We start from the raw sequence: 48,512 nt of genomic DNA, 5'->3' as shown, positions 1-48,512 counted from the left end.
GCGCTCGTGGTTCTCGCGATCTGCTTTGCCGGCGGCCGTACGAAGGATGCCGATTGCGAGGCGGGCGTCGCCGGCGGCCGCGTCGGCGATCCGGTAGAGCTGGTCGTCGGTGATGACGTCCTCGTCGAGCCCCCACTTTGCCCGAGCACTCAGGATGTCGTACAGCTGCTCGTCGTGGTACTTGTCCATCCGGACGTGCTCGCTGGAGCGCAGTCGGCTCACGAGGCGGTCGTCGACGCGGCTGAACAGCTCCTCTTCCTTGTTCGCGATGCAGATGATCGCGAACTGCGGGAGGCTGTGGAGGTCGTAAATGACGCTGGGGTCTTCGAGCTGGTCGACCTCGTCGAGGATGATGACCGTTCGCGGGCCGTCGTGCTGCTGGAGCCGGTCGACGAGTTCGTCGTGAGGCGTCGACTGCCGGTGGATGTCGATGGTCGCGCCGAGGTCGTCGAGGATCTGGTAGAGCGTCCGAAATCGGGTGTAGTTACGCCAGCAGTTGACGTAGGTGGTCTCGACGTTGAGCACCTCCTCACGTAGGCGTTCGGTGACGAACTTCGAGATGCACGTCTTGCCGGCGCCGCTGGGTCCAGTGACGATGGCCGTGTCGGCGGGGTCACCGTTCGTGATGGGCTCGAGAACGCTAGAGAGATGGTTGACTTCGGCGTCGCGATGCTCAACTTCCCGAGGGACGAATCCGGCGCGGAGAACGCGAGCATCGCGGATCATCTGTTACTGCTCGACTTGTTTCCCGTCTAGTCATAAAAGCGTGACCGGGTTGTTTCCGGAAAGTACTCTCACAGAGGTTCCAATAGTGCTGAAAAACAGTCACAAAGCCTGGATATTGTGTTTTTCAGGGTCTCACAGTCCCTCAATTCCGGAAACGTCCTACTTCCTGAATTTGGTTACCGGCGGAACCATTCGAGTAGATGTTCGAGGGCATCTTCGCCACCGGAAACAAGACGGATTGCTTTCGCGGCGATGGAGACGCGATCATCAGCTGTCATCAGTCCCAGTCGCTCTCCCCAACCAACGGCTGACGCAATAATTGGAACCACTTTCACGACTAGTGCTGCGAGGATTACTGGGAGCAGAACGATCATTATTAGAATAGTCTTGAACACTCCAGGTGCGAATTCCGAGAGGAGGCTGAGAACTACAAATCCCAAGACAACGGCCCTGTTGAAACCCTCAACAGGTGATAGGTTTTCGACGACCATGATATAGAACGCAACCATCGGAAAGGTGACATAATACTACGATAGAATGTTATAGAACATGCCTACACCCGATTATTGGCAATATACTTATGATATCGAGCGACAACAGGTATTCGGTTATGTCAGACATTAACCTCAACCGCCGATCGACACTCAAGGCGCTTGGTGCGGGTCTCCTCACCGCTGGTTCCTTTAGTGGATCTGCAACCGCCCACAAAGGTGGTCTCAAGGGTGAACTCGCCGAAGTCCGATCAGCAACTGCAAAGTACAACGATCCGGCCAACGCGTACGCGGATGGGTTCATGGCCTTTGGCGAGTCTGGCCCCATCCCGCTCGAAGACGTCGTCAGTGAAGCAGAATCCATCTGTGGCATGGGCTTCCACTTCGCGAATTTTGACAATTTTGGGACGTACGACCGCCTGAAGCCGCAAGTCCTCGTCTACGGTGTGGATGATGATGGCGATCTCATCCTCGGTGCCGTCGAGTACATCATTCCAGACGAGATCACCGGCGGAAATCCCGACCTCTTCACCCATGATGATGGGGAGGAACACTGGGATGCCGGCCCGTTCCCGGGTGTTCACTCGCTACACGTCTGGGTCCACACCCACAACCCCGATGGAGTGTTCAACCACACCAACCCCCGAAAACAATTCAGCCCGGACGGGTGCTTGAATCACTAATCGCGCACTAGATTTATCCGCTGTATTTGACAGCCCATCCCTCACTGTATCGATGGTTTCCCGACTACTGGTACGAATCGGCGAGGGCTATTTCGACGTTATGAACGACACATTTGATTACGAGTTCGCGGAACTGCTTCCACCAGACACGTGATTGGACGAACGCACCGAATTTCTGCTTGATAGCAGCGTTCACCGTCTCGTTCATGTTCCGCTGATTGTAGAGATCGCTGTCCAGTCGTGCGTTCCACGCCTTGTGGAGTGACGTGAACTCACGATGCTTGATGAGTGGTCGAATACTATTATCGCGGGCGAGCTGACGAAGTTTCTGGTCACCGTATCCTTTGTCTCCAGTCAACACCGCGATTGAGTCCGCGTTCCGTTTCACTACTTGGGGAGCAATCTGCGTGTCGTGTTTTCGCGTCGTAGTTACGTGAATATCGAGAATCACGTTGGTTGCTGTATCAACCAAGAGTGTCGTCTTCAGTTGCTGAATCGTGAGGTTCGCTCGCTTCGTGTAATGAGCAGAGGCGTGTGCCCGTTCGAAGCCAGAGGCATCAATCCCGGCCACACCGTCCAGCGGGAGATCGCAGAACGAGACGTTCAACAGGACGCGCCAGACGGCCATCTCCAAGCGGTCGAACGCCTTACAAAGCGTCGAAGGAGCAGGAATTGAGTCGAGGTCAAGGGCATCGCGGATACGCGGCATCTCGATGAGTTCGTCAACGAGGTCGCGGTACGTCGTTGTCTTCTTGACTTTCAGGCAGAGCAGAACGACGTGTTGCCGGAGTGTAAATCGTTTCCGCGAATATCTCGTTGAGAACCGTGCAACACCACGGCGAGCCAACGCCATAGCACGTTCAACGAACCGGAGAAGACGTGACTTTGGGAGGCCATCCATTTTACTTCGCGCTATTCACTCGTCATGTTTCTCAGCAAGGGTTTCAACAAGGCCAAGACAACCCAATTACGAACGAGTTCAAAAGCGCTAGCGTTATAGAACCGATCATAGACCCAGAAGAGGAATCGCAACCATACTCCTGGCTGAGGATGACCTGAATCCGAATCTGCGGATTTCGTGGCCATTATGGAAGCTTATACTGCAGGCTCATCTCCGTACGAATGGGAAATTTGAGCCAAGATTTTGCTTTTGAGTTCATCCCAGTCCGGCTGATCCTTTTTTGATTCCATCTGCTCGATCCATTGCTGGTCGAATTCGAACAGCAAGTAATCTGAGTTCTCTGAACAGCGGATAATGCCCTTCACGTTCTCAAATACACCTTTTCGACAAGCCATCAGGAAGACTTCAGGGACCATCTCACGGACCTGATTTTGTTCCTCCCGTGGCGCTAGATCTCCCTCATACTCTAATTCAAGTACGACAGTTTCCTCGCGAACTGCGAGGTTCTCGTAGTGAAGCTGTGGAATGCGGGTATTATTCTGAAGATAGTTGATGAAGGGCTGATAGCTCCGGCGAGTTGAGGGCATAGTACAATTCGGAGTGTCGTTTTTAATAGGTCTTGTGCTGAGAATACTGCCACTGACCATCAGAACTCTCTTTGGTGCTGTCTAAGACTGGCCTGAATATATGGAATTCCCAGAAGAAATGGTCGGGGTTGCACTCGCCATTTTGTCGATCATCAGCGGCTTCCTTTTCATAACAGCGGGAATCGGGCTCTCATTGGTTCCTCCAACGGTACCGATTTTCGGATCCGCTTCTCAAATCTCCTCTGTACTCTACGTATCTGGTGGTGGTATACTCGTGACGGTGGGCTGTGTAGGAATATACTCGATATTCCGGGATTCACTCGGAAGTTCGCGTGGAAGAGGAGGATTCAACCGATAATCTGTCCGGTCGACAGTCTATTCCACTTCAGCGAAATCTGCTGTTCCAGCCAACCCCAGAACTGCTACAACCTCTACTTTCACCCTGGTTAGCGTGCCTTTTTGAAACTACAGCCAAGTGTTAGATATATGGACGACAAGAGTAAGAATCAGCTCGGCGGTGGGGCGATCGGCGGTGCCCTTGGGGCAGCAGCTGGCGGCCCGGCTGGTGCAGTCGTCGGTGCAACACTTGGCGGGTGGCTGTTTGGTCGAGAGAGCGATCACAACGACACTCTCCGCAAGACGTATTCGGCAGTCAAAGAAGCGACGAGTGACGAAGCGCATCTTTACGTCTCCCATATCGACCCAGACGGAGCCGCATCGACGAGTCCTCAGGGCGTAATCGACGGAGTCAACGGGGAACCCGATATCATTTCGATTGATTCCACGAGCGCGAACTTGATCGTCGAGGTAGAGACGATGGAGGCTATCGCCGAAAACGGGAGTCACGCACTGAACCAGCTTCAGGACTACCGGACGTCGGGGTTCAAACGGGTTCTTGTTGTCCCTGAAGAGGAGATTGACGCTGCAATCGAGTGGGTAGAAGCACACGAAGACCAAGGTGCCTTGGAGGGGTCACTCACCGTCGCGTCTCCCGAGCGAATCGCAAATGTCCTCTAATCTCCCGAGCTACGACGACCTGGTGCGGTTCTCGATGAATTCCTGCGCCCATTGATTGAGGAACTCCACTGTCTCTGACCGGTCCTCAACTGAGCCACCGTCCGTAAGTTGGACGAGCGACGTGTCCGCAGCGTCTTCTTCGGTCCACCCGGTCACAACCCACGGCTTCTCAGCGGTTCCGACTATTTCTCCGTCAGAATTCGCAGTACAGGCGGATTGGGTGAGATTCAACCGATCCGACGTTTCGACGAGCGTCGCTGCTAACCAGTTGAACAACGGACTCCCTGGAGCGAGGAATCGGAGTGAGGGGTACTCGTCAGCCGTATCGGGGTCGAAGGTTATCCCTATTCCTTGGTGCTGATTTGCGATGCTCGCTGCGAGGGTATCCTCACTTTCCTCCGCTGTGATGGGAGCGTCCCCCGGATGCTGAAGGCAGTAGATGAATTCTGCATCTTCCGGTTCAGTGAGGTCGAATTCGAAATCCAGGTGCGACAGTAGATCAAACCGAATCCCCGCCTCGGTGAGCGTTTCGTTCTCCAAAAAGACTCCCTTGGCGGCGTCTACGGTAAAGACGGGGTCTCGGTTTTCACTCGGGTTCCCGACCTTTCCGAGATCAGGATGGGAATAGGTTTCCCAAGCGTCCAGACGCGCTTCTTGGATAACCTGTTCACGTAGTGGTCGGTCGCTGTCGACCTCTGCGAGTGAATCCTTGAGCTCTACTGGGTCGTCCTCACCTTGCTGTTCCTCGATATCTTGGTCAATATCTCGTTCGAGTTCTTCATACTCCTCGCTGTCCGCCTTCGCCCCTTCTACCATCGTCGCCTCTCGAATCTTCGACCCGACACTGGATAGAATCGGCTGCATATCGCCAACGACGTACTCAAACAGACCGATCCGGTCGTCTAGTCGGTCATAGATATCTGATTCGACGGTGTCCTCGTAGCTGTAGTTGAGGATGTAGACGTCGTCGTATTCCTGACCGATGCGGTCGATACGTCCGATCCGCTGCTCCACTCGCATCGGATTCCACGGGAGGTCATAGTTGATCATCGCACCGCATTCCTGCAGGTTCAGCCCCTCACTTGCAGAGTCCGTACATACGAGAATATCGACCTCTCCGTCGTTGTCGGAGAATTCTCGCTTGACACGTTCCTTCCCCACGTTTCGCCAGGCGTCTGCTTCTTCATCGTACATCTCGCCGCCGTCGCCCGAGTAACAGGCGATATTCTCGCCGTACTTCCACCGCAGTTGCTGGCGGACGAAGTGCATCGTGTCTTTGTACTGCGTGAAGACGATGATTCGACTCCGTCCCTTCCGATCGAGCATGTCGAGGTCCTCGTACAGCTGATCCATCTTCGGGTCGTCATCGACCTGCTTGACCTCCTGGATGAACGACTCCAGTTCCTCGATCTCCTCCTTGAGAAGATTGATCCCCTCGTCAGTAAGACTCGGTGCGAGTTCGGTGAGATCGACATTCAGCACGTCCTCGCCGGCGTCCTCCAACTCGGCGATCTCGTCTTCACTGTATTCGCTAAGTGCGTCTAGGGCCGCCTGCCGATCCTCATCCTGGTCGTCCCGAATTCGTTTTCGCCGTTCGAGTACCTTCCGCTGCGTTCGAAGTTTCTCCAACCGCGTAGAGAGACTCTGTGAAATCGCGTATACACTGCTAGTAAGCCGCTGGCGATACGTCGTCATCACGAACCCAATGGCGCGGGCTTCCGTCTCTGTTGACTGCTGTGCCTTCTTGTAGAAGGTTCGGGTGTATTCGTCGATTCGATCATACACCCGACGGGTTTGCTCGTTGAGTTCGATACGCCGTCGCTCGGGCTTTCTGGTCGGGACCGTTTCTTCGAGCAGCCCTGCTTTGCGATATTTCCTAAGGGTATCCCGGGTATTGCGGTGGATGCAGGCATCGACGGGGGTTGCCCACGAAAGTACGTCTTGGAGTACCTTCCAGCCGTCCTCGCTGAGTTCGTCGAGGGCGTCGAGACGGTCGCTTCGTGAGGAAATAATCATCTCCTCATTCAGGACTGATTCCGGATACAGCAGCCGTTTGAGCTTGGTATCTTCATCCGCTCCGAACGGATCGATTTGCTCCTCAATCGCGGCGTCCACCTTCCGTCGGTAGTCGTCGTACTCCTGGCCATACCCTCGTGCCAAGTTACACGCCTGGAGAAGCCGCTGTTTCGCGACGCCTCGACCTTGGTCCTCCAGCCCGAGTTCGTCGACGATCCCCTCGAGGACGACGCTGCGTACGTTCCGCTCCGTGTTCGCGACGACGAGGACATCGAGGCGGTGATGAGCGATGACTGAGGACCCCGAGGAGATTCAGCTCACGGAGGAACAGGAGGACGCGCTCGTCCAGGGCCGGAACGTCGCTATTACTGCCGGCGCTGGGACGGGGAAGACGACAACGCTCTCCGAGCGGTACGTGACGATACTGGCCGAGAACCCGTCGCTCACGCCGGAGAATATCGTCACGATCACCTTCACGCGAAAGGCCGCTGCCGAATTGACTGAGCGTGTCCGAGAGGAGGTGTACGACCGGCTGGAGGCCGTCGACTCACCGAAGGCCTACCACCGGTGGCGAAACGTGCTCGACGACTTGGAGGACGGCTACGTCCACACCATTCACGCGTTCTGTACCCGGCTCCTGCGAGAACGGGCCGTCGAGGCTCCGGTCCCGCTCGGCTTCGACGTGCTCGACGAAGACGGCGCCGCGACACTCCAACGCGAAGTCGTAACGGAGTTCCTCGAACGCAACCAGGACGATGATGACGTCGCGCTCCTCGCGCAGCTCTGGGGTCGCGACCAGCTGGTCGATGTACTCGCTGGATTACTCGATGAGCGCCCGCAGAGCGAGGCCGTCCTCGATGAGTGGCGTGATGCCGAGGTCGCCGACTACGTCGATATCTGCTGGGAGGTCGTTTGTGATCTCGACGTCGCCGCCACCCGACAGACGCTGTATGCGGACGGGCTCCTTGACCAGCTACGCACGGTTGCGGGCCGCGTCGACCACGAGGATGCGATCGCCGACGAGGACGGCCTTCGGGTCTACGGGACCTTCTCCGAGGTCGCGACGACACTCCCTGACGACCCCGAGGAAAGCGATCCTCGCGACTGTCAGCGGGCAATCCTCGAGCTCTACGAGGTCTGTGAGAAGAAGAACGGCGGCCTGTACAGCAGTTCGGGGTACGTTGTCGGTGACCGGGACGATTGGGGTGAGTACGGTGACGTCTACGACGACCTGAAGGACGCCATCGACGCGGTCATCGCGGCCGTCGAACCGCACGCGGATGCGGTCGAGACGACGCCGGGGGAACTGGAAGCGAATAGCGCTCACTACGCGCTGGCTCTGATGCGGGTCTTCGACGACGTCCTCGCAACCTACACCGACGAGAAGGAGCGCCGCGATACGCTCGACTTCCCCGACGTGATCGAGACAACGCTTGAGTTCCTGCGAGCGAACGATGCCGTCACGGAGCGGCTCCGAGAGCAGTTTGCGGCCGTGATGGTCGACGAGTTTCAGGACACGGACCCGCGTCAGTGGGAGTTGGTCAAGCTCCTCACGGGCGTTGACGAGCAGGCGGCGTCGAACGTCTTCCTGGTCGGCGACGAGAAACAGAGCATCTACGGATTCCGTGGGGCCGACGTGACGACGTTCGGGGATGCGCGCAGAGAACTCCAGACCGTCAACGAGGCTCGTGGGGTTGACGACGTTCCCGACAGCGATGCCGAGAGTCCGACCGCCCTCGAACTCTCCGGGGATTTCCGGACGCTGGACGAGCCGTTATCGTTCCTGAACGAGCTCTTCGAGTACCTGTTCCAACCAGAAGGTGATTCCCACGAACCCTACGAAGCGCCACCTCAGGGACTGAGTACGCAGCGCGACCGTGTCGAGGACATCGAGGGACTGACCGGGAGTGTCGAGTATCTTGCTGTCCCAGACGACGCCGATACGGCAGCGGAGCTCTTCGGCGACGACCATCCGGTCGCCGAAGGCGCGCTGGACCACACTATCGAGGCCGAGGCGCAAGCGCTCGCTGCTCGACTGACCCACCTGTTCGACGATCCGCCGACAGTCCAAGACCCCGATACAGGTGTCCATCGTGACGCTACCCCGGACGACACGGCAATCCTCCTTCGCCGGCGAACCCATCTGGATCGGTATCAGCGCGCCCTCGAGGAGTACGACATTCCCTACACTGTCGTCGGTGGCGTCGGGTTCTACGATACGCCAGAGGTCCAGGCGCTCACGAACCTGCTTCGAGTACTCGGTGATCCACAGGACGACGTCTCCCTCTACGGGGTGCTTCGGTCGCCGCTGTTCGGATTCGCGGATGATCGTCTCGCACCGGCGGTCGCAGAGGCAGATTCTGTGTGGGACGCGCTCGCCGAGACGGACGATTCACAGCTCGCGGACGCTTTCGACCTCCTCACAACCTGGCGGACCCTCAGCGGCTGTGCGACGCCGTCCGAAGATGGCGTCCTCCCGTGGAACCGCCTGCTGTCCCGAGTGATCGACGACACGGGGTATCTGGCGAGTGTGAGTGCTGATGAACGCGGTCGACAAGCCGTCGCGAACGTCGAGAAGTTCCGCGACCAGGTCCGTACATGGAGCGAGAACGGTGTTCACACAGCTGCCGGGTTGCTTCACCGGATCGACCGCCAAGCCGAGATCGACCCTCGTGAGGGGGAGGCAGATATTCCCGGTGACGCCGAGGGCGTCCGGATTATGACGATCCATTCTGCGAAGGGCCTCGAGTTCCCGATCGTCACCGTCCCCGATCTCGGGAGTGATCTCAACTTCGGTCGCTCCGTTGACGACCATGGCTACGTTCGACTCGTGGGCGGAACTGATGACGCGCCGCCGGTGCCGGCGGTTGGTGGACCGAATCCGGCCGATGCGTTCTCCATCGAGAAGACGGCCGTCCACGAGTACGCTGACCGACGGTCGCGTCCACAGGAGCGGGCGGAGTCGAAACGCCTCCTCTATGTAGCGTGTACACGAACGCGGGATCACCTCCTTCTCTGCGGCACGCACGAGATGGATGTTGGCGAATCCGGCGATATTGAACTCGGTGAGCCTGCAACCTTCGACGACGCGGACCGGTGGAGTGACTGGCTTCAGCCGTCCCTCCTTGATGGTGATCTCGTTGGCCGGGCGATCCGTGAGGGAGAGGCCTGTGGACAGATCGAGGATGCCCGCTATACAGTTTGTCGACCACCAAGGCCAGTCGACTGGCAGGCCGACGACGCTTTTGTCGACTCGGAGCCAAACATTTCGATACCCTCTCCGCCTCCTCAAACGTCGGCTAAACGAATCGCTGCAACGACGCTCGTGAACGAGGTCGCAGATGCCACTGCGAACGGTCACAGCTACACCCAGAGCGGCGAGTCAGCTGGACTGAGCCCAACGACATTTGGGACGGTCGTACACAGAATCAACGAACTTCGTCCACCGAGAGACGAGTGGCCAGCGCTTGTTCGGCGTCTGAGTGGAATGGCCGGAGAAGAGCCGACGGAGAGTGATCTCCGCGAAGCTGTCGATCATGCCGCTGATGCGGTCGAATTTGTGAACCAGGTTGAGGCTGATTCCCAGCTCCAAGCGGTTTACGACGAGTATTCTGTTGTCGCCCGAATTGATGAGTCGCGGATTGTCGGTGATATCGACCGGCTGCTCGTCACACCGGATGCCTTCCACATTATCGACTACAAGACCAACGACCTCTCAGCTACGACGTCGGATGAACTCGCAGAACACTATCGACCGCAGATGCTCGCGTACGCTCTCGCACTCCTCCAACATGACCGAAATCGTGACGTACGAGCTTCACTCCGGTTTACTGATGCGGGCGTAGAGGAACGGTTCAATTGGGTATCGGATCAGATGGCAGAAATTGAATCTGAACTTCGACCGATGATTGACCTGGTCAAGTAGTCACACGGCTATTCGACAATCAGCTGTTCGCAGAATTGTTTGTTGCCACGACTGATTCTCAATCCAACCTATTTACCTGCTCTGCCAGATATTCTTGGAGGGCGGAGACTGTCTCTTCTGAGACAGCTGAGGCCCCGAAGTCACTCCGATACCCGTGCTTGAGTTCGTCGCTCTCCAAGATCTCCAGTCCACGCTTTAGCTGCTGCCGTAGTGCATCGTCGTCCCCTCGCCGCAGGTGGGGCGTGACAGCGTCAAGGTCGATCTCTTCCGCGACCGCCAGGACGTCTCGAAGATCTGTTTCGCGGCCGCTGTGGAGTTTTGCCGCCACGAGGACGGCTCCATTGATCACTCTGGCCGTCGTCGTTACTGTGCCCCCGCTCACCTCCTGCTGGTGGCTATGGTCGTACAGGTAGTCAAACGACCACTGTGCCTCCGTCTGGCGGCAGCCGAGGCCATTCACTAGCAGATCGAAGCCGATCGGCTGCTGCGGCGTGAGCCGCTTCTCGTACTCGATCACTTCGGTGTCGTAGAACCACTCCTTGGCGTGGCTATCCGTTTCTTCGAACTCCCGATTTTCGAGGAATTCGATGAATTCGGCCTTGGAGTCTGGTGCGACGACGATATCCAGATCAGTGGAGAAGCGGGCGTTGAACGCCGATACAGCGTAGCCCCCGACAAGGACGTACTCGTGTCCCTCCTGAGTGAGGTCCTCGAGCAGTTCGATGAGTGCGTCACTTCGGTTGTTGAAGCTCATGGCTGTGCCCGTTCGTTTTCTCGATACGTAACGCCGAGGTCGAGGTCCTCGTACATCCGGTCGAGCATCGCCAGTGCCGACTGGAACTGGGCGTAGTTCTCGCGCATATACTCGATCGTCTCTACTCTCGGGATCACCGGGTACCCTTCGACGTGCTCGATGTCGAGTGACGGGCGTGGCTCGAGGACGATCTGCAGCGGTCCCTCCAGCTCGTCTCGGGGCTGTCGCTCGAATGCGGTGGGAAGGTCGAAGGACTCAAAGAAGGTCCCCCAGGCGTCGACGTCTCGCTCACGGACGGCCAGGAACAGCGGATAGTCATCCGGATTCCGCCCAACTTGGTAGCCGCCCTGGGTCCACACGTAGACGGCGTCGATCCGTGTAAATGCGAACGGCCAGTCACCGAACTGTGGGATGACGTAGGCTTCCTCGATGGATGGTGGACTGACGCCGGCGCTGGCAGCGACGAGCTCTCGTGCTGCGTCTCTCACGTGGTCATCGACGACGAAGAGGCCGTCATCATAGCGGACGTAGCCTGCGTCTTCGAGACGGTTGGCGGCCTGTCTCACCGTCTCGTACGGCGTGTGGAGGTGTTGGGCGACACGACGGATGGAGTCACCACTCTCGATAGCGAGGATTATCTGCGCCGCCGTGTCGTCGAGCACCTCGTACATCTGGCGGTTACCAATAATCCGGTAACAGTTAAAAGTCTTACTCGAATGGCCATGACGCCACTATCTTTTCATTCGTCTCGGAGGTAGCCTTGACCCCTGTCGAAAACACGCGGAACGACTATAACGAACAAAACGAACAAAACGAATAGAACGAGCAACACGAGGGTAATGAACGAATTCTGAGGAACGAACTGGTTGAGGATGTCCTGGTCGACCTGTACTCGATGACCAAAACGAGGAAAACGAACGTAACGAATAGAACGAATGGATTGACGGCAACGAGTGTATTTCCCTCAACGAGCGGAACGAACACTTGGTTTTAACATCGTAGTATTCCTCTCACCGAGTGAAACACCCTCACCGAACCAAACGAACAGAACAAGCAAAACGAGCAAAACGAACACAACGAGGTAAATGAAGGAAATGACCGACACCAACACTGCACGAATCACCGTGGCGAATCAAAAGGGAGGCGCTGGGAAGACGACTGACGTCATTCACACAGGCGGGGCGCTAGCTGCCCGGGGCCATGACGTTCTCCTGGTCGATATCGACTATCACGGCGGGCTCACCTGCTCACTCGGCTACAACGATCTGTACTACGATACCGACCGCACAACGCTATTCGACGTGCTCGACTTCGACCAGATGGAGTCGGTGAACGACATCATCGTCGAGCACGAGGAGTTCGATATCCTCCCCGCAAGCGAGAAACTCGCGAACAACAAGAACATCCAGACGTTGCTCGAGGCGCCGAAGAGCCGAGAACGACTGGAGATGACTCTCGACGAACTCGACAGGGACTACGACTACATCATCGTCGACACGCCGCCATCCCTGAACGTTCTCACCGATAACGCTCTCGTCGCGACCGGCAACGTCGTTATCCCCGTTATTCCGGAGAAACTCAACGCCAACAGCCTCCAGATTTTCGCAAAGCAGCTGAGCTCTCTTGAACAGGCATACGGAGACATCAATCGCCTCGCGATTGTCTGCAACCGTGTCGAGCAAAACGCCGAGCATCGAGACACCATCGAGGAGATCAAATCCGCGTATTCACTCCCGATCTTCGAGATCCCGAAGCGGACCGACCTTTCTCAATCGATTGGCGAAGGTGTGTCCGTCTTCGGCTTCGGCAAGGAGAACCAGCGAGTTGAGGATGCACGCGAACTGTTCAACGAGATTGCCGACTTGTTCGACGAGACGTTCGACAAGGCTGCTCCTGAGGAGGTGGAAGCATGAGCGATGGCTGGGGAGATGCCTCCGGCATCGAGGGCAACTACGAAGATGAGGACGATGAGGTCGATTCCAGCGAAGCGAGTGAGGTGAGTGAAACGGTGGAAACCAGTTCATCGACCGAAACGACCGAATCGACTTCAACGAGTGAAACGAGCGAAACGAACAAAACGAAGACGAATATCAAGGACGAGTGGAACGGCCGGACGATCTACATCCCCGACGGTGTTCTCGACGAGATGGAGGACATCTACCTAGAGTCCCAGCTGAAGCTCCGAAAGGCGGGCCAGGACGAGTTCAAGAAGAACCGTCACTTCTACCCGCTTCTCGTCCAGTTCGGTGTTGAAGCGCTCTCTGAGGCCGATGCTGAGGAAATTCAGGCCCGACTTTCGGAACTCGGCGACGAATGACCTCGCGCAGAACGAGGCCCGAGATTTTGTATAGCGATATACGATATACAATTTCAGACAGTGCGGATTTCCGGCGGTAAGAGACTCCAGATACCCGATTTCTCCCGATGGACCGAATACAGTAAGTGGTCCTGATTACGCCGGTAATCACGACCAGTTTGAAGTACCCCGCCGCTGTCGGTGAAGCACGAATGCTGCAACCGCCTCATGACGGCGCTTCCCCCGGGGTAGAGGCACCGAGACCGGGCCCGCAGGACAGTGGAGGGCCGGTGGATGCCTGACCGGGCGCTTTCGACGCCGCTCGACGACAGCTTCGAGCGCTACCTCCAGGACAAGGGGAAAGGCCGCGGTGGCGACGGCGGGAACTATCGACGAAACGCTGCGCGCGAGCTCGAGCGGTTCGCCGAGTGGGCCGCCGGCGACCGCGGCGACGACGACTGGACCGGGATCGTCCCCGACGATGTCGACCGCGAGCCGACCTTCGACGATCTCGATGAACGCGTCTTCCGTGAGTACGCTCGGCATCTCGGAGGAGACCGGGGACTCAAGCAGAACACGGTACAAACCTATTACCGCTATATCTCTGCGTGGTGTGGCTGGTGCGTCAACGAGGGATATCTCGAAGCGCATTACGCGCAGCGAGCGAGTGCGATGGCGCCGCTGCCGGAGGACGACGGCCGCAAGCCCGGTGACCAGCAGGCCTGGACGTCCGAACAGCGCCACGTCCTCACCCGTCACGTCGACGAACGGGCCCTCGACGCCGTCGAGGCGTACACGACACTCCCAGAGGATACTGACCCCCTCGACAAGCAGCGAGCGCGTTACGCGGCGCTGAAGGCGGCTCGTGACCGGGCTCTGGTGTTCGTCCTCGCGTACACAGCTGTCCGCGTCGGGGAACTCCTCCGGGACCCGAACGACCCGCGCCGGCGCGGCGTCCGCTGGGAGGACCTCTCGCTCGACGACGGGAGTATGGACGTCTACCGGAAGAAACAGCAGTGGGACGCCGCGAGTCTCCCCGACCCGGTGATCTCGCCGCTCCGGAGCTACCGCCAGCTGATGGACCCACCCACGGAGCGCTGGCCGGTGTTTCCGACGTTCGACCAACGGACGCTCGCAGAGCTCGTCCGGGAAGAGCTAGCCGAACGAGGAGAATGCCCGGAAGCAATCGCTGAACGCCGAGCGGAGTATGCTCGCGACCTGCTGCTGGCGCTCGATGAGGACATTCGGCCGCCGTCGATCACGACGGACGGCGCACGGTCGATTCTCCAACGACTCTCGGAGGCCGCAGAGATCGACATAGACCATCCAAAACACGATTACCTCGCTCCGCACGGCGGTCGCCGAGGGATGGGTGAGGTGCTTGTCCGCGCGTTTGGATACACGGTGGCGGCCCGGTATCTCGATAACTCCGAAGAGATGGTCCGAGAGCGCTACTCGCATATTGAAGCTGGCGAGTTAGGGGATATTGCTACGGAGGCTCTTGAAGAGGTAGGAGATGAGATCGAATTTTCAGCGGAATCAGTTTGATGTCAACTTCTCGTACTCACTGCTCAAAAACCGGGGGACTAGAGTAGTGTTTGACGGTTCCTTTTCGCTGGAAAATACACTTTAAGTATAGCGAACCCCCTATGTTTTCGAGTGGAAATCGCAAGACGGCGTAGGGGCGGCCGACAGTCTTATTAGCACCTATGCCATATGGATGCTTGCCTACGTAGCGGTGGGGGCTCTATTGCTACCCACCAAACCGCAACGTTCAGCAGCTGAGGCGCTGGTTTTCGACCCGCGGCTGACAGCTCTGCAGGGATGAATAACCCTATTTAAAAAGCTATTCCCAGCGGAGTGAAAGTGGAAATTGCCAGTTCGAAAACCCCCACCCCACGGTTCATATATGCTTGATACGAGAAAGGGGCGAGTATAGTTCCACTCAGCAAAACCCTTTTCAGTGGGAGTCGGCTACACAATCCTGGGCTGGTTACCCACCGCTACGTAGGCATCCCCCGATCACCGCAATTCTGCGGCAGGGGGACGGCGGGAACCCACCAAGACCGACGAGTGAGCCGGGGTATCCGGCAGTGACCTCCACGTATGTTCGCCCGCCGAACGGACCCCTGACGGGTACCGAGTGACCACGTGGTCTCGGCCCGTTCATAGATCTGTTCACAGCTGCGAATGTACCATTTCGGTCGGCCCCACGTCGCCGGGCTAAGCGCGACGACCCACAACCATGAGTGAACGCAACACTCCCGCCGACTCCGCAGACGAGCACAGTACGACTACCACGAAGAAAGTTGCCGGCAAGGTCAACCCGGTACAGTCCGCCATCGAGGCTATTGAAGACGACGTCCCGGTCGAGGTCTTCCGTCGACTATCACACATGAAGGAGGCCATCGGAGCCATCGAAACATGGGCCGACGACGCCGACCCCCAAGGTATTGACGCGCTCGTAGGCGCGAAGACTATCGTCAGCGCAGAGCGTGAGCGGGCGAGGGACATTCGACAGGAGGTTCCCGATGGCAACACCAGCCTCCTGCAGAAGTTCGACAACCTCACGGAGCGCCTGGAGAACCTCGCGGACACTGTCGAACCCTTGGAGTTCAGCACCATTGGCCATGTCGTGTACGTCAATCAGCAGTTTGTCGACCGATACGACGACAGTTCGGTATCCGTCGAAACCATCCTGCTGGACGCCGGCAAGAAGGATCCCGACGAACTCGGGCTTTTCCCGCTGGACGGCCTTCTCGGCAACCGTCAGGAAGACCAGGCGTTCCCGGCTGATCGGGATCTGGACCTCGGCGAAAAGAACCGAACGTTCTTCGAGTCGACCAGCGATGGGGGGAAGATCGCGTATGAGTGAGGGCGAGACACCGGAAGACGCTGATCGCGCGGACCTCCGCAATCACCTCAGCGAAAGGTGTCGCGATGCTCTCTCCGAACTGCAGGACGAGCGGCCTGAAGCCGAACTCATCGCGGTCGAAGGCGACTGGGCATGGGTCAGTATCGGGACTGTCAATCCTGCCCACGTCAACGACGTTTTCGACCAGGAAGAAGTCCTCGCTATCCTCCGCATTCCGACCGATTTCCCGAACGGTCGACGGCCCTATGGCATTGTGACGTACCCCTACGTCACGAAGCACGACGGTCAGGAGGTCGACAGCGTGCATCGCGACCATGCCAAGGGGCGTCCGGCACGTGAGGCTCTCGACGTCGACGAAGTCGCCCTTTGGAGTTACCGCTGGGAGGACTTCTCGGGGACTGAACCCGCTGACCTCCGGAAAGCTCCTGAGGTCGTGCGGTCTCGCTTCGAAAAGGAGGACTGACTATGCCTCAAGGTACAGCAGCGGACTGGCTGACGGCAGCCGACGCCGACGAGGTCCACCTCGTGTTCCCCCGAGATATCCACGAGGATTTGATGAAGGTGCTCTTTCCGAGTGAAGGCCACCCTTTCTACGGCATGTGCGAGCGTGGTGCGTTCGCCGTTCTCGCAAAGAGTACGGGCAACCATCGTGCGAGTTACATTGTCGAAGACGTCGTCCACCCTGAGGCCAGTGACGACCTGGAGCTGAAGGGGACAGCTTGGGGAGATAGGTCAGAAAGCCGTTCATTCGGGTCGTTGTTTGGGAGTAGCTCTAATGGCGACGTATCGAGCGACGACTCGATCGTCGGCTACGAATTCAGTGAAGCCTACCACGAGCGCGCAATCGAACGTGCCCGCAGCCGTGGTGGCGGGCTCATTCGGATTCATACTCAACCCGGCGGCGTTCGTGAGAGCGGTACCGATACCGCGTCGGCGGCTCGCGTCTACGAGAACGACCGGGATCGCCTCCCCGGCGGCGCTCCGTTCGCTGCTGCCATCACTAATGATGCAGGCGACTGGTCGATGCGTGTCTACGAACCCACGCGCGACCCCAGCGACGGGCCGGAGGTAACGCGCGCCGACCACGTTCGCGTTGTCGGTCCAGCCACTGACGAACCCGCTTTGGATGTTCGTCCAACCGGCCGGCGAGATGCCGGTGCCGATAGTGTAGGTGTTGCTAGTGCTGAGCAGGACTCCACGATCCAGCTCTGGGGGGCAGACGGCCAGGCACGATTAGCCAACCTTTGCGTCGGCATCGTGGGCTGTGGTGGCGTCGGGTCGATTCTTGCAGAACACCTAGCCCGCCTGGGCGTTGGTGAACTCGTGTTCGTAGACTTCGACCACCTCGAGAGCGCGAACTTCAACCGCGCACAGGGTGCCCGGCGGATAGACGTCCGGCAAGACCGCCTCAAGACCGAGATTGCCGAACGCGTTGCCCGTCGAAGTGCGACAGCTGAGAACTTTGAGACGCGGGTCGTTGACGGGAGTGTCGTCGAGCAAAACCTCGAGTATGCGGCTGTCCCTGATCTCCTGGATTGTGATCTTATCATGTCCGGAGTCGACGCCGCTCGCCCCCGACAGGTCCTGGACGTGCTCGCTCGCGCTCACTGTATTCCCGTTATTGACGGTGGAAGCCTCCTACACGCCGACGATCAGGGCGTCCTAGAAAAAGAGGCGAAAGTCGAAACGGCGGTCACCGGACCCGGTTGGCCGTGTTTCGAGTGCCAGCGCGTCTGGACTCAGGACGATGTCGACTGGGAGGCCGACCATCCCGAGTTTCGTGGCGAACGGGGTTACGTGCAGGGTGGGAAGGACCCAGCCGAAGAGGATAGGGACCCGTCGGTCATCGGGGTGAACGCGATTGTCGCTGGTCTAATGCAGCGGCGGTTCCTGGCGATCACGCTGGACGTAGCACGGAAGATCGAGGGTACGCTTCGACTTGGTCTCCGTGATGTGGAGACGAATATGTCGTCTACGTGGGGCTGTGGGGAGGATTGCGAGGCAGCACCAATTGGCGTCGGCGACCGCGAGGAGCTCCCAACTGGGACCGACTGGGCGATGCGGTACGAACGCGAGGATATGGAGATGCCTGAGCAGAAAACTCGAGATGCGAGCGATCTTGTCGAAGACCTGCGTTAAGGTCGGTAGAATACGGATATAATATCGTCTTCAGACTATACCCATCGATGTTGTTTACTCCAAGACGTCGTCTGCTGTTGTCAATCCGATCCATCTGTGAGAGTCTGAGGATTTTATATCGGAGGACACGTATATTTCTGCTATACAGAGCGTGTTTTTATGAGCCAGTCCAAACCTCTCCCATTTCGTATAGTCGTTGAAAATGCGGTTCGCTCACTCACGGCTGTACTGTCACTTGGAGCCGCGATCTTTTTGGCGGGTTGGTACCCAGGCGGGACACTGACAATTCCGTCTGAACGTGTGATTCCGGTCGCTGGCCTACTCGTCCTCGGCGTCTTAGTTGGTACTGGTCCGCTTATAACACTTGTCCGGCAGAGAGATCGACACCGTGTCAGTGAATTGTTTGAATGAGGGAGGGTACGTTTGCGTAGTAGAACTCTGTTGGGAATCGCACTCACATCACCACTCTTCGTTCTAAGATAGAGATAGATAGGGGGCATCTCGATAGTATTCAACGACTCGAGAACTGCCGACTTCGCCGCCTAACCCCTTTCGCAGACGAATCGACTCCATTCCGTTCGGACGGCGTTCGTGTTTCAGAATTTGCTCGCTTGCGTTCATCAGACGAGCTGCCGTACGTTCATCGATAAGCTCGGGCGTTCCTGCGAACATTACTGTATCATCTGAGCCACGAGCCTCAGCTGTTAACACAGAAATCATACCTGGAAGGACATTGTCATCTCCGAACATCCGCGTCGCTTGGCAGGAGAGGATCATTGTAAGTGGAGTCGTCGACTGATACTGGATTCGGCGTAACTCATCCAATAGCTCGTCCTGTTTTGGCGATTCAACCGAACGGGAGGTGATGTCATCTGGCAGGAAATTATTCGATTTTGAGCCGCTTCCAAGCACATCTAAAACACGGATAGATTCGGCATCTAGATACGCCTTAAGAGGTTGGTCCTCTAAGGCTTGAAGATACTGATCAAGCTGCTCGTATGTCAAATTTGGAGGCGGAACGATAACCACATCGCGATCTGAATTCACCATTTCAGCAGTCACCTTTGATAATAGCAGATCAGCGTGAGCATCTCCCGAGTACAGATAACTGATTGTGCTTCCAGTTATGAATCCTCCTCCGAGGAGATTATCAAGCTCTGGGAGTCCTGATGTCGTTCGGCCTTTTGAGGAAAGGGAGGCGGGCGGTGACCGGTTGAGTGGTTTGAGTCGCATCCCCTTCGCGCTCAAATTCATCTCGTAAGGACGGAGGTCGTGATCGGCACCTCGCATCTTGGTAATGTGGACATAGCGATGATATTCGCCTTCCAGCTCGTCCTGCCACAGCCGAACAACGCCATCTACAGTAAATTGAAGCGCAAGCGACGAACTGAGTGTTCCGTGATTCGTTGCTGTATCGTCTTGTTGTGCGTAATCTTGCGCAGTCAAGATAGATGTCGCTTCAAATTGGCGTTTGAATTGTCGAATGATATCGATCATTACCCGACGATACTGAGCGTGGTCCTGTGTGACTGCAGCGAATCCAGACGCACTATCCAGAACAATACGGTCTGCCGGTGCAAGCCGCTCAAAATATTGTTGGATATACTCTGGTGTGAACGGAACCGACCGACCCTCGTCCATAGTGGTTCCGCCATCTAACGTTCGCATCACAAGGCCAGCTTCACCTGTTGTCACCGATTCCCCGTGGCCCGCATGAACGGTCGTCAACGTGAGATTTGGATGGTCGAATTCAAATCCAAAATCTTCGAGCCCGATCCGCAGCTCGGCGATTGCTTGTTCGGTACTGATGAAGACACACTGCTCATCGGCCTCCAGTCCGGCTTGAAGAAACTGCATTGCTGCAGTCGTTTTCCCTGTTCCAGGACCGCCAGTGAATAACACGGAAGCACCAGTGGGGATACCTCCGTCGAGGGCGGTATCGAATACTTGGTCGCCAGTTGAGACAGTCCCAGCCATACCACCGGAAATGTCTCGGATGGTTGTAATACTTCGGTAGTGAGTGTCTCCCACCGAAAACTCCTGACTGATGGAGTGGACGATTCAGGGCCACAGTAGTCTAATATTCGTTGGGGATGTAACAGACTATCGTCAGGGGATTCCTCTTTGTTGCGTAATCGCTGAACACGTCGATATTCGACGACCACGTTGGTTAAGTGGCTAACAGTTCGTAATCTATTGGAATACACTGGGAGTCTCGGTTGCCCAGCCAATGGGGGGTCGCTATCCTTGGATTTGTTCTTCTATTGCTCACGCTTGGTCGTGTCGTAACGTATACCGACAATCCCGTTATCGATTTCATTGAAGTCTTGCTCCCTTTTGCTGTCAGTCTTGGACTCATTATTGGTGGAGTCTGGCTGGTACGAACACATCCGGCCGCTCGGATTAGTCAGCTTGCGAAATGGCTGCTTGGTGGAGTTCTTGTCGGCGTGGCCGCCACTCTCTGGATCCTGTTTATCATCTCGCTCGAACAAGTGCCGTCCGGTGAACCGATGGTTCTCACTCTCAACGGCGTTGGCATCTTCATGGCCGCTGGGATTCTTCTGGGTTACTATGCGACCGGCCTCGAAGCCCGCGAACAACAGCTCGAACTATCTGACCACCGGTTTCGTGCCCTGACTCAGAATTCGTCATTTGCCGTCATCACGATCGACGAAACGAGCACGATTCGGTATGCAAACGACGCCGTCGAGGAACTCTTCGGATACCCCCCAGCGACACTTACTGGAAAGTCGCTAACGACGTTAATGCCTGATCGGTTCCACGAGGCGCATCATAATGCAGTAACACGGTATCTCTCAAAGGGTGAACGTTCTGTTGAATGGGAGGGGCTCGAATTGGTTGGCCAGCGAGCTAACGGAGAGGAGTTTCCTGTGGAGGTCAGCTTTGGTGAGTATGCCGTTGGTGACGACCATCTGTTTACGGGTGTCATTCAGGACGTGTCCGACCGGAAGGCAGCGGAGTACCGGCTTCATCAGCACACGTCGAAGGTAACACAGCTCCACGAGATTGCCACTGACTTCGCCGCGGCCGGTTCGAGAGCTGCCATTTATCAACGGACAGCTGACGGCGCTGTCGAGCTGTTCGACGCGGACGTCGCTCGTGTCGCCGTGGTAGAGGGTGACCAACTGGTTCCAGCCGCCAGTTCAGGTTCCGACGATGTTGGCGATTGGAATCCAGTACCCCTTTCGGTAGGATACGCTGGACAGAGTTATCAAACGGGCATGGTTCTCAGAGTCGACGATCTCGAGGACACCCGATCCGCAGCCACGTCGACGAATCAAGATGGTGGGGCACAGCCCGAGCCCCAGCCGCACGTCGCCCCACGGGCGCTATTGAGTATCCCGCTTGAGGGCTGGGGTGTCCTACAGGTGTTCGCGTCGGACCCTGGGGCGTTCGGGGACCGTGACGAGGATGTCGCGGAGATGCTGGCAACCCACGTTGTGACCGCTCTCAAACGATTGTCTGCCGAGGAGACGATTCGGCGAGAACGCGACCGGCTTGAGGAATTTGCCAGTCTATTGTCCCATGACTTACGCAATCCGTTACAAGTGGCGAAAGGGCGGATGGAGCTCATAGGACGCGAGGGGTACAACGAGGATCACCTTGACCCCATTATACGGGCGTTGAATCGTATGGAACGACTCATCGAGGATATGTTGACACTCGCCCGGGAGGGTGATGCGGTCGGTGAGACGGAAACAATCTCGCTTGTCTCACTCGCAACGCAAGCCTGGGCGAACGTCGCAACCGATGCTGCGTCAATTGAGGTTGAGACAGATCTTCATCTAGATGCGGACCGCAGTCGCCTCGGTCAAGTGCTCGAAAACCTCTACCGGAATGCAATTGAGCACGGTGGTGACACAGTGACAGTTCGCGTAGGCCCCCTTGACGACGGTAATGGCATCTACATCGAGGACACGGGACCTGGTATCCCCGCAGCCGAGCGCGAAGACGTCTTCGACAGTGGATATACGACGCATCAAGAGGGTAATGGCTTTGGACTCGCAATCGTCAGGCGAATCGTCGAGGCGCACGGCTGGACGATTACGATTACTGACGGTACAAATAGTGGTGCACGGTTCGAAATTTCGGGCATACAATCTGCTACGACGCCGAATTGAGTACGTTGTCGTCAGGACTGTTTCTGGAATAGTGGTATGGGGATACCGTCGGTGCGGGTGCTTCTCTTCACGCCACTGACACCGACCATTTGACGATCTGAGTCCTAGCCCCTGGAAAGATTGTCGACCGTTCTATGTCTCGTGACTGCTACTGGGCTCTATATGTCTGTGGTGATTCCTATCGGAGTACTGCTGGTCACAAGAGGATTAAGGGAACAACCCTTGATTTTCCAAAAGGAATGTCTCTACTCATACCAAGCCACAAGGATCTCAATCCCTTTTCGGCTCTAGAATATGCGATTACAGTACCTGATCACCGAATAGATTTTCTCCACATCGCATCTGATGCGACTGCAAAACCAACGGTATCTGTTGAAGAAATCACTGAGCAACGTCCGAAGGAGCTTTTGAAGGCTACTATCGACAGACTCGTTGATCAGGTAGAATCAATGACAGACGATACTGATCGGAAGGTCCGACTGTTGCATTCTCCTGGACCGATTGGAGAAGCTACTATCAGATATGCTGACGCACTCCAGTCTGATTTAATTGTTTTAGCGGTCAGCGGAAATGAGATAAAACGGGATCCGAATGTGAATAACGCAATAAATATTGTTACAAATAATGCACCAGCCGCATTTACGATTATCCAAGAATGAATTGCAGTGTGGATATCACACCAACCAAAATGTCTGCTATTAATATATATGGCAACTGAAATTGCCTACGGATATGCCTAAACCAATTCTTGTCTCTCACTTCTTCCGGTTGATGTTTGTTGAGAGTAGCAACATCTAGACTCTATCGGCCATCGTTACGATATCTCAATCTCGATATATGCATTTTCATCTTCAACATAGAAATCCACAAAACTCACGTGACGTGTATTGAGCATTCGCAGCAGTTCATCGTCTAGTGAAGAGTCCTTATGGAGTCGAAGCGTCACTCGATGGGTTCCTCGCCGGTGATGATCATCTATCAATTTGACACCATCAGATTCTGAAACACATTTCTTGAGATTTCCCACCCGAACATCATCAAGTGATCCCAGTCTAGGAATCCAATCACGTAACGACATTATTGACGTTTGTATAGAATAGACTACTTATGTTGTATACCCTTTGGCTACTGGTTAGCAACAATTCTCTCATTCGTGTGTGGATTTCAGCTCGAAACTGAGTTGACCTAGTCGAATGACGACAGCTGAATATCGGGATATCGTTCAATATGAGGTGATAGTTTCATGGTGGTCGATCACGCTCTTGGACGACCTCATCCCAAATATGATGCTTGTGTGTCCCGAACCCTGATCCAAGGATGTCCTCTGAGGAATCTTCCCGTTCATCGGAGGGGGATTTGTACCGGCGGGAAGTGTACCAGGTTCGGGAAAACCAAAACCTCACGCTTTCTGAGAAATTTGATCAGCTCCTTTCACTGGGCTGTGAGTATCTGGACGTCGAAAACGGCCATATCAAACGGATTGATAAAGAGCGCGGTGTCCATGATGTCATCGCGACTGCTGGGGGGGGGGGAGGGCGAACTCCTCGAGGTTGGTGCGCAACATACTCACGCGACGACATTCTGTCGGCGAACAATCGAACAGGATTCACCGCTGGCGATCTCTCATGCCAGTGAACAAGGATGGGCGGACGATCCCGCGTACCACAGACACAATCTTGAATGTTACCTCGGTGCGACAATCTCGGTTGAAGGAACGACCTATGGCACGGTTTGCTTCGTTTCCAAAGCGCCGCATACTAGAGACTTCTCTGCTTCTGAACGCGCGTTCGTCGAACTCGTGGCTGGCGTCGTTGGCACAGAAATTGAGGCTAAGCGGTACGAATATAAACTCGCCGATCGTGATCGACTAAATGCTGTTCTCAATCGTGTTCTTCGGCACAATCTCCGGAATTCGATGAATGTTGTCAGAGGCTACGCCGACCTTCTTACTCAACGACTCGCTGGCGACGAACAAGAGTTAGCGAAGCGAATTGTGGCCAGCGCGGACAATCTTACTGAACTTGGCGAAACCGCCCGAAATCTCGAAAACGTTGCCAGAGACGCTGGTCCACCCGAACAGCAGGAACTCGGGTCGCTATTATCTGACGTTGCTACCGAACTCCAGGATCGTCACCCGAGGGCAGAGGTCGATGTCGAGATACCTAACACCCAGACTGCATTTACGAACGAGTATCTGAAGCCTGCATTGTATGAACTCGGGGAGAACGCTATCACACATACGAAGGGGGACCCAGAGCTTGAGCTGAGTCTCCAGTCTGAAGTAGAGGAGGACGACTGGGTTGTGATTACGGTTGAAGACAACGGATGTGGACTCCCGGAGATGGAGCGAAACATTCTCCGAGGTCAGATGGAGACACAGTTGGAACACGGCCAGGGGTTGGGCTTGTGGTTCGTCTATTGGACTGTTGTCCGCTCTGGCGGCAAACTCACAGTCGCTGTCGATGACGGGACGACGATTCGTATCTGGCTGCATTCTGAGGCCATCCCCGACAATGATCTACAGTGGTATCTTGATCTCCCGATCGGGAACGATATGGTGTGAATTCGCAGATTAGAGTGCGAATGAGGCGATTTCTTTCGGTTATCTCGATGATGTTTCGGCTACGGTTACCGATATCCACTTCTTGGGGAGCAGCACAATCTGACGTCGAATCGGCCCCAAATCAGACTATACACGGTCGAGTTCGACGTTCCTAATCTCGAATCGTGCTCCACCTGCAGTCCCTTCTGAAATAGCGATCTCCCACTCGTGTCCATCAACGATCTGTTGGACAATCGAGAGCCCGAATCCGGTGCCCTCCGCTGCATCAGTATATCCCGCTTCGAAGACCTCGTCTTGTTTCCCAGCAGGTATCCCTGGGCCGTCGTCTTCGACGTAGAAGCCCGCACCATCGTCACAGATATCGAGAGTGACGGTGACACAATCTCCACCATGATCGATCGCATTCCGAAAGAGGTTCTCGAAGAGTTCACATAGCCGTCCTTCATCAGCCAGTAGTACAGTCGAAGTGTCAACACCAATTTCGAGGGTGGCATCTGATGTATCAACGTGCTCCCACGCTTGTGAGGCGACCTCGGCGAGCGTGACTGCGTTTGGATCAAGAACTGCTTGCCCTTGTTTTGCGAGAGACAGGAGTTCGTCGATCATCTCCGCCATCCGCTTGTGAGATTGTTCGATCGCTTCAAAATGTTCTACATCCCCTGATTCGCGTGCTAGTTCGAGGCGACCACTCGCGACATTGAGAGGGTTACGCAGGTCATGGGCAACTGTACTGACGAATTCCTGAAGCCGTTCGTTCTGTCGTGCGAGTTCCTCTTCGCGTTTCGCTCGCTCCGTGACATCTCTGAATATCCCGATACGCTCGGCTGCTTTACCCAGCCCGGTAATAGCCTCCGTGTTTAACTCCATAACTTGGGAGTTCTCCTTATCGCGTCCCCACTGGACTGTTGTCGTCGTATCGTCGTCGATTCTCAGAAGAACACGCTCCAGCGACTCTGATGGGGAGAATTCGAGGTCGGTGATTGGCCGATCCTCTAAGTGTTCGGTGTCGATCCCGAACGCCTCGGCGAAGGCGTCATTTGCCTCGGTGACGGTTCCATCCGGTTTCACCACAACGACCGGGTCTGGGGTGGACTGGAAGAGCGATTCAAACCGCCGGTCACTCTGCTCTTTCTGCCGTGTAAGTTCGAGCGACAGCCGGCGGCGTTTCAGAAGGTTATCAATCCGTGCGTTCAATTCGGCCCTACTGACCGGTCGCTGAATCAGCTCGTCAGCGACGTCCCAGGTGTTGCCTGTACATTCATCCGGTGACTTGTCACCCGTGAGCAAGAGGACCGGTAAAAACGTCGGTGCCGTTTCAGCTTTTACTTTTTGCAGTTCGTCCTTGAACCTCCCAAACGAGTTAGTATCGACCAGACATAGATCGAAGTGAGGATTTTCAAACGGTGTATCGGCGTGGGTCTGAACAATATATTCCTCCTCCAGTTGCTCGGCAAGCAATTCGCGGTTCCGTTCGCTCTGGATCAGCAGGAGGAGCGTCGTCCGATGGTCGTTGTCTCTGTTAGAAGGTTCCATTACGTTCTCGATTATTGCTCAGTCGAGTCTGGGCCGTCAGTCCATTCCGGGGTTCCGCTGAGAATCCCTCGGAGCTGCGTTAGTGGTTCACCGACTGTAATTCCGTGCTCGGTGATTTTGAATTGGCGAAGCGTCCGTTCGAAGTCACTGGTGCGCATTTTCAGGACACCAATAACTTTCTGCATCTCTCCCTGCAATTCGAGATGACGGAGAAAGACAATGTTGTCCGCAAGATAGCTTATCCCAACATCAGTCGCCTGAAACTCTCCTGTAATGTTGGTGATTTCCTCAATCATAATTACTGTCACACCCATATTTTTGAGATACCGACCGAGAGAGTGGAGATGCGAAACAAGCTCGCCTTCTTCACCTTCTAAGGCGAGTTTGTAGCCTGAGATCCCGTCGATCATCACGATTTCGGCCCCTTTGTTTTCCACCTCTTGGCGTACCATATTGGTGAACTCCTGGGGTGAGATCTCTAAGGCCTCGATCTCTTCGACATTAAGCGTCCCGCGGTCGCGCATCTCCGCGACGGGTATGTTGACTGCTTCGGATCGTCGCATAAAGGTGCCCGATGTTTCCTCAAAGAGATACATCACTGATCGTTCCCCTCGGCCTGCAGCTTCCTTCATAAACTGCGTGCCAGTCGTCGTCTTCCCGACCCCTGTTGGCCCGGAAATAACTGTCACGGTACCCCGATCCAGCCCCCCATTGAGTAGTTGGTCGACTTCTGGAACACCTGCAGAGATTGGTTCATCGACGAATTCCTGGTTGTAGTCTCCCGGGGCGAGTTCTGGATACACAACTAGCCCGTCATCGGTGATCTTCACCGAGTGGTCCCCGCTCCGAGTCGCTGAGCCCCGAAACTTCGGGACGCTGATCGACCGGCCGGTCGACGCGTAACCGAGTTCGATCATCCCGTCACTCATAAACTGCAGGTCGTCGTCTGGGGCATCCTCGGTGGCCTGCGTTGTGAATAGAACGGTCGCACCCGCTTCACCCAGTAGTCGCATAAACGAGAGTGCCTGCTTGCGAAACTGGTACTCATCGGTCGAGAGGTACCGGAGCTGGCTGATCGGATCGACAAACACGCGATCTGGTTCAACTGCCGACACCCGCTCGGTGATTTTTTCGACTAACGGATCACGTTCGACCTCGCTAGATTCGAAGATGTCGTAGCCCTGATCGTCGGCGAAGAACTCTGACTTTGGGCTCAGATCGAGAAAATGAACGTCCTCGATATCGAAGCCGAGTACTGCTGCATTCTGTTCGATGTCTGCAGTTGCTTCCTCAAGATTGATGAACAACGATGTTTCGCCCTGTGCTGTTCCTTGTGTGAGATAATGCAACCCCAGAATCGTTTTGCCAGTCCCTGGTCTCCCCCGAACGAGATAACTTCGTTCGGGTACGAGCCCGCCATTGAGAATGGTATCGAGACCACGAATACCGGTGGCAACGCGGTCAAAGGTCTGTGCGGTCTCGGTCATTGTATGTGGTTCTGATCTGTCTGTCATTGGGTTTCATCCTCTGTGTGACTCTGTCGGACTATGATCATCCCGTCTGCGGCGATAGTCACATGGAAGCCTGCGTATGGGAAGGCTACCTGCCCCCGTGCTCTCGACGCCCCTGACTTGGCCGGGGCAAAAAGGCCATATAGTGCATCTGGATCGATCCGTTCATGCAACGTCGGCAGTTCGTCTGTCGATTCCTTCGATGCTACCTCTATTACGGAGAGTAGCGATACGCAGAGCGAATTGTTCGTCGACCAGTCGTGTTTCAGGCGATATGCCTCAAGTGACGAATCGTATTCAACACTCCCCTGCGGCACATCAGTCGCTGAATCTATCTCAAAATCACTCCTATGAATTGAGATACTATCGTTCATACGTCGCTGTCCCCCTGTGTTGCACTCTTTCGAGTACGTCCGGAATTGCTCGCTCTCCGCTGATTTGGTGTTTTGGTTGTCATAGTGTTTTCTGAAGTATCAGAAATTATGGAATCCGGCGAAGGCGCCCTTCGCCATCATCTCCATGAGTGCTGAATCTGCTGCGTCCTTTGCCTCCGTCACCTCCTGTTCTAATATCACATCTGCGTCACTTGGTACATGTTCCTTTTCGCTCATGGATGCATCCAGAGCAGCCTTCTTCGAGATCGCGGCGAAGTACTCGCGAAACTCTTCATCGTATCGCCTTCGCGCAAGTAGTGCTTCGGCAGCCTCTCGAAGCTGTTCCTCGTAGATAGGTTTCACAAAGTATTCGTCGATATCCAGGCCGATGATCTCCTCTCCTGGATCAACCGCGGTGAGCATTGCAACGGGCTGATCATATCCACGCTCACGAAGTGTGGCGAGTACCTCATCACCGGAAATCCCCGGCATCCGTCGATCGAGCAACACAGCGTCAACATCATCGTCGATGATCCTGAGGGCCTCTTGGCCACCGTATGCGATTCGTATGGTATAGTCCTCTTCGAGATAGAGAGCGTATAGGTCTGCCAATCCCTGTTCGTCATCAACGACAAGGATTGTGGCCGGTTCTTGTTCCGACTCCTGAGTTGGGTCTGTCATATTTGTGTCTCCGGATGGTTTTGTAAGCCGTAGTTCGCCCCGACTGTGGGCAGATTGAGTATCACGGTTGCTCCTTGACCGTCATCGTTCAACAATCTAAGATCTCCGCCGGCGATAGTGACAATCCAGTGTACAGCCCAGAGACCGAGTCCATTCCCATGCTGGAGCTGGGTCTCTTTTCCTTCTCGGAGTACGGCTTGCTGTTCTTCCGGGATTCCTGGGCCGTTATCTTCGACAGTAATTGTTACCCACCCAGTCCCATCTTCCGCTGGTTCGACTGTGATGGACACCGAGGGAGTCGCCTGATTGGAGTGTTTGATAGCGTTTTCACATAGCTCCTTCAGCGCACGGTCTACTTGGACAGTTCCGGCTACCCACTCCTCAGTCTCGATTGTTATCGAGATGTCGGCGTTGGGATAATGCTCTCGAAGTGACGTCACTGGTTGCTCGATGAGGTTGGCAATCGGAACGGGTTCGAGGTTCTGTTTCGGATTGGTCCCTTTCGATAGGGTCCGCGCTGTTTCGCTTAGATTGAGGAGTTCATCTACGGCGTCCAACCCGTTCTTTGCAAGAGACGTTGGCACGTCTCTCTCATTGTCAAGTGACCATTCAACGACTCCACGGACGACGTTCAGTTTGTTTCGAATATTGTGTCGAAGGACACGATTGAGAACTTGTAGCTGCTGGTCACGACGTTTTTGCTCGGTAATATCCGTATACACGACGTAGGCGCCGAGGCTTTCTCCATTCTGTTGGATCGGGACGACGCGGATGAGGAAGTCTCGCCGTCCGGTTGCCGTCTCGCGACGACCTTCTGTTTCGACGGTACTACCTCCTGTAAACGCACGAGCGATGAGCGACTGGGATGCCGCCTCTTCACTTGGTGGGACGACGAGGTCGGTGAGTGAGGTCCCACGAATGTTGGCGCTCTCATAACCGAACACTCGTTCAAATTCCGAATTGACGTCTTGGATACACGGAGCATCTTCCTCAAATGTGACATCGGCGATGGCGTCAGTTGCGTTCTCGAAGAGGGAACTGAAATACTCCGTCTGTTCGCTCAATGCCTGTTCTCGCTGTGCTCGAGTGAGTGCGGCAGTCGTGTTCGCAGCTAAGATACTCGTCAATTCGGCATCCATTCCGTCGAATGCAGCAGATTCTGTTGCTCCGATACTCACGACCCCGTGCTCATCGAGAGGAAAACACATCACACTCCGAATGGGCCCGTATTCGAACGGCGTCTCACTCGATTGAATATCGTCGAGAATGGTTGGTTCTTGTTCGTCGAATACCCCTCCAACCACGCTTTCGCCACGCTTGTAGACAGTTGATGTGGCATCTAAGAGATCGTATGTTTCGTTGGTTGCGGCCACGAGTTCGAGGGTTTCGGACGCCGACTCGTCGTTTAAGAGACGAACGCCAGCGATGTCGTACTCGAAGACCTGTTTTGCGGCGGTTATCGTCACCTCCGCAATCTCAGGTTTTGTCGGGGCCCGCATCAGTTCAGTTGTCACGTCGTGTAGCCCTTTCAGGACTTGCCGCTGTTCGTAGCGAGTCGTGATATCGCGAACACTGGCGAGTACATGAGAACGCCCATGAATCTGGAATGCAGAGGCCGATATCTCAGCCTCGAGTTGCTCACCGTCTTTGGTGTGGCAGGTCAATGCGGTGGTATACCCACGACCGTTTTCGATGACATTAGTGACGAATGCCCGAAACTCTGATTTTTCGTCCGGGTGAATGACCTCCGGAGAGGACGAACGGAGTTCGTCTCTCGTATACCCGAGCAGGTCACAGGCCTGTGGATTACACTCGCGGATCTCTTCCGACTCAGGATCAATAATGAAGACTGCGTCATTCGAAGACTCGAAGATATTTCGGAACAGATTACGCTGTTGTTCCAACTCTGCTGAAAGGTTCGTTGTGAGTTCGCGCCGTTCGAGTAGATTAACAAGCCGATGGCTGAGTGTTCGCTTTTCAGTTGGAATGGAAATAATCTCATCAACGAGATCCCACACCGCTTGATCGTTTGGATGGGTATCCGTGCTAGTCGAAACCAAGAGGTAGGGGAGAAACACCGGAGTTGACTCTTCTTTGAGTTGGTCGAGCCGGGAGTAATGCATTTCCAGCATCGATTCATCCACGATGTAGAGGTCACAATTCGACTGAGACAGAGATTCGCCGTCTGGTTGAACGACCTCATACGTTGAAGATAACCACTCGCCCAGATGCTCGCTATTGGCTTCCTGGGTAAGAAGTAGCCCAATCCGGGCAGGTCCCGACTGAGACGCTATAGATGTGTCCGAATCACACCTTGTTGGTTGAAACCAGTTCATGGATTGAACACTCCTGTATGGAAGACATTCACACATACTGACGGGTACTAATAAATTAAGGGGATAAACCCAATAGTTGATAATTATACTTGTGGTGGCTCTTCAGTCCCGAATATCGCTGCCCCCGGCTGAGTGGTGGCGATCTTACTGCTTGCGGAAAAGTACGATGATGAGGCCGATGATTGCAAGTAGTGCCACTCCGACTCCGAGTCCAGGGCTCTCCGTCGAAGTCGTTTCCGAATCAGGGTTGGGCGTTGACGCTGGCGCGATCGTTACCGTCGCTTGCTGTCCCCCAAGCCGGTAGATGTGTTCGCCCGCCTCTTCGACAGTCGCGTTGTAGCTAATTGTGCGCTTCTCGTTCGGAGCTAACTGGATTCGTTGTGTCTTGAGCGGCTTTCCGTTCTGATAGAGTGTAAGATTTCCTGCTGCTGGGAACGCGTGGGTATTCCGTATCGTCGCGATAATCTCGACCGAATAGTTGGACGTTCCTGTCGTCGTGGTATCTTGGGATTCAATCGAAATGACAGTTGGCTGTGCGGGCTTTCGAACACTCACGGCTACCTGACCCCCTCCAACGACTAGACTGTACTCACCTGCCGTAGAGAAGGTGTGAGAGAAATTCAGCGTCTTTGTCGCACCCGCTGCGAGACGGCCTTGCTGGCGATCCGTCTGATTCCCATTCACCTGCACCCGCGCATCATATTCGCCTGCTGTCCCGCCGGTATTTGACGCTACTATCTTTAGGTTGAGGGTTTCACCCGTTGCGAGTCTAATCGGTCGATCCGAACCAACGGCTCCCGTACGGTACGGACCACTCACACGGTAGCTTGTTGCATTCTCTGGATCGGGGAGCGTGTAACTAATTCGTGCTGGCGTGGCTCCGAACACCTGCTCGTGCGTCTGCTGATCCCACGTTTAAGGTATCTCTCGAGTCGACGTGTACCGGTCGGTCAGCGTTACTGTATCGTCGCCGCCGATTTGGCGTACCATCTCGCGAAATTCTGGGCCGGTTACAGGGTCATTCTGGGTGTTCATCCGGCTGAGTACATCCACGACATCGGCGGGCATCGAATACTGGAGTGTAACAACTATCTCACCCGGCATTTCTGGTGTCCGTTCTAACTCTTGGGTGAGTTCGATCGTCCGGGCTGTGGCTGAGGAGGTAGCTTGGGATGCTTCCAGCGGAACTGTGGAAACAGAATTGTTGGATGCTAGTGGTCGCTCTTGACTGGTTGAACCGACAGCTGCTGCTGCCTGTGTACACGCGCTCAGAACAAGAACTCCGACAAGTAGGAATATCGACGCACGAAGTTTCAAATCACAGTCCTTGTTCACAGACGGTCTTTTCGATAGGATTCCTTAAGTCCCGGTCGTGATCACAGTAGAGGACCGGGTTGATTCGTGGCACTACCAGATCCAAGGTAAAGGAAGAACTGACAGTAATCCGAGTAGCTCTAGATGGTTGTCTGGGAGATATCTGAGGGTGTTTCACACCGGTTCGATGGTGGGTGTTTCAGCCGTCACATCGACTTCCATAATCTCGGTGTCGGTGGCCGTGTGATCGTGGAGAAATGAGCTGATTTCAGGATCGTTCTGGAGCAGGCGACGCAGGAGTCGCCGCCAGGTGGGTTGCTGATTTGCCCCAACAACGATAATATCTGCGTTGATCTGGGTGGCTTCTTCGAGGATCACTTCCTCGACGAGGAACCCCTGACGCGTGGTCACTGAGGCTTCAACGCCATCGAGTGTTGATGAAATTGATCGAGTGATTTCCGCTGTTTGGGTTTTGTCTCCAGTCTGATAGAGATTGACGTGGAGAACCCGGAGGTCCGCTGGGGCATAGTCGTGTGCGAGTCGACCAGCGGTTGCGAGTGTTCGGGCACTTTGATCGGTGAGTGGATATCGGATCGGTACAAGAATTGTCGTGAGATTAGTCATCGAACTCCCCCTGGCTAGTGAACAGAAGTAATCACTTCTTAATCCTACGGACCCATTTATCAAACTAAAAATTTCCGGGTGATTCCACAGGTGTAATCACTGCTGTTGTTCTCAAATTCATTGGACATATTGGGATTAAGTGCGATCAGAAATTGGCTATACAGGAAAGACGAGGGAATTTGAGGGGGTTATGATTTACTAGGTGACAAGTGAATTATTAAATTCTCATTATTATGCCTGTATATCTACCTTTTATTGTGAAGGCATCGGTAGTCCCTACTTGTCAGAGGCACTCATTGTATACTCTCCCAATTAAAACCGCGGATTATACGGCCCTCACCCATCACTCGGATATTTATGTTATCCAGCGTCAATGATCCGCGTGTGTCCCGACCTCTGAAAGAGAGTAGGAGTCCAGCTGGCACAGGCCCACGATAGCAATAACTGGGCATCAGACATTCGCTTAAATATAAACGCTTATTCACTTCCTCTGGGAGAGATATAGTCGTATGACTGATTTAATCGTCAAAGCAGCCGTGAAGGACGCACTCTCGGACAACAACGTCTCGGCAGATTTCTACGACACCCTCAACGAGGAGGTCGCCGAACTGCTCGACGACGCCGCAGAGCGTGCCGAGGCCAACGACCGGAAGACGGTCCAGCCCCGCGACCTGTAGGCCTGCGTAACGCAGCTAACCCCGCCACTCGAACGTAGCTTTTTGAGGTTCCTGTTCAGAAGTTAGGAAACGGAGATGGCGGACGCACCGGATACCGAACGGCAGGCGGTCGAACCCGATGCGAGAGAGGTCCTTAGCGTGTCCCAGCTGAACGACCGGATCGCGTCGATCGTCCAGGACACGCCTGCCCTCAACGGCGTCCGCTGTATCGGCGAAGTCACCGACCTCCACCAGAACAGCACGGCGCTTTACTTCACGCTCACCGACGGCGACGCCGAGCTCCCCTGTATGATCTGGGCGAACCGCTACCGGGAGATGGACGCCGATCTCGAGGACGGGACCGAAGTCATCCTCGAGGGCGATATCGACTACTGGGTCGAAGGTGGGAAAATCGACCTCAAACCGTGGGAAGTGATCGTCGTCGGCGACGGCGACCAGGCGGCCGCCGTCGAGCGACTGCGAAGTGAACTCGAAGAGCGTGGCTGGTTCGACGACGAACAGAAACAGCAACCGCCGGCGTTCCCGGAGCGGGTCGGCGTCGCCACGTCCCTCCGAGGGGACGCTCGCTACGACATCCAGAGCGCGATCCACGAGCAGGACCCCACCGTCGACATCCTGGTGAAGGATGCGACCGTCCAAGGGTCAGAGGCCCCGACGTCTATCGCGAACGGGATTCACCATCTGGACCGCTCCGAGGACGTCGATTCGATTATCGTCGGCCGCGGCGGTGGGAGCGATTCGAACCTCCAGGCCTTCAACACCGAGCGGGTTGCGGAGGCGATCTTCACCGCGAATACCCCGGTGGTCACCGCTATCGGACACACCGATGACCGACTCATCGCGGATCAGGTGGCGGACGTTGCGACGATCACGCCGACCGCCGCCGGCGAGTATATCGTGAACTCCCGCCAAGAGTTCCTTGCGAGTGAGATCGAGCCGCTGGAGCAACAGCTCGACGGCGCGTACAAGACCTTCCAGCAGGAGCACGAACACGAACAGGAGCTCGCCGAAGCAGTCGATGAAGCGACTGCACCCGAGGGGCTCTTACCGATTTACTACAAAGTCGCGATCGCTGTGTTGCTGTTGCTGTTGCTGGTCATCACCGGACTTTGGCTGGGGGTGATCTAACCGTGGCAAAAGACTCCGAAATCCACGATCGGCTAAGTCGCGTCGAGGAGATCATTGAGCAGCTCGACGCAGATGAGTGCGACCTCGACGAAGGTACAGCACTTCACGAGGAGGGTCAGGAACTCCTGACCGAGGTTCGAGAGGTCCTCGACGAGGGAAGCGGCGAAGTTGTGGAGCTCGAGTAAGTGAGCTGATTCTCACTCTTAACCAACAAACTTCTTCCTCCTGCGCCTTCGTTGGTTAAGTCCTTTCCTACGAGGTCAACAAGTGATTTGGTTATAATTTATCCGATAAACTTGCACCACTTGGTAGCCAGAAAGCATTTAGGTCTCATCCAACTACCGCGCCAATATGTACCGTGACTCAACCGGTGCATACCCATACCCGCATGTATGATTACGAGGTCAGTCACCATCGAAGACATCGATGACCTGTACCTGATGTGGAACGACCACATCAACGCCTCCGCCCTCTATCGCCGCGCCCTCCGCGAGGAAATGGAAGTCCGCGGTGTTGAGCCCGATGAACTCCGCGACCTCCTCGAACGGGCCCGCGAGCAGGGCTACACGCTCGACGAGATCGCAGAAGACACCAACCGATTCGACGACCTACAGTCGCTCGTCGAAGAGCAACAGAACCAGCCACCAGCTGGAGACGCCACAGATGATTGACTCGCTATGTCACAGGACCAGACTCCCTCCGACCCTGAGCCTAGCGTCGAAAACCAGTCACCGCTGACCGGGAAGATCCCCCGGCAGGCAGCGCTCACCGTCGTCCTCCTGAGCCTGTTCGCTGTCCAGCCGGTCGCCGCCCAGAGTAACGCGGTCTGTAGCGCAGACAACCTCCCGAGCATGATTGAGGGGTTCTTCCAGCTGACCACCGCGCTGGGAATCGTCGGGCTCGCCATCGTCTGGCAGGCTGACTCCCTCATCGAGATGTTTACTCTCAATCCCGAGCAGAAGAAGGGGATCAAGCGGCACAAGCGCTCCGCGATGAAGTCTGCGGTCGTCCTCGTCGTCCTCGGCCCGCTATACACCGTCGCCGGGTCGATGATGGGCCTGCCGCTGGCGACGTGCGTCGATCTCGTCCCCTGGTAATCACCTCGCAATCCCCGTTGTGATCCTATGAACCACCGAGAGCTCTCCGTGCTCATGGCCGGCTTGCTCGCGACGAGCCTAGTCACGGGTATCGTCGCCGCTGACCCGCCGCGACCGGGGACGGAGGGGAACGGGCTCTCCGAGAACGAATCCGCGACCCTCTGGTCTCGCGACGCAGACAACTATATCGGCCAGGAGGAGTACCGCCAGCGGTACGGCGAGGATCGTTCCGCTGTCCATCAAGTAGCAAACGGGACGGATATCACGTTCAAACAGCCGCCGGCGACCGCGGCGACGTGGACGCGGAACGACTTCGAGGACCTCGACGCCGGCGGGGCAGATACGTCCATGCATCCGCCGCACGCGGACCTCGAGGGTGGCGTCTTCATCGAAGATGCTCACGCAACGATCTTCGCGGTCCAGCCCTCTACTCGTGGACACCTGGAATCCGGTGATACCCCACTCTACATCGCTCCGAATGGGACGATGCGCGGGTTCGTTGATTACCGCGTTCGTGTGCCCAACGGGAGTTCCTCCGGCAACACGACTATCTCGTGGTCGCTCACGGAGCACGAGATCGAAGAAGTCCGGCTGAAGAAGGACGGCGAGACCATCGCCGAGCGTGACGGGTCGCACACGCCTGCCCTCGACTACCAAATCGAGGATGACTGGAGTGCGAATCTCACGCTGGAAGCGGAGATTAGCGTCCGGCTGAAAAAGACTGTCAGGACCGACCTGGGTGACCGGACGGACGTCGACGTCACCTACCGGACGGAATCACGCAACGTCTCCGATTCAATCGCTGTCGAGATCTACGACCTCTCGGCGTACCCCTACTACGCTGAGTATCCGAACGGCGACGCCGGCGTGGCCATCTTCCAGTCGCGGCCGTGGCAGGGATATACGCTCACGGAGGACGGTGAGGCACGGGTCCGTGGCATATGGCGGTTCTACACGGCTCGGAACACCAACTGGGACACGCTCGTCCGGTCGAATCGGACTGCTAGTGCTACTGTTCAGTCGGATGCGATTCCGGTCTACGTTCACGCGTATCCCTCGCGGATCGGCCCGCGTGCAGAGCCGGTTCGAGACGGGCCGGAACTCATCGATACCTGGGGGACTGACCGCCCGTCACCGGTCGACACCATCGGTGAGAACATCAACATCGACATCGTCAACCAGTCGTATACGACCACGTACGGCGTCGCCGTTCGAGCTGAGAACGTCGACCGTGAGGCCCTCCACGTTGGGGGAATCGTCCGGGGCGTGAATGCGTCAATCGCCGAGCCGGACGCCGGCTCCGAGCGGCAGCTCCGCCGCAGCAATCTCACTGCCGAGGTCATCCAGCAGAACCAGTCGCAAGCGACGCTCAGGGTCGAACTTCGCGACAATCAAACCGGTGCGCCGATCACGCTCGACAATAGCCGTCAAAATCCAATCGGCGGCACCACCCGGAACGGGTACATCACGGTCGCGGACCAGCGTGTCGAGACCAACGCCTCGGGGGTGGCGATTGTGACCCTCGACGAACCAGGCATCTACACGGCCCGGTACCATCCGGGTTCGTGGCTCGGTCACGACCCTGCGTACGTGAGCGATTCCGCGACGGCCCGGTGGCATCCGCTTGGAACGATCGAGGGCTGGTTTGCGCTGGTGTTCGAAGTTGGCTGGCAGCTCCTACCGTTCTTCGTGATGTTCTACGCTGGCAAGCGCCTCCTACGGATGCTCGGCCCAGAAGAAATCTTTCAGCAAAACCCATGACTCGAGACAATCCCCAGCTCAGTAGACGGACCGCCCTCCGAACAGTCGCCGTCGCCGCTTTCGGGAGCGTGGCCGGATGTCTCAACAACGGCGATTCCCCAGGCGGCGGCAACTCAACCCCATCTGAGGAAGGGGGAATCATTCAGCAAGTCACCGTAGAGGGCACAGAACTCGTCATTGAATACTCGTCAGAGAAGGGAGTTGATCAGATCAACCTCGTCCAGCCGAATGGGGAGCTGTTTGGTCAACGAGAAACCGCTGCTGGGTCACAGCAGGTCTCCTTCGAGATCGGAACATCCTACGAGCCTGGCGAGTATACTGTCATGGCCCTCAGCGGTGAAGAAACGCTAGCCGAGAGCTCATCGGTAGTCCAGCCGGAAATTGGGATTCGAGATGTCGGCCTTTACCGGAATAACCCTGAGAAGCCGTGGGATGAGGTCTACGGGGATACCGAGACAGATCGGCTAAAGAACGGGGAAGCGTACGTCACCGTCGAAAATACCGGAAGCGGTCCAGAAGCGGTAGTTGAGTTGATTTTCTCCGGTGATGTTCCAAATCCTGTCGAAGATCCCCGGGGTAGCGGGATGTACGAAACCGAGCAGGTGGTGGTCTCGCCAGGAGAAACAACCGACCTGTTCAGTAGCTCGTTCCCGTTCGGTTCCGAATCTGAAGACGGAATGGGGTGCTCCCCGGATGGGAACAGCGGCCAATTCACCGTCACAGTCCGGACCCAAGTTGGCGGAGACCCAGTATCGAAGACCTTCAATGTACAGTACTCTGGATCCACTGAGATGAGTGACTGCGAAGTTTCAATCACGGAGGCCTAACGATGGTGGACCTGATAGACGTCGTTCTCGAGGGCTTCAAAGACGTCGTCGATTGGTTCATCGGTCTGTTCATGGACGGGCTTCGGTCGGGGTATCAGACGCTGACCGAAGAGATGTTTGGCACTCCAACTCCCCAGACCGATGGGACGTTCATTTTCGGAGAACCAAGTAACGCCCCTTGGCCAGCAATCCAAGAAGGGCTCATCGGCGGCGAGATCATGTTGATTTCTCTGCTGCTGCTTGTGATGAGCGTTCAGGGACGACACACCATCCGCATCTTCAATATCGGGAGTGCGTACGAGGCTCGGAAGACCAAGAAGACTGCCTGGGTCGGTGCCTTCCTGATTATTTCCTGGTACTGGATTGGAGCGCTCGCACTCTACCTTGTCGATGGGTTCACGATAGCCCTGATGCCGGAGATGTCCTCTCTGGCTTCTGCTATGCTGCAGTTCATAACGGGGGCAATTACCAACCCCGGACTCGGTCTACTCTTTGCTCTTATCGGGGGGATCTCGATGTGGGCACTGGAGGCGCTGTTCTACATTCGACAGATCCTCATCTACGTCTACCTGTACGGGATGCCCATCGCGTTCGCCGTTGCGTATGGCAATATCCCTGTCCTCTCTGATGTCGCGATGGGATTCAGCAAGCGGTTCGTCCCCTTAGCCATCTTACCCCTACCTGCAGCGATAGTTCTCAAGGGATACGATTTACTCTACTCGGGAGGGGCCATGACGCCGGGAACAGCGTTCCTCAAATATTTGGTCGCTGCATCTCTTCCACTAGTCGCACTTTATGTCACGTGGAAGACGTTCAAATACGCGACCCCACTGACGGCGAAAGTTCTCGGTGGCGCGACGAAGGGAGCGGCCCTCATCGGCGGCGTAGCTGCCGGTGCGTACGTCGGCGGCGCCGGCGTCGCGACGACCGCCGCTCGATGGGGGCCGAAAGCCGCCGCCGGCCATGCCGTTGCACAGAAAGCTGCTGCTCGAGGCGGTCATGGGGAGGGTGGAGGTAGTACTCCATCGTACCGGCGGACCGAAAACGATCCCGGTGGATCCACAGCGGAGACAGCGGGTGACGACCGTGGAATGGACTTTGACCGAGGTATCCAGTAACAATGTCTATCGATAAAGACGCAGCCGCACGGCGCATCATGGACCAGCTCGGTGAGGAGAGTCGCATCCCTTACCTCAACATCGAGGAAGGCGACGTTGGCGTCCTGATTGCCTTCCCGATCGTTGGCCTGTTTATCGCGGGCCTCACCGGCATCGAATCACTCGCCCTGCCGTTTGTGGCAGGTGGCTTCGGGTTCGGCGTCGCCGTCATCTACGTCTCTCCCGATCACCTGAATGCGTGGACGTGGACGAAAGACGTCTACCGATACGTCAAGCGGCCTCGAATCACCTTCAGCGCCCCCGAAGAGGCCGACAATAGTACCAACGAGACGGAGCGGAACGAGGGCGGGCTCGCGAACTATACGCCGTTCAAGCCGGACGAGCGGACGCAGGACCTCACGAACATCGAGCGGGCGTGGCCTGGTTCTGGCGCGATCCAGCGCGATGACGGGACGATGGAGGCGTTCATCGAGATCAACCCCGGTAATATGGACTTCGCGATGTCCAACGACTGGGCGCAGCTCCAAGACGCCGGTGAGGAGTTCGCCAACAAAGACCTGGACTCGAAGCTCAAACTCCACGCGACAACCCGCTCATTTCCGGTGGAACAGATTACCGAGAACATCGAAGATCGGCTGAACGACGAGGACGTCACAGAGAACCCAATCTTCAAAGAGCTCCTCGAGGAGTACCGGGAGACCCGGCCCAAGGAGATGCGCGAACGGGGTATCCAGCAGGTGCGGTACTACATCGGCGTCGAGGTCACCCCGCTGGAGGTCTACGACCGCTTCCGGGACGAAGGGACACCGGCGGAGAAGTTGACGCAGTTCCCCGTCATCGGGTTCCTGTTCAACCCGTTTGTGACCCGCCGCGAGGACCTCACCGACGTCGAGCGGCGCGCTCAGATGTTCGACAAGCTGGACAGCCGAGTTAACGACGTACGGTCAGAGTTCATCCAGCAGGCCTCGGGCTGGTCCGCTCGACGGCTCAGCACGGTCGAGCTGTTCGTGTTGAATATGGACTTCTGGAACGGTCGCGAACACGACCACGACGACGCGGAGCGCGTCGTTCGCGAACAACCCATCATCGGCCACTCGCGCCGGGAGGATGCCCACGATGCGTAACCTCGTCCTCCAGACGGGCAGCGGAGCCGTCGGCCAGCTCACGGAGTGGCTCACGAATCCGACCACAGCCGAGGGTGCAGCACTCTACATCCTGCTCGCGGTGCTGGTCGGTATCGGCGGAAAATTCCTCTGGGACTGGTACACCGAAGACGACGAAGAAGAAGTCGAGTTCTCGGATCTGCTCGACGAGGAAACCATCGAACAGGGCGAGGCCGAACGCCAGCTCCTCGACGACATCGCCGAGTCACACAAGACGGTAACGGCGCCGGGGGCCATCGAGTGGGAAACACGAGCCGCACGAGTCGGCGAGCAGTGGACGACGACGCTGTACATCGCGGACTACTCGGACTACCCCAACGACGGCTACCTCTCCGAGCTCTTCGAGATGACCGACGTGCAGTTCGATCTGACCGCTCACATCACGCCGAAGAACCAGGAGCGGGCCCGGAACGAACTGCAGGACATCGCTGACGACCTCCAGGTGGATGCTGACCTGGAACAGAGCGTCCGGAGTGCCTACCTGCAGGAGCGCGCCAACGAGGCCGCAGCGACGTACAAGGCCGTCGAGAATGGCGCGAACGTCTTCGACCAGGGGATGTTCATCACGGTCCGGGCCGGCGAGAAGGAGAAGCTCCGGGACGCCGTCCAGGAGGTCAAGAGTGCGCTCCGTGACGACCCCGCGAACCTCACGCCGAAGACCGCGATCTGCCGGCAGGACCTCGCGCTCCAGTCCGCCGCGCCCATCGGTGACAACGAGTTCGGCCGCGAGTCCATCGCGCTCGGCGGCGCCGTCGGGGCGTTACTTTCCTCGCCACACAACGCGACGATCCTCGAGGAGGGCGGCGTCGAGTTCGGGATTCACAAGGACAACCAGAGCCCCGTAGTCATCGACCCGTTCGCCCGGGACAACGGCTACGCGATGTTCACCGTCGGCGACACGGGCTCCGGGAAGTCGTTCAGTTCGAAGCAGAACTTCATCCGCTCCATCGAGCAAAGCAAGGACCGTATCGGCATCATCCTCGAACCGTTGAACAATTGGGCCGGCGTCGCGGAAGCGCTCGATGCCAAACGCATCACGGTCGGGGGGACGCTCGGACTGAACCCCTTGGAGATCCGGGAGACGCCCGAGCACGTCCAGCGAGCGATGGGCGAGGACGCTAGCCCGTTCAACGAGAAGCTCGACGACGCGATGAGTTTCCTCACGAACTTCTTCGCGCTCCGCGGAATCTCGCTTGGCGACCGCCGGACGACGCTCGAACTCGGCCTCAAGCGGGCGTACAAGCGCAACGGCATCACCGACGACATCTCCACGCACGACAACCCGAGCCCAACCATTCGGGATATGATGGACGTCTTCGAGGACATGGTCGACGAGCCCGAGGAGTTCGTCGTCCGGTCCGACGAGGAGGCGGGGAAGATCAAGGAGGACGCGACGTGGCTACTCGACCAGCTCCGGCCCTTCGAGGACGACGGTCGCCACGCCAATCTCGGCCAAGAATCGGACTTCGACATCCGGGACGAGAAGGTCATCTACCTCGATCTTGCCCAGCAGGAGGGCAGCGTCGACAGCAGCACGGCGCTGACGATGCAGCTGCTGATCTCGCTGGTGTACGAGCGGGCGAAAGTCTCGGAGAAGGAGGTCGTGTTCTACATCGACGAGGCACGCTACATCATGCAGGACGCCGCGAGCCTGGCGTTCCTCGAGACGGTGTTCCGCCACCACCGCCATCACGACCTCTCGATCCGGCTGGTCACGCAGACCGTCGACGAGTTCTTCGAGCACGCCGAATCCGAGGCCATCCTTGACCAGTGTGCCGTGAAGCAGTTCCACCGCCTCGACGGGATGGACGAGGAGTGGGCCGACGAGTTCGGATTGAACTACGCGCAGATGCGGTTCGTCCAGGACGCCGTGCCGGGCAACGAGGACGCCGGCTTCTCCGAAGCGCTGGTCGGCGTCGACGGCGAGTGGCGCGGCATCCAGGTCAAAGCGATGCCCAAGGAGAAGCAGGTCATCGACTTCGACCCGACCTCCCAAGTTCGGTCCTCGCTGCCCGGCGCCGGCGACGACGCCGTCGATACCGAGATGCAGGAGTTTCAGGATGAGCTCGAACACCGAGCAACGAACGGAACGAACGAAGCGAGCGAACTGAACGAGGAATCAGACGCCGTCGAAGCTGAGCCAGACGGCGGGTCGACGGAGGGGACCAACGATGGCTGAGTACCTGCGCGTCACGCCGACATCCGAGCGACTTGACCCGGAGAGTATCCCCCGAGTCCTCGACAGCCTCCACAAACTGACCACGCCCGGCTCGTCGGGTCTCGGGGCGAAGCTGAACCCGCTCCACAGTGAGACACCACCCCGGTTCGAGTTCCTCGCGATCAGTGATGGCCCGGACGACCCGGTAGAGTTCTTCTACGGGGCCGATGCGCACCTCGATACGCTTGAGAAGCGCCTCCGTTCCATCTATCCGGCCACGTTCGACATCGAGCGCGTCGACGTCAACGTCGCCGCCCGGCTCATTCAACCAAGCGAGTTCACACCGCAGGAGTTCGTCGACCACTACGAGGCCGGGCGGCTGCAGTACGAGTTTGACCCGGCAGACCAGTACGACATCGTCGAGGAATCAGCGGACTCTGAGGCAGCCGAAGCAGACCCAGTCGTCGACGGCGGTACGGCAGCCACGAGCGTCCCAGATCATCACGTGACTGTCGGGGACTCAGCCCTCAAACTAGCGCCGCCCGATGCACTTCCAGACGACGAGGAAGAGCGACGGGCCATCGAGAAGCCGACGATGACACCGGCGGGAACGATTCTGGCCCGCCCGGCACAAGATGCTGTCTCGCCGCTCGGTGTCCGGTGGTGTGGCTCCGCGTCGCGGAAGCAGGACTGGATGACCTCTCTGACGCCGTTCACGGCAGAGGAAACGAACGGCAATCTCTCGTCCGTCGACGAACCGGGCGCGGCGCTGGCGTCGCTGATCGACCACCTGATGGAGGCGACAGCGCCGACCGCGTTCCAGGTCGTTTTCCAACGGCGTGCCAGCTGGCAGTCCGACGCAGAGGTGCGGAAAGAGGACCTCGTCGACGGCCGCGATACGTTCTTCCAGGAGGTCGTCGGGTCGGTGCTCGAGGTCGAGGACCAGCGGAGCGACCAGGACGAACGGCAGATCAGCGAGTCCGTCGAGAAGCGGATCGAGTACATCGACGCGAAGAACGCCAAACGGTCATTCACGGCCAATATTCGGGCCGTCGGCGTCCCCACCGACGACACCCGCGACGACCTCGATGCCCGGATGAACTCGCTCCTCCCGGTGTTCGACCCGCTTGATGGACCGTTCTACGAGGTTGAAGGACAACGCCTCCGGGACAGTGGCTTCCGCGAGAAAACGAAGGAGAAGAAGGCACGAGCCGCTCTCCAGCGCCTTCTCAACCGCGATCTGACGACGGGGCGTGGGAAGACCCGTCCCGAGCTGGTCCTCTGTGGGACGGAGCTCGCGAACTTCGTACTCGTCCCATCCTCCGAGAAGTTGACAGTTGAAGGGACGCGGGGGACCAGGGCTGAACAGCAGAGCCGGAATCCGCTTCCATGGCCGAATCCAGATCTGATCCAGCAGTTCCAAGACGGGATGGCCATCGGCTACGCGCTCGACGAGAACGGTGAGCCACGGCCGGATCCGATCCGGATCCCGCCGGACCTGTTGCCGACGCATTACGGGCGGTTCGCGTCGACTGGTGGCGGGAAGTCGAAGGCCATCATCAACGACGCCCTCTCGCTTCGAGAGACGACTGGTGGCCCCGTCGTCCTTGTCGACCCGAAAGGGGACGGAATGTGTGAGAACTACCTGCGCTGCCATTACGAGCGGTTCGGGGGTCTCGACGACGTCTACCACTTCCGCGTCCCGGAGACCATCCCCGCGTTCTCCTTCTTCGACATCCGCCCCGCGCTCGAGGCCGGTCGCAACCGAGAGGACGCGATTCAGGACAAGGTCGACCACTGCCACGACATCCTCCGGATGATTATGGGCCGCGAACAGTACGGCCAGGCGTTCGTCGCGAACGAGATACTGAGCTACCTGATCAAAGCGCTGTTCGACAAGGAGTACGGGAGCGACGTGTTCGGGCTGGACGACCTCTTCGCCGCCGCCCTCCGGATGCAGCGCGACCAGACGATTCCCCCGGTCTCTGCGGACAACCAGAACATCGAGGAATCGCTGACGCGCCACTTCGCGAAGGACAACCACCAGTTCCAGGTGTCGATGGATGCGGTCGGGAACCGCCTCGACAAGCTCAAAGAGGACGCGCATCTCCGACGGATCTTCAGCCACGTCCCCGAGCAGAACGACGCCGGCGAGTACGTCGACAACCGCTTCGACTTCCGCGAGTTTCTCGACGAAGACGCCACCATCATCTTCGACCTCGGCGACCTTCGGCCGGAGGCACAGCGAGCGATCACACTCCTGCTGTTGAGCAACCTCTGGGACGCCGTGCAGGTCCGCCGGCGCGACGGCCAGACCGACTACGAGAAGCTCACGAATCTCATCATCGAGGAGGCGGCGCCGGTTGCGTCGACGAAGCTCGTCTCCGAGCAATTACTGCCGCAGGGCCGGTCGTTCGGCCTGAGTATGGGGCTCGTGATGCAGTTCCCTGAACAGGTGCGGAACCGGAACGAGCGAGCCTACGACGAGGTGCTGAACAACATCAAGACGAAGCTGATCGGTAACATCTCGATCGAGCGCGATCTTGCGGAGTCACTCGCCCACGAGGACCTCAGCCCGACCGAACTCCGTAACCGAATCAACACGCTCCCAAGTGGCGAGTGGATCGCCCAACTCCCGAGTCCGTCGTTCGGGGAGACTGGTCCGCCGCCGTTTTCGCTGAAGCCGCTCCCGATTGCGCCGGGGCATCCAGAAAGCGACCAGCCGCTCACAGAGCCCCAGGAAGACCATTTCGAGTCCGTGTCCCGGCCACGGATGATGGATCGGACACAGGCCCAGTACGGGCTGACAGAGACGACTGAGTCGAACACTGCTCCGGAAGAGACTGGCTGGGGGAGTTCGGGTGCCGAGGCGACGGGTTCGGCTGCCGACGGCGATGCAGCGACCGACCCGACTCAATCTGCGTTCATCAGCGAATCGACGACCGAGGAAGCGTCGACGTCGACCACGCAGCCGGAGACTGACAGCGACTCTGATGCGGACGAGGCGGAGATTAGCTCCCTATTCGGGCAGTCCACCGAAACCGACGAGGAACGAGCCGCCGACCAAGCAGCGCAACCGGAGAATGGGTCAACGCCCGTCCAGGAAAGCAGCGTGCCCGTTCCTGATGACGAACTCCGAAAGCGGGGTCTCAATCGCGACGACGTCCGATTCCTGAGTCGCGTTCTCGACGTGATGAACAGGAACGACGGCGAGTACACTCTTCTTGACTCGATGCGTACGCTTCAAGACGAGTTCGAGGAGCTCAATCTCCAGCGCCTCATCGACCAGAACCTCGTCGAGGAAGCCTCAGCCTGTGGTCGCAAATACTACACCATCCTTCCAGCGGGGCGCGAGCTCCTCGGCGAAAAGCTCCAGATAGGTCCCGGACTGGGGGACATCGGAGAGAAAACGCCGCATAAGGTTGGGGTCAGGCTCCTCGAGTTGTGGCTTCAGCAGCAGGACGATGTCGCTCGCGTCGAGCCGTACTACGAACACGATGACGACACCGTGTTCGACGTCGCCGGCTTTGACGCAGATGGTGAACTCGTCTGGGTCGGGGAAGCAGAGCTCCCGAGCAACAACACCCACGCGCCGATCAACGATTACGATAAGCTGCGTTCGGTAGACGCAGACGCAATCTGGGCATTCAACAACCGCGAGACGGCCGTCGAAGTCCTGGACAAGTTGTCCGACGCAGACCGGATCGAGGAGAGCGTCAGCGGACGGGACGCACGGTCGTTCTCGACGATCAAAGACGCTGTAGCGGACTTCGATGTAGCGGGAATGACCACCGTTCGGGGGTTCAAGAATCTCGATCAGGAGGTCAACCGATGACGTGGCGACAGGCAACCCGCGAGGAGATTTACGCCTACTACGCCGAGGAGTTCCCTCGCTACATCGACAATCTCCCCGAGTTCATCACGTCGACCGGCCCGAAACAGTACGCCGTCGCCTTTCGAGACCCCCATCCGGTTCGCAAAGACGACGTCCCTGACAAGGACTTCATCCGGCGGGATACGTGGCAAACAGATGCGTCGGGGGACCGAACGACGCCCGAGTTCAGCGACTTCGAGGACATCGCGGAGTTCATTCGGCACCCGGCTCGCAACGACCCCCTCGGAGGAAGCAAGTTCGCGCTTGCTGATCCGGAGGTGCTGGAGAAACCGGACCCACGGTCCGACGCCGTCTACTACGCGCTGGATCACTGGGAACGGCCGTGGGTCCTCTTAGTCGACATCGACGCGAAAGAGATTGCCCGAGACCGAGCGGACGAGATGGTGTCGGCGGACGTCGACGATCGGGACGACGATGCGCTCCTCGACGCCGCCGGAATCCTTGACGCCGCTCCCGAGGGGTATCCGTACGCCTTCGAAGACGTCGACCGCGCCATCGAGTACGGGTTCGAGGTGCGCGATATCTTCGATGACGATTTCGACGCCGAGGAGACGATGGTCGTGTACAGCGGGCAGGGTGTCCACGTCTACCTGCTGGATACCGATCCGGCGCACCGATACGACGAGCAGAGTCGCGAGGTGTTGAACGACCTCCTTCTGGAGACGTACGACATCCCGATCGACCCCGTCGTGACGGCCGACCGCCGGCGTGTCGCCCGCCTGCCCTACTCACTCCACGCCGACGTCTGCAGTATCGTCCAACCCATCGAAAACCCTGAGTTCGACGTTCGGTCGGCGACGCCGGAGGTGGTCGACGAATGAGTCCGAGTACGCCCACCGACGACGAGGACATGGCGTATCGAGTTGCGGCACTCCCGTTGGAGTACGGTGAGACCCGCATCAACCAGCTGTTTACACGTGGCTACAATCGATACGTCGTCGACGGCGAGGACCAACCCGAGGACCTCGTGAATGACGTTGAGCGGTTCGGGACGGCGGCGTTCAAAGAGCAGGTTCGTGCCGATGCTGCCGAGGAGCCGTTCGTCGACGAACCGGGGACGCTTGCTGTGCTCGCGACGCTGAGTGCGATCTGTGTGAAAGAACACCCGAAGTTCGAGCACGCGTCACCCCGGAACATCCAGGTGCTCTATGACATCCGAGAGCTGTACGTCAACAATCTCGCCTCCCTCATTCGGGCCCA

Annotated in this window: 40 protein-coding genes and 1 pseudogene (1 of these 41 only partly in view); 25 read left to right on the top strand and 16 right to left on the bottom strand. The window is 57.2% G+C overall.

The window, feature by feature from the left end; genetic code table 11:
• On the bottom strand, nucleotides 1–726 hold a 726-nt coding region (locus ACNS84_RS15115), incomplete at its 3' end, for a Cdc6/Cdc18 family protein (RefSeq protein ID WP_435075692.1).
• 176 nt (nucleotides 727–902) lie between these two features.
• Nucleotides 903–1,217 carry a hypothetical protein gene (locus ACNS84_RS15110; protein ID WP_435075691.1) on the bottom strand — a complete coding sequence of 105 codons (315 nt, stop codon included), beginning with the start codon at nucleotides 1,215–1,217 and terminating at the stop codon, nucleotides 903–905.
• Between the two features lie 119 nt (nucleotides 1,218–1,336).
• Here ACNS84_RS15110 and ACNS84_RS15105 point away from each other — a divergent pair, with 119 nt between their 5' ends.
• On the top strand, nucleotides 1,337–1,900 hold the full coding sequence (locus ACNS84_RS15105; RefSeq protein WP_435075690.1) for a hypothetical protein: 564 nt from the start codon (nucleotides 1,337–1,339) through the stop codon (nucleotides 1,898–1,900).
• Between the two features lie 64 nt (nucleotides 1,901–1,964).
• Here ACNS84_RS15105 and ACNS84_RS15100 read toward each other — a convergent pair whose 3' ends face one another.
• Nucleotides 1,965–2,801, bottom strand: coding sequence for an IS5 family transposase (locus ACNS84_RS15100; RefSeq protein WP_435075689.1), 837 nt, complete (start codon nucleotides 2,799–2,801; stop codon nucleotides 1,965–1,967).
• Nucleotides 2,802–2,995: 194 nt separating this feature from the next.
• The gene (locus ACNS84_RS15095) at nucleotides 2,996–3,388 is read right to left on the bottom strand and encodes a hypothetical protein (RefSeq protein ID WP_435075688.1); all 393 of its coding nucleotides are present in this window, start codon (nucleotides 3,386–3,388) and stop codon (nucleotides 2,996–2,998) included.
• A 486-nt stretch (nucleotides 3,389–3,874) separates the two neighbouring features.
• Between ACNS84_RS15095 and ACNS84_RS15090 the strand changes: the two genes are divergently transcribed.
• On the top strand, nucleotides 3,875–4,405 hold the full coding sequence (locus ACNS84_RS15090) for a hypothetical protein (RefSeq protein WP_435075687.1): 531 nt from the start codon (nucleotides 3,875–3,877) through the stop codon (nucleotides 4,403–4,405).
• A 9-nt stretch (nucleotides 4,406–4,414) separates the two neighbouring features.
• Here ACNS84_RS15090 and ACNS84_RS15085 read toward each other — a convergent pair whose 3' ends face one another.
• Entirely contained in the window at nucleotides 4,415–6,520 is a 2,106-nt protein-coding gene (locus tag ACNS84_RS15085) for a helicase-related protein (protein WP_435075686.1), read from the bottom strand.
• Between the two features lie 190 nt (nucleotides 6,521–6,710).
• Here ACNS84_RS15085 and ACNS84_RS15080 point away from each other — a divergent pair, with 190 nt between their 5' ends.
• Nucleotides 6,711–10,346 (top strand): UvrD-helicase domain-containing protein, encoded by a 3,636-nt coding sequence (locus tag ACNS84_RS15080; protein WP_435075685.1) that lies wholly within the window; start codon nucleotides 6,711–6,713, stop codon nucleotides 10,344–10,346.
• Nucleotides 10,347–10,404: 58 nt separating this feature from the next.
• Here ACNS84_RS15080 and ACNS84_RS15075 read toward each other — a convergent pair whose 3' ends face one another.
• Nucleotides 10,405–11,100 (bottom strand): hypothetical protein, encoded by a 696-nt coding sequence (locus ACNS84_RS15075; RefSeq protein ID WP_435075684.1) that lies wholly within the window; start codon nucleotides 11,098–11,100, stop codon nucleotides 10,405–10,407.
• Nucleotides 11,097–11,771 carry a helix-turn-helix domain-containing protein gene (locus tag ACNS84_RS15070; RefSeq protein WP_435075683.1) on the bottom strand — a complete coding sequence of 225 codons (675 nt, stop codon included), beginning with the start codon at nucleotides 11,769–11,771 and terminating at the stop codon, nucleotides 11,097–11,099. The genes ACNS84_RS15075 and ACNS84_RS15070 overlap by 4 nt, the downstream gene beginning before the upstream one ends.
• Before the next feature lie 423 nt (nucleotides 11,772–12,194).
• Here ACNS84_RS15070 and ACNS84_RS15065 point away from each other — a divergent pair, with 423 nt between their 5' ends.
• The 6 genes from ACNS84_RS15065 (at nucleotide 12,195) to ACNS84_RS15040 (ending at nucleotide 18,410) form a co-directional block, all read left to right on the top strand.
• Entirely contained in the window at nucleotides 12,195–13,013 is an 819-nt protein-coding gene (locus ACNS84_RS15065) for a ParA family protein (protein ID WP_435075682.1), read from the top strand.
• Nucleotides 13,010–13,417: a DUF8160 family protein gene (locus ACNS84_RS15060; RefSeq protein WP_435075681.1), complete on the top strand. Its 408-nt coding sequence runs from the start codon at nucleotides 13,010–13,012 to the stop codon at nucleotides 13,415–13,417. Before ACNS84_RS15065 ends, ACNS84_RS15060 begins: the two co-directional genes overlap by 4 nt.
• A 273-nt stretch (nucleotides 13,418–13,690) precedes the next feature.
• A complete protein-coding gene (locus ACNS84_RS15055; RefSeq protein WP_435075680.1) occupies nucleotides 13,691–14,944 on the top strand; it encodes a site-specific integrase in 1,254 nt (417 codons plus the stop codon).
• A 697-nt stretch (nucleotides 14,945–15,641) separates the two neighbouring features.
• Nucleotides 15,642–16,271 carry a hypothetical protein gene (locus tag ACNS84_RS15050; protein ID WP_435075679.1) on the top strand — a complete coding sequence of 210 codons (630 nt, stop codon included), beginning with the start codon at nucleotides 15,642–15,644 and terminating at the stop codon, nucleotides 16,269–16,271.
• A complete protein-coding gene (locus tag ACNS84_RS15045) occupies nucleotides 16,264–16,734 on the top strand; it encodes a hypothetical protein (RefSeq protein WP_435075678.1) in 471 nt (156 codons plus the stop codon). Before ACNS84_RS15050 ends, ACNS84_RS15045 begins: the two co-directional genes overlap by 8 nt.
• A gap of 2 nt (nucleotides 16,735–16,736) precedes the next feature.
• On the top strand, nucleotides 16,737–18,410 hold the full coding sequence (locus ACNS84_RS15040) for a ThiF family adenylyltransferase (protein WP_435075677.1): 1,674 nt from the start codon (nucleotides 16,737–16,739) through the stop codon (nucleotides 18,408–18,410).
• A gap of 474 nt (nucleotides 18,411–18,884) precedes the next feature.
• Here the strand turns inward: ACNS84_RS15040 and ACNS84_RS15035 are convergent, their stop codons facing one another.
• A complete protein-coding gene (locus tag ACNS84_RS15035) occupies nucleotides 18,885–20,387 on the bottom strand; it encodes an ATPase domain-containing protein (RefSeq protein WP_435075676.1) in 1,503 nt (500 codons plus the stop codon).
• 470 nt (nucleotides 20,388–20,857) lie between these two features.
• On the opposite strand from ACNS84_RS15035, the gene ACNS84_RS15030 reads away from it, so the two are divergent.
• The 3 genes from ACNS84_RS15030 to ACNS84_RS15020 all read left to right on the top strand — a co-directional run bounded on the left by ACNS84_RS15030 (nucleotide 20,858) and on the right by ACNS84_RS15020 (nucleotide 25,115).
• The gene (locus ACNS84_RS15030; protein ID WP_418286915.1) at nucleotides 20,858–22,552 is read left to right on the top strand and encodes a PAS domain S-box protein; all 1,695 of its coding nucleotides are present in this window, start codon (nucleotides 20,858–20,860) and stop codon (nucleotides 22,550–22,552) included.
• Nucleotides 22,553–22,791: 239 nt separating this feature from the next.
• Nucleotides 22,792–23,211 carry a universal stress protein gene (locus ACNS84_RS15025; RefSeq protein WP_435075675.1) on the top strand — a complete coding sequence of 140 codons (420 nt, stop codon included), beginning with the start codon at nucleotides 22,792–22,794 and terminating at the stop codon, nucleotides 23,209–23,211.
• 782 nt (nucleotides 23,212–23,993) lie between these two features.
• On the top strand, nucleotides 23,994–25,115 hold the full coding sequence (locus tag ACNS84_RS15020; protein ID WP_435075674.1) for a GAF domain-containing sensor histidine kinase: 1,122 nt from the start codon (nucleotides 23,994–23,996) through the stop codon (nucleotides 25,113–25,115).
• A 126-nt stretch (nucleotides 25,116–25,241) separates the two neighbouring features.
• Here the strand turns inward: ACNS84_RS15020 and ACNS84_RS15015 are convergent, their stop codons facing one another.
• The 8 genes and pseudogenes from ACNS84_RS15015 to ACNS84_RS14980 form a co-directional block, all read right to left on the bottom strand.
• The gene (locus ACNS84_RS15015) at nucleotides 25,242–26,648 is read right to left on the bottom strand and encodes an ATP-binding protein (RefSeq protein WP_435075673.1); all 1,407 of its coding nucleotides are present in this window, start codon (nucleotides 26,646–26,648) and stop codon (nucleotides 25,242–25,244) included.
• An 11-nt stretch (nucleotides 26,649–26,659) separates the two neighbouring features.
• Nucleotides 26,660–28,135 carry an ATPase domain-containing protein gene (locus ACNS84_RS15010; protein ID WP_435075672.1) on the bottom strand — a complete coding sequence of 492 codons (1,476 nt, stop codon included), beginning with the start codon at nucleotides 28,133–28,135 and terminating at the stop codon, nucleotides 26,660–26,662.
• A gap of 23 nt (nucleotides 28,136–28,158) precedes the next feature.
• On the bottom strand, nucleotides 28,159–28,533 hold the full coding sequence (locus ACNS84_RS15005) for a HalOD1 output domain-containing protein (RefSeq protein WP_435075671.1): 375 nt from the start codon (nucleotides 28,531–28,533) through the stop codon (nucleotides 28,159–28,161).
• A gap of 99 nt (nucleotides 28,534–28,632) precedes the next feature.
• Entirely contained in the window at nucleotides 28,633–29,214 is a 582-nt protein-coding gene (locus ACNS84_RS15000; RefSeq protein WP_435075670.1) for a response regulator, read from the bottom strand.
• Nucleotides 29,211–31,358 (bottom strand): PAS domain S-box protein, encoded by a 2,148-nt coding sequence (locus ACNS84_RS14995; RefSeq protein ID WP_435075669.1) that lies wholly within the window; start codon nucleotides 31,356–31,358, stop codon nucleotides 29,211–29,213. Before ACNS84_RS14995 ends, ACNS84_RS15000 begins: the two co-directional genes overlap by 4 nt.
• A 336-nt stretch (nucleotides 31,359–31,694) precedes the next feature.
• Nucleotides 31,695–32,105, bottom strand: coding sequence for a CARDB domain-containing protein (locus tag ACNS84_RS14990; protein ID WP_435075694.1), 411 nt, complete (start codon nucleotides 32,103–32,105; stop codon nucleotides 31,695–31,697).
• A gap of 33 nt (nucleotides 32,106–32,138) precedes the next feature.
• Nucleotides 32,139–32,369: pseudogene (locus ACNS84_RS14985) on the bottom strand (hypothetical protein); the annotation flags it as partial.
• A gap of 669 nt (nucleotides 32,370–33,038) precedes the next feature.
• Entirely contained in the window at nucleotides 33,039–33,488 is a 450-nt protein-coding gene (locus ACNS84_RS14980) for a universal stress protein (protein WP_435075668.1), read from the bottom strand.
• 509 nt (nucleotides 33,489–33,997) lie between these two features.
• On the opposite strand from ACNS84_RS14980, the gene ACNS84_RS14975 reads away from it, so the two are divergent.
• From ACNS84_RS14975 to ACNS84_RS14915, 13 genes are all read left to right on the top strand, one after another.
• The gene (locus ACNS84_RS14975; RefSeq protein WP_435075667.1) at nucleotides 33,998–34,165 is read left to right on the top strand and encodes a DUF1931 domain-containing protein; all 168 of its coding nucleotides are present in this window, start codon (nucleotides 33,998–34,000) and stop codon (nucleotides 34,163–34,165) included.
• 75 nt (nucleotides 34,166–34,240) lie between these two features.
• Nucleotides 34,241–35,293, top strand: coding sequence for an exodeoxyribonuclease VII large subunit (xseA, locus tag ACNS84_RS14970; RefSeq protein WP_435075666.1), 1,053 nt, complete (start codon nucleotides 34,241–34,243; stop codon nucleotides 35,291–35,293).
• 2 nt (nucleotides 35,294–35,295) lie between these two features.
• The gene (gene xseB / locus ACNS84_RS14965; protein WP_435075665.1) at nucleotides 35,296–35,478 is read left to right on the top strand and encodes an exodeoxyribonuclease VII small subunit; all 183 of its coding nucleotides are present in this window, start codon (nucleotides 35,296–35,298) and stop codon (nucleotides 35,476–35,478) included.
• Between the two features lie 207 nt (nucleotides 35,479–35,685).
• Nucleotides 35,686–35,964 carry a hypothetical protein gene (locus ACNS84_RS14960; RefSeq protein ID WP_435075664.1) on the top strand — a complete coding sequence of 93 codons (279 nt, stop codon included), beginning with the start codon at nucleotides 35,686–35,688 and terminating at the stop codon, nucleotides 35,962–35,964.
• 6 nt (nucleotides 35,965–35,970) lie between these two features.
• Complete coding sequence (locus tag ACNS84_RS14955) at nucleotides 35,971–36,390, top strand: DUF7985 family protein (RefSeq protein WP_435075663.1); 420 nt, start codon at nucleotides 35,971–35,973, stop codon at nucleotides 36,388–36,390.
• Nucleotides 36,391–36,417: 27 nt separating this feature from the next.
• Nucleotides 36,418–38,151, top strand: coding sequence for a DUF8186 domain-containing protein (locus tag ACNS84_RS14950; RefSeq protein ID WP_435075662.1), 1,734 nt, complete (start codon nucleotides 36,418–36,420; stop codon nucleotides 38,149–38,151).
• Nucleotides 38,148–38,978 carry a hypothetical protein gene (locus ACNS84_RS14945; protein WP_435075661.1) on the top strand — a complete coding sequence of 277 codons (831 nt, stop codon included), beginning with the start codon at nucleotides 38,148–38,150 and terminating at the stop codon, nucleotides 38,976–38,978. The genes ACNS84_RS14950 and ACNS84_RS14945 overlap by 4 nt, the downstream gene beginning before the upstream one ends.
• Nucleotides 38,979–38,980: 2 nt before the next feature.
• Complete coding sequence (locus tag ACNS84_RS14940; protein ID WP_435075660.1) at nucleotides 38,981–40,096, top strand: TrbL/VirB6 family protein; 1,116 nt, start codon at nucleotides 38,981–38,983, stop codon at nucleotides 40,094–40,096.
• 2 nt (nucleotides 40,097–40,098) lie between these two features.
• Nucleotides 40,099–41,220: a TraC-like domain-containing protein gene (locus ACNS84_RS14935; protein WP_435075659.1), complete on the top strand. Its 1,122-nt coding sequence runs from the start codon at nucleotides 40,099–40,101 to the stop codon at nucleotides 41,218–41,220.
• Nucleotides 41,204–43,438, top strand: a complete 2,235-nt coding sequence (locus tag ACNS84_RS14930) for a VirB4 family type IV secretion system protein (protein WP_435075658.1) — start codon at nucleotides 41,204–41,206, stop codon at nucleotides 43,436–43,438. The genes ACNS84_RS14935 and ACNS84_RS14930 overlap by 17 nt, the downstream gene beginning before the upstream one ends.
• Complete coding sequence (locus tag ACNS84_RS14925) at nucleotides 43,431–47,252, top strand: ATP-binding protein (protein WP_435075657.1); 3,822 nt, start codon at nucleotides 43,431–43,433, stop codon at nucleotides 47,250–47,252. The genes ACNS84_RS14930 and ACNS84_RS14925 overlap by 8 nt, the downstream gene beginning before the upstream one ends.
• Nucleotides 47,249–48,133 carry a bifunctional DNA primase/polymerase gene (locus tag ACNS84_RS14920; protein WP_435075656.1) on the top strand — a complete coding sequence of 295 codons (885 nt, stop codon included), beginning with the start codon at nucleotides 47,249–47,251 and terminating at the stop codon, nucleotides 48,131–48,133. The genes ACNS84_RS14925 and ACNS84_RS14920 overlap by 4 nt, the downstream gene beginning before the upstream one ends.
• Nucleotides 48,130–48,512 carry the beginning of a primase-associated protein gene (locus tag ACNS84_RS14915; RefSeq protein WP_435075655.1) on the top strand. Its footprint extends 1,141 nt past the window's final position, so the window shows 383 of its 1,524 coding nt (coding positions 1–383); the start codon lies at nucleotides 48,130–48,132; its stop codon lies off the right edge, out of view. The genes ACNS84_RS14920 and ACNS84_RS14915 overlap by 4 nt, the downstream gene beginning before the upstream one ends.

The sequence above is a fragment of the Halorubrum wangae genome (genome assembly GCF_051194135.1).
Taxonomy (GTDB): Archaea; Halobacteriota; Halobacteria; order Halobacteriales; family Haloferacaceae; genus Halorubrum.
This window is presented reverse-complemented; position numbering and strand designations above follow the sequence as displayed.

Bases quoted from the DNA above. Each gene is read 5' to 3' on its own strand.
- ACNS84_RS14955 (WP_435075663.1), top strand. From the start codon at position 35,971: ATGTCACAGGACCAGACTCCCTCCGACCCTGAGCCTAGCGTCGAAAAC.
- ACNS84_RS15095 (WP_435075688.1), bottom strand. From the start codon at position 3,388: ATGCCCTCAACTCGCCGGAGCTATCAGCCCTTCATCAACTATCTTCAG.
- ACNS84_RS15110 (WP_435075691.1), bottom strand. From the start codon at position 1,217: ATGGTCGTCGAAAACCTATCACCTGTTGAGGGTTTCAACAGGGCCGTT.
- ACNS84_RS14975 (WP_435075667.1), top strand. From the start codon at position 33,998: ATGACTGATTTAATCGTCAAAGCAGCCGTGAAGGACGCACTCTCGGAC.
- ACNS84_RS15090 (WP_435075687.1), top strand. From the start codon at position 3,875: ATGGACGACAAGAGTAAGAATCAGCTCGGCGGTGGGGCGATCGGCGGT.
- ACNS84_RS14950 (WP_435075662.1), top strand. From the start codon at position 36,418: ATGAACCACCGAGAGCTCTCCGTGCTCATGGCCGGCTTGCTCGCGACG.
- ACNS84_RS15080 (WP_435075685.1), top strand. From the start codon at position 6,711: ATGACTGAGGACCCCGAGGAGATTCAGCTCACGGAGGAACAGGAGGAC.
- ACNS84_RS15050 (WP_435075679.1), top strand. From the start codon at position 15,642: ATGAGTGAACGCAACACTCCCGCCGACTCCGCAGACGAGCACAGTACG.
- ACNS84_RS15005 (WP_435075671.1), bottom strand. From the start codon at position 28,533: ATGAACGATAGTATCTCAATTCATAGGAGTGATTTTGAGATAGATTCA.
- ACNS84_RS15065 (WP_435075682.1), top strand. From the start codon at position 12,195: ATGACCGACACCAACACTGCACGAATCACCGTGGCGAATCAAAAGGGA.
- ACNS84_RS15000 (WP_435075670.1), bottom strand. From the start codon at position 29,214: ATGACAGACCCAACTCAGGAGTCGGAACAAGAACCGGCCACAATCCTT.
- ACNS84_RS14935 (WP_435075659.1), top strand. From the start codon at position 40,099: ATGTCTATCGATAAAGACGCAGCCGCACGGCGCATCATGGACCAGCTC.
- ACNS84_RS15105 (WP_435075690.1), top strand. From the start codon at position 1,337: ATGTCAGACATTAACCTCAACCGCCGATCGACACTCAAGGCGCTTGGT.
- ACNS84_RS15075 (WP_435075684.1), bottom strand. From the start codon at position 11,100: ATGAGCTTCAACAACCGAAGTGACGCACTCATCGAACTGCTCGAGGAC.
- ACNS84_RS15060 (WP_435075681.1), top strand. From the start codon at position 13,010: ATGAGCGATGGCTGGGGAGATGCCTCCGGCATCGAGGGCAACTACGAA.
- ACNS84_RS15100 (WP_435075689.1), bottom strand. From the start codon at position 2,801: ATGGATGGCCTCCCAAAGTCACGTCTTCTCCGGTTCGTTGAACGTGCT.
- ACNS84_RS14930 (WP_435075658.1), top strand. From the start codon at position 41,204: ATGCCCACGATGCGTAACCTCGTCCTCCAGACGGGCAGCGGAGCCGTC.
- ACNS84_RS14960 (WP_435075664.1), top strand. From the start codon at position 35,686: ATGATTACGAGGTCAGTCACCATCGAAGACATCGATGACCTGTACCTG.
- ACNS84_RS15055 (WP_435075680.1), top strand. From the start codon at position 13,691: ATGCCTGACCGGGCGCTTTCGACGCCGCTCGACGACAGCTTCGAGCGC.
- ACNS84_RS14945 (WP_435075661.1), top strand. From the start codon at position 38,148: ATGACTCGAGACAATCCCCAGCTCAGTAGACGGACCGCCCTCCGAACA.
- ACNS84_RS14980 (WP_435075668.1), bottom strand. From the start codon at position 33,488: ATGACTAATCTCACGACAATTCTTGTACCGATCCGATATCCACTCACC.
- ACNS84_RS15015 (WP_435075673.1), bottom strand. From the start codon at position 26,648: ATGGAACCTTCTAACAGAGACAACGACCATCGGACGACGCTCCTCCTG.
- ACNS84_RS14925 (WP_435075657.1), top strand. From the start codon at position 43,431: ATGGCTGAGTACCTGCGCGTCACGCCGACATCCGAGCGACTTGACCCG.
- ACNS84_RS15070 (WP_435075683.1), bottom strand. From the start codon at position 11,771: ATGTACGAGGTGCTCGACGACACGGCGGCGCAGATAATCCTCGCTATC.
- ACNS84_RS14940 (WP_435075660.1), top strand. From the start codon at position 38,981: ATGGTGGACCTGATAGACGTCGTTCTCGAGGGCTTCAAAGACGTCGTC.
- ACNS84_RS15045 (WP_435075678.1), top strand. From the start codon at position 16,264: ATGAGTGAGGGCGAGACACCGGAAGACGCTGATCGCGCGGACCTCCGC.
- ACNS84_RS14920 (WP_435075656.1), top strand. From the start codon at position 47,249: ATGACGTGGCGACAGGCAACCCGCGAGGAGATTTACGCCTACTACGCC.
- ACNS84_RS15035 (WP_435075676.1), bottom strand. From the start codon at position 20,387: ATGGCTGGGACTGTCTCAACTGGCGACCAAGTATTCGATACCGCCCTC.
- ACNS84_RS15010 (WP_435075672.1), bottom strand. From the start codon at position 28,135: ATGACCGAGACCGCACAGACCTTTGACCGCGTTGCCACCGGTATTCGT.
- ACNS84_RS15025 (WP_435075675.1), top strand. From the start codon at position 22,792: ATGTCTCTACTCATACCAAGCCACAAGGATCTCAATCCCTTTTCGGCT.
- ACNS84_RS15040 (WP_435075677.1), top strand. From the start codon at position 16,737: ATGCCTCAAGGTACAGCAGCGGACTGGCTGACGGCAGCCGACGCCGAC.
- xseA (WP_435075666.1), top strand. From the start codon at position 34,241: ATGGCGGACGCACCGGATACCGAACGGCAGGCGGTCGAACCCGATGCG.